This window comes from Methylophaga sp. UBA3613, assembly GCF_002375415.1.
In the GTDB taxonomy this organism is placed as follows: domain Bacteria; phylum Pseudomonadota; class Gammaproteobacteria; order Nitrosococcales; family Methylophagaceae; genus Methylophaga.
The window spans coordinates 16,312-73,982 of sequence record NZ_DFLS01000001.1 but is presented as its reverse complement, the minus strand read 5'-3'; the positions used below and the strand labels follow the sequence as shown (position 1 = coordinate 73,982).

Sequence of the window (57,671 nt, the reverse complement as noted above, 5' to 3'; positions counted from 1 at the left end):
AACACTTTTCCTACCCTCAGCATCTATTACAACGCTTTTTTGAGGAACCACGATCTGTTTTGTACGGCCAATCTCTTCTATGGAGGCCCAGACAAACATACCCGGCAACAGGATAGTGTCTGGATTATCAAACACAGACCGCAATCGTATTGAAGCAGTCTGTATATCAACAGAAACATCCGTTGAGTCTAAAGTGCCCTTGTGTGGGTATTTTTGTGTTGCATTATTCAGATAAAGATAAACTTGATATTCAGATTGAGATTCTTTATTCAGTCGTGCAGCAGATAAACGCTCCTGTAAATCCCGTACCTCTGATGCAGACTGTGACAAATCCACGTAAACAGGGTCAAGCTGGCGTACAGTCGCCAGCGGAACGCTTTGCTGAGAGGTAACGAGCGCACCTTTTGTAATGCTGGACGGACTTATATAACCGCTTATTGGTGCGTATACGCGCGTGTAGTCTAAATTGATTTTTGCACTTCTAACTTCAGCTTCTGCTTGGCTTACAGCAGCCTGAGCTTGAGCAAGGCTGGCCAGTGCATTGTCATACTCTTGCTGGCTGACTGCATTTGAAGTGATCAGCGTTTCATATCGATTTACCAGGTTTTGGGCATTTTCTCTTCGCGCTTTAGCATCTTGCAGATTAGCCTTGGCCATTTGGTAATCCGCTTCATAGCGAGCGGCATCAATCTGATAAAGCTGCTGCCCCTCTTCTACATATGATCCCTCTTTGAATAATCGCGACTGAATGATGCCACTGACTTGTGGCCTGATTTCAGCGACCTGATAAGACACTACACGACCAGGAAGCTGATTCGTGTGTTGTATCCGTACTGGCTTAATTTCGACAAAGCCCACGTCAATAGCCTGTTGACTCATTCCGCCCTGTTCTGATGCGTTCTGTTGATTATTGTCCTGATTATCATCACATGCCGACAATGAGATAATAAGTGCAAAAATGGCAAGAACAGACAAAAATCTAACGTTCATAGCAAAGATATTCAGCAAGCATTTCTAATCAAGTACTCCATTAATGTTGATTTAACTCAGAAACAGTAAATGCTTTTAAATCAGATGGATGGAAACGAATATGACTGTCAGTAGTCAGCGTAAAAAACTCATCCCTTGAACTTAAAAGAGGGCCAATCCTTATTGAAAGGATATGCCAAACAGCAGGCCCCCTTTAGTCCTATCAGATTGTTGTTAACCACCAAACTTTTCGTTTTCGCCAATATTCGGCGTGGTATGTTTGATATTGGCTTTAGCAAACTCATAAAGCTGGAAGGCTTTATTCTCTTTTGCCATCCAGTGTTCGCCCATTTCAATTTTAACTTCCAGTAAGGCGACATCTGGGTCGTCTTTACCTTCAGGGAACCAAGCAGCAATAAATGGATTCCAGTATTTGTCGATCAGTGTTTGATCATCTGACACCCGAGCACTGCCCGACAGTGAGACATATACACCTTTGTCCTGATCAGAAAAGGTCAGGCAGACATCATGGTCACGATCCGTTTCGCTAACCTTCTCAGCACTGCGACGAGTATAGAACCAAAGAGTGCCATCATAGGCATCCTGAACTAGGTGCATTGGCCTGGCACGTGGCATGTCGCCATCGAGTGTGACTAACATGCCGACTTTAATATCTTTTATCATTCCCCAAATTTTTTCCTTATGTTCAGGACTAGACATAATGCAAACCTCCTAATGGAACACTATAAATAAAAATACAGCGATTACACCGCTGCTTTTGATATATCAATGACGCTTTACCATTTTTTTGAATAAAGTGATAAATCAGCTTTACACAAAAAAATTTTCTTTCTTGTAATAGTGATAACAAATAGCCCGGAAGGTTCCGGGCTATTAAAGAACTCATTGTTTCTAATGCTTAATTAAATATCCATCCAGCCAGCGTTTTTAGCCTCGCTCCATTCTTTTTCCTCAATATCACCGCTGTTATTTCCGTCGTAATGGCGATAAAGGCCTTCATGAAATTCATTTTCAGATAGTTGTCCATCTCCATCTTGATCCCATGATTCATAAATTAAATTGTATTCATCATGCTGACTCCATTCATCTTCGCTCAATTGGTTGTCATCATTAACATCCCAGTCGTCGAAAACACCACGTTCGCTTACACGATCAATAAATTCATTTTGATCTAAACTTCCGGTAACTTCGTTATCCGGCGTACAAGCTAAAAGGCTGACACTGCCCAATGCGAATATAAATGCCATTGTCAGTTTGTTTTTTCGGAAAAAAACTGTATTTGAATTAAGAAATTTCATACGATTTATCCTTTAAATTTGTTTTGAAGTAGGAAAAGTAAACATATTTATAAAAGTGACAAGTCAAAGACTTGAGTTTCGTCTTGACTGTCGGACTTTTCCTGGCGTTTATTACACTCGATATTCATAGCCATAATGAGCGTATACCTCATCCCGAAAGGCTTCATCAGCCATATTCGGCCAGTTGTCCTTATCAAAACCGGGAGCGTTTTCTAATGTGTCTTTATCCACATTCAAGATGAGACATTCTTCTTGTGTATCAACCGCTATGGCTTGCGGTGGAATGGCAAAAAGCTTATCACCCATCCCTAAAATTCCACCGAATGATAAGACGTAATATTGGACCTGGCCACGTTCGGTATTAATCATGATGTCCTTAACATTCCCCAGATCTTCACCCTGAGCATTTTTAACCTTGTCACCTTCAAGTGACGATGCAGATAAAACTATATTGTTGAATTTCATATCCATTCTCCGTTTTATTAGTTTTATGGGTTAATTACACCGATTTTTAAAATCACGTTGTGTTTTTGTGTTGCTTATAAACCTTGTGACGCTGTTGCTTTATTTAACGCATCAATTAGCCATGCTTCGGCATATTCCAACGCTAACGCGTAATCAAACATTGCGCCCTCCTCCATAAGTCTCCTAAACTCAACTTGGAGCTCTTCCTTATCCGTGCTTTCTTTTTTCATGGTCTGTAAATAAGCATATGCAGCCGCCAGCTCTTCCGGTGAGCTTGACTCTGTGCCGCCACTATCGATGATCTGAACCACCTCTTCGATAGATTTTGCTTGTTTAAGCGCTTCGGGAATCATAATTTCTCCTTTCGGTATCTAACCTGACAATTTCACAGATTAAATTACGTATAAATGAAATAAAGAACATTAATTAACTTGATGTTTTTATTTATATTATTTTCTCTCTAAGCAAGGGAAAGAAAAACCCAAAGTACCTCCAATCCTCCTTACTCTCATCAATGTAATTATTGAGTGAGGAAGCAGAAACTGAAGACACTTTATATTGAGTTAAAACTGAGTTTGGAATTAATCTCCAAGTTGCTCTTCGAGTTCGTTTGCCATCTGTAAATGTTCTCGTAAAATGGGCAGTTTTTCGCGTGCAAATGCACGGATTGCATCATTATCTGAATGGCTTGCACGTTCAAACAGCTCAATAGTCTCTTCGTGAGCATTGATTGAATTTTCGATGTAAGCGTCGTCGAATGATTCATCATTTCTAATGCTTAGCATCATGGCTTTAGCCATATCCATCAGTGTCGGATCGTCAGCGACTTCCAGATCTTGTTGTCTTGCGATGTCTCTCAGTTCGTTATTTGCTTTTGTATGATCTTCTATCATCCGATTAGCAAACTCATGAATTTGGGCTGTTCCTTCATCCAGAGCCATACGTGCTGTTTCAATCTCAGCAATTCCTTTCGCAGAAGCTGTTTCAACGAAATCTTCAACATCAACTGGATCTCTCGTCATATCATCCTCCCAATCAGGATTTGGTTCATTCGCAGCGTTTTCCGCTGCTATAGCACTGATAGTATTTTCATCGGGTATATCAACTTCACTTTCGTCAGCTTGAAGCTGTGCCGTTGAAAGCCCCAAAGTCGCTAAAATTGCAACGTTAAAGAGTTTGTTTTTCATATAAATTCTCCATTTCATTTGAAACGCTCCCCCATCTTTAAGTGAAAAGAGAGGGCTTTCCTAAAGTTGTAGGTATTTAGCAGGGGAATATTTATGAAACTGCATACAAATTAGGCATTCCCCCGATTTAAATAAGATAAGGGGTATTACTATGCTTAACGCAATATGAATGCCAACACTAATATTGACAGCCCAATTGAGTTATTAAGCAGCTTATGGAAAATATAATATGAGTATAAATAGGCAGTTAAGGAGATGAATAAACTTGCTCACTTAACTTGAAATCGTTTTGACTGACGTTGTTTTTTCTATTTATTAATAAAAAGTGAAAAGAAAATTCAGAGAGATATGAATTTTTTACAGCCGATATAACGTAATTGCTTCATGAATCGTCACTAACACCTTAGCCTTCCTGACGGACTGGTTTTACAGAGCTACAGGCATTTTTGTTATTTGGGCTTAGATGAGCATTAATAAGACTGGTTTTGTAGAAGGTTTAGTATCATGATCATGCCGGATGACATGGCAATTTAAAGTTCGCGCCCAAATGCGCTGTGCAAATCCTTGTTACTAATAGGTTAAAGCCACTATTCGAAATGGGTCATGTCTTTTGTTGTTGCAACTGCCAAAGCTTAGCGTAGACCTCATCCAGCTTTAACAAGGATTCATGGGTTCCTTGCTCAACAATTTGCCCATGTTGCATGACAACAATGACATCGGCATCCACTACAGTAGACAGACGATGTGCAATCACCAGGCTGGTCTGCCCCTTTGAAATGTCGCGAATGGCCTCCTGAATAATACGTTCAGAATGACTGTCCAGCGATGAGGTTGCTTCATCAAACATCAATATAGGCGGACGTTTTAAAATCGTGCGGGCAATGGCTACACGTTGTTTTTCACCGCCACTTAGCTTTAAGCCCCGTTCTCCGACCAGAGTATTTAAACCGTCTGGCAATTCAGTAATAAAGTCTTCTAAATGGGCCAGTTTTATGGCTTGTTCTACTTCGGCATCAGTGGCATCAATACGACCATATCGGACATTCTCACCCAGTGTTGTATTAAACAAAACGGTATCCTGGGGCACGATACCAATTGCCTGGCGTAACGAGGCCTGTGTGACATCGCGAATATCCTGACCATCAATACGAATGCTGCCGCTTTGAATATCGTAGAAACGAAACAACAACTTGATTAAAGTGGACTTGCCCGCCCCACTGCTGCCGACCACCGCGACTTTTTGTTTTGGCAGCACCTTAAAACTGAACTCGTTCAAGATCGGCAATCGGTCACTGTAACCAAAATTCACCGCATCAAACTCAATGGCACCATCCGAAATGACTAACGGCTTGGCCTCCGGTTTATCGTTAATCTGTGGGGATTTATCTAATAACGCAAACATCCGCTCAATATTGGTCATTGAGCTTTTCAACTCACGATAAACGAAGCCTAAAAAGCCCAACGGGATAAACAGCTGCATGGTGAAAGCGTTGATTAAGACAAAATCACCCAGCGTGATTTGTCCCGCAATGACCTGAGAGGCTGCCAGCACCGTCATGGCTGTCATCGCGGAGGCAATAATCAGCGCCTGTCCACCATTTAATAAAAATAAGGACAACCGATTTTTACGCCGAGCCTGTTCCCATTTAGCTAATTCGTCATCATAGCGGTTGGCTTCAAAATCCTCATTACCAAAAAATTTGACGGTTTCGTAATTCAATAAACTATCAATAGCACGAGTATTACTAGTGGAGTCAGCTTGATTCGCTTCACGAACAAATGTCAGCCGCCAATTGGTCACTAACACTGAAAATGCCACATAACTGACCACTGCCAGCAATGTTATCCATGCAAAGCCGACATGATAGTTAAGTAACAAAATACCAATCACCAACACCATTTCCAACGCTGTCGGCACGATATTAAAGACCATGACCCGCAGTAAAAACCCCACCCCGGTAACACCGCGCTCAATGTCGCGTGACAAACCTCCCGTACGTCGATTTAAATGAAAGTCGAGTTCTAAAGCATGAAGATGTTGAAAGACCTTAAGTCCGATACGGCGCATTGCTCGCTCGGTAACCCGACCAAACACCGTATCGCGAAGCTCGTTAAATAAGGTTGTGGAAAGGCGTGCAACGCCATAAGCCAGTAATAAACCGAGTGGCAGCGCAAGCATCTTATCCGGTAACTGGTTACTATCAAGACCATCCACGATGTGTTTTAGAATGAATGGCACCACAATAGTCGCTAGCTTGGCCGCCACAAGACTCAACATCGCGATGACAATACGACCACGATATTCGATAAGATACGGCCATAACGATTTTAGGGTTTTCCAGCTTAGTCTTGCCGGTTCTGCGTCTGGCGGAGGAGACAACGATCGCAATAGACATCCTTTTAATGGCGTAAGTGTTTGGAAAACACCTGAGATAAATTGAGAACGATAATGTTATCGTCTTTTACCGTGCGTATGACCTGTCTCTCCCCGGATCTATCCCAAACACTCCCTGCAAAGCACAATTAAGCATGCTGCAAAGATATTGCTAGAAAAAATTAATCCGTAATGATTTAGATGATCTAAGACTTATTGATTTCATTCATAACAATCGAGCGAAAAAGATGCATGTCGATAGAACAGTTAAGTAGCCTTTACAATTATCCATCGCTTACTTAATGACATAAAGGCATGTTTTCTAATAGTAAACACGTTTTGAAAAGAAGCTTGTTTCAATGCGTGTAAAAAGAATGATTTGTTAAGCTTAGTGGCTTATCCAATACGACCAAAATGCCTCACATTTCAAGTTCATGCTCAAAGGCGTTACAATCGATGAGTGCGAACAAACATGCTGCTTTACACACTGAATTCGCAGTAATAAATCAACTCGATAACATCATTTCTAGGGATAGTATGGAACATAAAATCTTATCGACTGGCGCAAAGGCGCTTGAAGTAAATCTTGATGCTATCCGTTATGGTTCTTTTGCAGAAATTGGGGCTGGCCAAGAAGTTGTTCGCTGGTTCTTTAGAGTCGGTGGTGCTGCAGGCACGATTGCTAAAAGTATCTCGGCATACGATATGAAAGTAAGCGACGATATTTATGGCAAAGCGTCACGTTATGTATCTCGTGAACGTTTGGAAGACATGCTGGATCATGAATATCACTTAATCGTGGAATGTTTAAGCGAGCAACGTGGCGATAACACGGCTTTTTTCGCTTTTGCTGATACCGTATCAGCACGTAACTATCACGGAACCAATGAATGCCATGGTTGGTTGGGTATTCGTTTTCAGACGGAACCTCATGCTGCACATAGCGAAATCATTATTCATGTCCGTATGTTGGACCATGAAAATGCTTTGCAACAAGAAGCACTGGGCATTCTGGGTGTGAACCTGGTACATGGTGCATTTCATTTAAGCCATAACCCTGACTTATTGGTGAAATCACTGCTGGATAATCTAACCACGGATCGTATTGAAGTCGATATGATTGATTTTCATGGTGATGCTTTCTTGCATGTTGATAACCGTGTTATCAGTTTGAGACTGGTACAACTTGGCTTGAGTGATGCCGCGATGTTTTCGGCTGATGGCCGAGTGCTTCAGCCCTCAGAGCATTTACGTAAGAAGAATGTGTTAGTGGAAAGAGGTCGGTTCCGTCCGGTGACCCACGTCAATATTGATATGCTAAATGCTGCCAGAAAACAGTTTGAAGCCGAGGATGACTCGTCCACGGAAGAAACCGTTTCCATTATGGAAATTACCATGCATAACTTGCTTGATGGCAATGACAGCATCGATCTGGAAGATTTTATTAGTCGAGCAGATGTGTTGGAGGCCACCGGACACACGGTAATGATTTCGGACTATCCAGAGTACTATCGCTTGGCAACCTATTTATCGCGTTACACCAATCGCCGCATCGGGCTGACGATGGGAGCGCATAGTTTGATTGAATTGTTTCATGATCACTATTACACCACGTTACACGGTGGGATTCTTGAAGGTTTTGGCCGGTTATTTAAGAATAACGTCAAACTCTATATTTATCCTTTCAAAGACGCTGAAACAAACACGTTATTCAAAGTCGATAATCTCCAGGTTGATGAACAACAGACGCATTTGTATGAGTATCTGAAAAAGGGTAACCATATCGAACAAATTGAACAGTTCAATGAAGATTACCTGCACATTTTTTCACCGGATGTTTTGAAAATGATCACCAGCAACGAGCCCGACTGGGAAAAATTAGTTCCTGGTGTGGTCGCTGAAAAAATTAAAGCCCAGCAGCTGTTTGGTTATAAACCTGCAGATTAGAGGGTGATTACAAAAACAGGCTTGGTTAGGTTGAGGGGAAACTCCACACTGGCGTCTTTCACTCAACCTGTGTTGGACTTTCGTTAAGATTTTACCTTTCGATAATGTTTCGAGACCTTCGCTCGATTACCACAGGTATCCATACTGCACCATCTCCGTTTATGGCTGCGTGAGTTATCTACAAACATCAAAACACAATCTGGATTTAAACAGCGCTTAAGATAAGTCCGTTGATCACTGGCCAGCATGTTCGCTAACTCGTAAGCCAGTAGGCCAATAATATCTGCAGTGGAGTGACAGACATTTTGATTAATTAGCTGGTACCCCTCAGACAACTGCTCAAGCTGATAATGCATTTTATAGTTTTGCAGATAGTTATTTAATGTAGCTATAGCATCATTCTCAATACTTTGCTTCTCAATAATCTGAGTGAGAATCTGCCTTGCTTTGTCTCTGAAAGCAAGTAATTTCCCAACATCAATACCCCGTGCAAGATCCACATCAATATTGGCTTGTTCCAGCCATGCCATCACATCACTTTCAGTCGGTAATAAATCGACCAACTCACCTTTCACATTAACTTCTGTATTAATGAAATCAACGCCAAGGTTGTTACCCACAAATTCGTATTTTTGTTTTATCTCATTCATGTAACCACTATACATGCATTTGACAGGTTAGTTAAGTCCTGATAATTTATAACCTGTATAAACAACTTATACAGGTTAGTTTTATCTTAAACGTGGAGTACACAATGAAAAAACAAAATTTTAGTAAATACGATCTAAGTAGCCCTGGAGGAAATGCCTTAGGTAAGCTGGGCTTTGCTGTTCGAGATGGCATATCGACTAATAAACCTATCAATCAAGGTGGTTTACCATGGCTTAAAAAGCTAATGATGGGCCTGCCGATTTTATTTTTGCTCACCCCTCAATGGGCGTCATCTCAAGTCGAAGCGGGTAGCAAAACGCAAGACATCGCTAAATCTCAGATAACTGATCATTCATCGGTGAGATATGGCTATGAAACAGTAGACGGTCTGGAGATCTTCTATCGGGAAGCAGGCGATAGAAACAAACCGGTTATTGTTTTACTGCATGGCTTTCCAGCTTCATCACATATGTACCGAGATGTCCTGGCTGGATTGGCGGAAGATTATTATCTGATTGCACCCGACTATCCCGCTTTTGGTAATAGCAGCTTTCCAGATCCTGAAAACTTTGAATACACATTTGATAATCTCGCTCGTGTGATGGATCTGTTTTTGAAACAAAAAGGGATTGATCGGTTTTCAATGATGATTCAGGACTATGGCGCGCCGATTGGATTCAGGTTGGCTGTTAAACATCCTGAACGTATTCAAGCCATCATTACGCAAAATGGTAATGCCTACAAAGAGGGTTTGTCGGTAAAAGGTTGGGGACCGATATTCGATTACTGGAAACAAAAAACCCCAGAATTAGAAACCACTATTGCGGAAAACGTGTTCACCTTTGACGGGATGAAATGGCAGTTCACTCACGGGACACAACAACCCGAAGCGATACTGCCTGATACCTGGGTGCTGGCTTATGCCAACCTTACCAAACCAGGACAAACACGGGCTCAATTGGATCTGTTTTATGACTATCAAAACAATGTGCTGAAATATCCCGAATGGCAAAATTATCTGCGTAAACATCAACCACCAGTACTCGTCGTATGGGGCAAAAATGATGCATTTTTCCCTGTCGAGGGCGCTGAAGGATATAAAAAAGATGTAGAAGATCTGGATTATAACGTGCTGGATACCGGACACTTTGCGCTTGAGGAGGAAGGTCCATTTATCATTGATAAAATTAAGGCGTTTTTATCCTCACGAAATATTCAATAATCTCTGAAGGATGTTTAATTGTAATGACTTGGGCAGGTTTCGCCTGCCCAATTTTTTAATAGTTGAATAAATTATCACTATTTTGTCGAGATGATGTTACTAAGACATTTTCTCGAAAGCATATTGGTGCGCACTGGTTTCAATCTTGATAAAGACTAGTTGATGTTCAGTTCGACTTTAACAAACCAGAAGCCAACGTCAAAAATGCATCTACCGCTTTGCTTGATGCAGCATGGGGATCCTCTGCATTGGCGATCCATAAGGAGGCGCCAAACAAGGCACCATTAATCAGCCGGGCCATCGCCAGAGAGTCAACCTCTCGCAAGACACCTTCCTCCATCAGCTTTTCAATACTGAGCTGCGTACTACGAATACAACAGTTTTTACGAGGCCACTGCGAAGGATCACCTAATACAGCGGGGCCATCTAAAAGCATGATGCGCTGTATCTCATGTTCACATGCCATATTGAGATAGGCGATGGAACCATTAATAAAGGCATCCCACGTGGTTGGGGCTTGCGACTTTATCGCTGACAGCCGCGTTGTCATTTCATCTTCAATCTGTTGAATGACAGCTTTCAGTAAGCCTTTTTTACCGCCGAAATGATGATAAAGCGCACCGCGTGTCAAGCCGGCTTCTGCCGTAAGATCATCCATGCAACTCTCCGCGAATCCATGTTGAGCAAAAGATTCTCTCGCAGATTTAATGAGCTTAGCCTGGGTCTCAGCAATCATATCTTCACGTTTTTGCGGCATCATTTTCTCCAAATTTTACATACGTAATGCATGTTAGTTGACATACAATGCGTATGCGAAATACTATACATCACATACGTCGCGTATGAGCAAGAATTTCCATACTTACGTTAAGGGCAATTATACCTACCTTACACTTGCCTTCTGACATACGCATCGTATGTAAAGTTGCAGTATCAGAAATTTGCTGGAAACCCCATTTCTAAATAAAACCAAGGAGAACTACATGATAAGTACAAGAAACACGTTAAGACTGTTTTTGTTGGGTAGCATCGCTGTAATGGTGCTGTCCGCATGTGGCAATCCACAAGCGGCTAATCAGGCTGAAGCGCCGGCTGCACCCGAAGTCAGCGTGGCCCAGGTGGTGAATGAGCGAATTACCGAATGGGATGAATTTACTGGTCGATTGCAAGCACCGGAAACGGTCAATCTCGTGCCTCGCGTATCAGGTTATATCGAACAGATACATTTCACTGAAGGTGCTTTGGTCAATAAGGGCGATTTGTTAGTACAAATTGATCCACAACCGTTTGCAGCTGAAGTCGCCAGACTTAAAGCCGACTTACAAAGTGCTGAAAGCGCTTTAGCATTGGCTGAAACCGAATATAACCGGGCAGTGAAACTCAGTAGTGCACGCGCTATATCGGATGAACTTCTGGACACCCGTCTTGCACGTAAACAGCAAACTGCTGCAAGCGTTGCATCGGTTAAAGCTGCCCTGCATCGTGCCCAACTGGATTTAAGTTACACCCGCATTACCGCTCCTATTAGTGGCAGAGTGTCTTATGCCCAAATAACAGCGGGTAATTTCGTTAACGCAGGTCAAAGCCAGTTAACCAGTCTGGTGTCGACCGACAAAATGTACGCTTATTTTGATGTCGATGAGCAAAGCTACTTGAAATACCAGCGTCTGACAGAAGCCGGCAAACGGGCTGATACCCGCGATGCCACAGCAAATCCTGTTTATATGGCGTTGGCCGATGACAGCAGTTACCAACATATTGGCAATATTGATTTTGTCGACAATAGCGTAAACCAGCAAACCGGCTCTATACGGATTCGTGCCAGTTTCCCCAACACTGACGATCGACTTTTACCAGGCTTATTTGCCCGTATCAAACTGGTCGGCAGTGACTCATATAAAGGCATCCTGATTGATGAAAAAGCCATCGGTACGGATTTAAACAACAAGTTTGTGTTGGTCGTGAATGCTGATAATCAATTGGAGTACCGCGCAGTCAAGCTTGGTGAAAAGGTAAATGGTCTGCGAATTGTGCGTGAAGGTTTATCCGCAAACGACAAAATTGTGGTGAATGGCTTACAACGCGTAATGCCCAATATTCAGATCGAACCCAAATTAGTGGATATGGCAACCAAAGAGCAATTAGCGGGTTTGCGTAAGGCTCAACAGTTGTTGGATAAAACCAGCACCTCACTGGCTGCAGAATCTGACAGCTCAGCAGATCAAGGATAAGGAAACCTCATGTTCTCGCAATTTTTTATCAAACGGCCAATTTTTGCAGCCGTTATTTCACTGTTCTTTTTAATTACCGGTGCTATTGCAGTATGGCAACTACCCATCACCGAATACCCTGAAGTAGTGCCTCCCACTGTTGTGGTAACAGCCAATTACCCAGGGGCTAACCCTAAAGTAATTGCTGAAACCGTCGCCTCGCCATTGGAGCAGGAAATTAACGGTGTGGAAGAGATGCTCTATATGTCTTCTCAGTCCACCTCGGATGGTCGCATGACACTCACCGTGACATTTGCCATCGGCACCGATGTTGATTTAGCCCAGACTCAGGTTCAGGCCCGGGTAGATCGTGCCATGCCACGCTTGCCACAAGAAGTACAACGCTTAGGTGTTGTCACCGAAAAATCATCACCCGATTTAACCATGGTGGTGCATTTAAGTTCGCCAGACGATCGATATGACATGCTCTATCTGTCTAACTATGCGTTGCTGAATGTTAAAGACGAGTTGGCGCGAATTAATGGTGTGGGCACTGTAGAACTGTTCGGCGCCGGTGATTACAGTATGCGGATCTGGCTGGATCCTAATAAGGTCGCGGCTCTTGGTTTATCTCCATCACAAATTACTGCCGCAATCCGTGAGCAAAATCAGCAGACAGCTGCCGGAAGCTTAGGTGCTCAGCCAAGTGCTGATGCAGAATTTCAGCTGCTGATAAACGTTAAAGGTCGTTTATCTACCGAAGAAGAGTTTGGCAATATCATTATCAAAGTCGGCGACAACGGTGAGATAAGTTACTTAAAAGATGTCGCTCGTATTGAGCTGGGTGCCTCAACCTATGCCCTGCGATCGTTATTAAATAATAAAGACGCTGTGGCTATTCCTATTTTTCAAGCCTCAGGTTCTAACGCGATTCAAATCTCTGACGATGTACGCGCCAAAATGGCAGAGTTATCGAAAAGCTTTCCAGATGGGTTGGCCTACGACATCGTTTATGACCCAACAGTGTTTGTACGCGGTTCTATTGAGGCGGTAATAAAAACGCTGCTTGAAGCATTAGTACTGGTGGTACTGGTGGTTGTGCTGTTTTTGCAAACCTGGCGTGCGTCCATTATTCCTTTGGTGGCAGTACCTGTGTCATTAATAGGTACATTTGCCTTTATGCATCTGCTTGGTTTTTCGCTTAATGCCCTATCTTTGTTTGGTCTGGTATTAGCCATCGGTATCGTTGTTGATGATGCCATCGTAGTGGTTGAAAACGTTGAACGGAATATACGCGAAGGCCTAACACCGATTGCCGCTACGCAAAAAGCAATGAAAGAAGTGACAGGCCCTATCGTGGCTACGACATTAGTATTAGCAGCAGTGTTTATCCCGACAGCCTTTATGTCAGGCTTAACCGGGCAATTTTATAAGCAGTTTGCTTTAACCATTACTATTTCTACTTTTATCTCAGCGATTAATTCGTTAACGCTAAGCCCTGCCCTGTCGGCGCTATTATTAAAAGCACCTGGTGAGAAAAAAGATCTGTTAACACGCGCCATGGACAAACTCTTAGGAGGCTGGTTATTTGGTCCGTTTAATCGCTTCTTTGCCCGTTTATCCAAAGGTTATGGCTGGTTAGTCAAAAAGGTCATTCGCTTTGGGGCGCTGGTTGGCATTATGTATGTTGCACTGCTGGGTTTAACGGGTGTGCAGTTTGCCACTACCCCTTCCGGTTATGTGCCAAGTCAGGACAAACAATATCTGGTGGCATTTGCTCAATTGCCAGATGCTGCGTCGTTAGAACGTACCGAGGAAGTGATTAAGGAAATGTCGAATATTGCGCTTGAACAACCCGGCGTAATCAGCTCTGTTGCTTTCCCCGGACTGAACATTAACGGTTTTACCAACAGTCCGAACTCCGGCATCGTGTTTACCACCTTAAGCGATTTCAAGGAGCGTAACGATCCGTCAATGTCAGCTGATGCTATCGCAGCAGCGTTAAACCAGAAGTTCGCCGGTATTGAAGATGCCTTTATTGCCATTTTCCCTCCTCCACCAGTACAGGGGCTTGGCACCATTGGTGGGTTCAGGCTGCAAATACAGGACCGCGCCAGTCATGGTTACGAAGAGCTGTACAACGTAACGATGCAGGTCATGCAAAAAGCCTGGGCTACACCTGAGCTGACTGGTATTTTTTCCAGTTATCAGGTCAATGTGCCGCAACTGGATCTGGACATCGATCGCACTAAAGCCAAACAGCAAAATGTGTCACTGGATGAGATATTTCAAACACTGCAGGCTTATATGGGCTCGGTTTATGTCAATGACTTCAACCAGTTTGGTCGTACCTATCAGGTGAATATGCAGGCTGATGAACAGTTTCGTCAGAGTGCGTCACAAATCAGCCAGTTAAAGGTACGTAATAGCGATGGTGAAATGGTTCCACTAGGTTCCTTTATCAATGTTACTGATACAGCGGGTCCTGACAGGGTCATGCATTACAACGGCTTTACTACCGCTGAAATTAATGGTGGTCCAGCCCCTGGCTACAGTACCGGGGAGGCACAAGCAGCGATTGAGAAAATACTGGCTGAAACATTACCCAATGGCATGACCTATGAATGGACAGAGCTGACTTACCAGCAAATTCTGGCTGGTAATGCCGGGGTATTTATCTATCCGTTGGTGATTATGCTGGTCTTTATGGTGCTGGCAGCCCAGTACGAAAGCTTAAGTTTGCCGATGGCCATTATTCTGATCATTCCGATGACATTATTGTCAGCACTGAGCGGCGTTTTAATCTACGGCGGGGATAACAATATCCTCACTCAGATAGGGTTGATAGTGCTGGTGGGGCTCGCCACCAAAAATGCCATTTTGATCGTCGAGTTCGCTAAAGAACTGCAAGACCATGGAATGAGCACAATGGAAGCCATCCTGGAAGCGGGACGCTTGCGGTTAAGGCCGATTTTGATGACCTCTATCGCCTTTATTATGGGCGTGGTGCCCATGGTATTTTCAACCGGTGCCGGTGCTGAAATGCGTCAGGCCATGGGTGTGGCTGTGTTCTCCGGCATGATTGGTGTCACCTTCTTTGGCTTAATCCTAACACCATTGTTTTATTACATGCTGGCCAAGCGTGGCGAAACAAAAGCGCTGCCTTCTTCAACGGCTATAACCGATAAGGTGGATAATACCCATGTATAACAAACACAAACTAACAACAATTGCCGTATTGGTGATGTCATTAAGCGCCTGCGCTGTAGGACCAGATTATCGGTCACCTGACAAAGTAGCTGATATCACTATTAGCAGCCCTTATCAGCAAGCCGAGTTGGCACAAAGCTGGTGGCAAGCCTTTGATGATGAGTCGCTGAATCGGCTAATAGATCGTGCCCTGGACGAAAACCGGACGTTAGCGCAAGCGAAAGCCAATGTCGACAGAGCTTATGCTGTGTTTCGCGATGCTGATAATGACACTCTGCCAAAAGGCACATTGGACGCGGGTTATCAGGCCAGTGAAAATGCCGTGTTGCAGAGCGAAAATGAGAGCGTGATTCTCCGTGGATATAGTACCGGAGCCAATTTAAGCTGGGATTTGGACTTGTTTGGTAAATTACGTCGTGCCAGTGAAGCCGCTGAAGCCCAGGCTCAGCAGGCGGACATTCTCTGGCACGATGCTCAGGTCCAGTTAATTAGCCAGGTGGCAACCAGCTATGGTGAATACCGTGGTGCCCAGTTGCGCTTAAAAGTAGCAGAGCAAAATTTGCAAAATCTGCAACAGAGTCGCGGCATTGTTATGGCTAGGCTTGAGGCCGGTATGGCCTCAGAGCTGGAGCTTACGCAAATAGATGTGCAACTACATCAAGTAAATGCCTCTATACCGGCATATCGCGTCGCTCTGTTGACTGCAGATGCAACTTTGTCTGCTTTGTTAGGACAGCGGCCCGGTCAACTAGAACTTGATGATGTACCTCGTTTACCTCAGTTAAAACACCCTGTATCCGTGGTGGAAGGTGAAAACTATCTGCGTTATCGAGCGGATGTTGCGAGTAGCGAGCGATTATTGGCTGCCCGTACAGCTGAGATTGGCGTGGCTACCGCCGATTTATATCCGAATGTATCGATAAGCGGTTTTTTGGGCTTTTTATCTGGCCCCGGTTTAACACTGGGTAGCGATACCAAAAGCTGGTCGGTTGCACCCAGTTTAAGTTGGCAGGCTGCGGATTTAGGATCCGTCAGGTCACGTATTCGTCAGGCTGAAGCCAGTTCGCAAATGGCACTCGCACAATTTGAGCAGGAGGTATTTGATGCCATCAATGAAATGCAACTGGCACTTAACAGCTACAACCTTAGCCGTGAGCAACAGTTAAGCACTGAGCTGCAGTGGCAGGCCAGTACCAAAGCGGTAGACATTTCCCGCGAGCGTTATAACGCCGGTAGTGGCGAATTTCTCGACCTGCTCGACTCTGAGCGAGAATTGCTACGCAGCCGCGATCAGTTGGCTCAACTGCAACAACAAAGCTTTCTCCGCTTAGTCGATATTTACCGGAGTTTTGGTGGTGGGATACAGCTGATTTAGTGCGGGTTGTTCCATTAAGTAGCCGCTTCAACGTCCAGCTGTTTAATAATGGAGATCTCTAAAGGTTGGGTTTCGCAGGCTTTATCCAACCAACCAATTTTGGTAGGTTGGGCTGAAGCACGAAGCCCAACAATTAATCTGTTTCACGTGTTGGGCATCATAAATTCAGCCCAATCTACGTTTAATTTTTCACAAGTAGTGTGACCAAAGCCAATAACGACGTATTTATTTTGTGTCTTACTGCTTTAACGGTATCCTCTGCGTCATTGAATCTATTTATAAGCAAGGATAACTTCATCAATGAACAAATTAATATGGCTGTTCGCCTTAATTCTATCTATTTCGTTATCTGGCTGTGGCTATGATGAATTTCAGGGCAGATTTGTGGGCCCGGAAGGTAATATCAGTTATCAGTTTAATACCGATGGAACGCTTGAGATTCATCAGGGAGAAGATGTCACTACTGCCGAGTATGAATATGACAGTGGCGAACAAATGATTAAACTGAAAGCCGAAGAAGATTTACCCACTGATACCCTGACCGTTAAAGATGAAGATCATTTGCAAAGCGGTGATATGACGCTGACTCGTGGTGTCGATTATGCGATGCTTGCCGACACTACCTGGATTGGACAGCAGGGCCAATATACTTTTGCTTTAACGTTCACCATGACTGACAAGGGCATGGAAACGATTTCTGAGCTAGTGACTTATCACGATGAGGATATGACTTATCTTTCCCAGACAGATGACAGCATTACCCGCCTTCGAGGCAATATGCTGTTACTTGATCTTACGCCTTATACAGTTTCAGAAGTTACACGTGATAGTTTCAAAATCACCATTGGTGAAAACAGTATGGTTCTGGAAAAACACCCAAAAGACACTGAAATCACGATTCGGGATGGTTACCAACCAGAAGATGAATAACCTTGATTACTGATGTGCATCCAAACTTTCTGGATAACGTTTTAATTTAATCTAATTGTTTCTCAACTTGAGTTACGTTTGTGTGACCTTGTTGCTTGCTTTGAATGTCCATGGTCAATAAGGTTGCCATCTGCTAAGGCATGTTTGGAGATAACAAAATAATGATTTCACCGATGATTCCCGAAGATGAAAAACAAAGACTTGAAAAGCTTAGAGCGCTTAAAATTCTTGATTCGGCACCTGAAGAAAGATTTGATCGACTGACCCGCATGGCCAAACGTATGTTTGGAGTAGATATCTCAGTGTTGAGCTTGATTGATGATGGGCGCCAATGGTTTAAATCCAAAGCTTCAGAAAATGAGCTTCCTGACGAGACACCGAGAGAAATTTCGTTTTGTGGTCATGCCATATTAGGTGATGACGTATTTGTTATAGAAGATGCTCTGGAGGATCATCGATTTAAAGATAATCCATTGGTTACAGCTAATCCCAACATTCGCTTTTATGCTGGCTATCCACTAAAGATAAATAATGGTAGCGCCCTTGGCACCCTTTGCATCATTGATGATGAACCAAGAGAATTTGATCCGGAAGATTTGCAGTTATTACGCGATCTCGGCGTAATGGCCGAACAGGAAATTGCTGCTTTGCAATTGGCGACACTGGATGATCTGACGTTAATCTCAAATCGCAGAGGCTTTACGGCGCTGGCTAAACACAGTTTGAATGTTTGCCGTCGCAAAGGACTTTCAGCTTCTATCCTGTTGTTTGATTTAAATAAATTTAAACCCATTAATGACCAGTTCGGCCACGCTGAGGGCGACAGAGCGTTAATCGTATTTGCGAATTTCTTGCGGAAAGTTTTCCGTGATTCTGATGTATTCGGCCGTCTTGGTGGTGATGAGTTTGCCGTGTTAATGATGGATGTTGATGCTGAAAATACGCAACGGGTTATTCAACGCTTTGATAACGAAGTAACGAATTATAATCAGGAAGCAGCTCGGGGTTATGATATTGAATACAGTGTGGGTTTTGTAAATAGTCTGGTTGAAAAAGATATTGATGTTAATGTTTTTTTAGCTGCTGCTGATAAAAAAATGTATGCCGAAAAAGGTAATAAGGTTCGTTAATAATTAGCTAAAATTTGAGCGACTAAATACAGTAAAAAATATCCATCACTATTGCATTTAAAAATATAGATAATGTCAGGTTTAAAACGGAATAATTCTGCTTACACCTATAGATAATATTTGGCATAAGTTGTGCGTTAAACGACTCATTCAATCCCCCCTTTAAAGATTTTTTCTGGTAGGCGTCACATAAAATTGATTGCCGATCTGATTATATGTAAATATGCTGGAATAATTAGAACATCAGGTTGATGTTAATGGTTCTCACTTTTTCAAATATACATTCAACAAAACCTGATGAATCTAAATAAAAGGAGCCGGGATTGAAAGCACGTTTGCTCTTATGGATGATAGCGACGAGAAACAGCTTTGTCGCACTTTTGCCGCTCACTTTTCTTCGCGTTATTGCCGAACTTATACTGAACTTTCCCTGGCTTTATTATCAGCAGTCAATGGATCATTGGCTTGGTGCAGATTGGCGTGAACCATTAAGACAAATCATCGATAATTCATTTACTTTGTTTGGTTTGTTACTGGCAGCTATCGTCTCTTCCCAACTTGTTTTTCGTATGCCAGGTTTAACCAAACACCGTGAAATTGCCCCTCCATTAATGGTGGCAATCAGTGCGGTAATTAACTTTCTGATCATCACCGTTTCACTACCCAATATTTCTCCAGTTGAGTTCAGTGCAGAAGTTATTCTTATAGGGATTGTTGTTGGGCTGCTTTCAGCCGAACTAATGCTCTGGGCCGCCAGAAAACCCTATCTTGATCTGTTGAACCTGCCTGTTGATACCGATACTACCTTTTATCAAGCGATGCGCTTAAGCCCGTCGATTATTCTTAGCGGAATGATCTTTTTTATAACGGCTCTGATACTGGCTTCAACACCTGATTTTCCCGACTTTACACAACTTATTATTGATTGGGCACATAACAATGAATATGGAACCTGGATTTTAGGTTCCTTTGTCACTTTAATGAACCAATTGTTCTGGTTTGTGGGTCTTCATGGCAGTATCTTCATATACGGTGCAGCGGATGGAGCGCTATTTTTAGCGAACTTGGATGCAGGATTCAATGCTTCATCTCTGGCGTTTAGAGTCCTGTTCAATAACTTTGTGCATTTGGGCGGATCTGGAGCAACGCTCGGCCTATTAATAGCAATTTTTATTGTTACGCGGCGTGGTGCACAGAATAAAATTGCGAAGATTTCTATAGTCCCTTCTCTGTTCAATATTAATGACATATTGATCTACGGATTACCGATTGTATTTAATCCGTTTTACCTGATTCCATTTGTGCTGATACCGGTTCTATTGATGTTGATATCACTGGCCGCTTTGCAGTTTGGATTGATCACTATTTACGATTCCGCAATTGTGGGTTGGACAACGCCCCCTTTATTATCAGGCTGGCTACTGACGGAATCCTGGCGTGGTGTTGCTCTGCAAGTTCTGTTAATCGCTATCAGCACCTTGAGCTACCTGCCCTTTGTGAAAAAAGCTGAAAAACACCGTCAGCAACAGTCTTTAGATGCTTTTACACAGGCATCAGACACGATAATCAAGGTGGGCAATACAAGACAAAAAAATTATTACCCGCCAGGATAAGGTTGGCATGATTGCCCGGGATCTTGCTGTTGATATGCAAAATGCGATTAAACAGAATTCGCTGACACTGGTCTATCAACCCAAGCATGATCGTCAGGGGCAAATCGTTGGTGTTGAAGCCCTGCTTCGCTGGACGCATCCAAGATATGGTTTTATCTCTCCTATTGTGATCATCGCTGTCGCCGAAGATAGTGAATTGATTCATCATCTGGGCCGATGGGTAATCAAGCAGGCTTGTGCCTGCAAAGCTCGCTGGAATGCCGCAGGATATAAAGCATTAACTGTCGCGGTAAATATTTCTCCACTTCAGTTAACAGATAAGGATTTACCTTTTTATATTACGAAATATATTAAGGATTACGGTATATCGGCAGAAGAACTTGAATTGGAAATTACCGAATCTTCTGAAATTCCCGATACCAGCCTGACAGATTTGATTTTACAACAGCTGGTCGAAACCGGTGTGCATCTGGCAATGGATGATTTCGGCATGGGCTATTCATCATTGTTATATATGCGCCGCTTTCAAGTGAATGCAATAAAAATTGATGGTTCCATTACACGGGACGTTCTGGTCAATGACACTAATGCAGATATTGTCAGGACAATATGTTCACTGGGAAAAGCACAAAGAGTGCATGTGGTGGCAGAATACGTGGAAACCAAAGAACAACGCGAAGTGTTGTCTGAAATGGGCTGCGATATTTTTCAAGGCTATTATCACAGCCCACCAATAGCAGAATCGAATTGTTTAAACTATTTCCAATTGCACAATGGTTTAGTCCAGGGAAAACTTTTGATTTAACAATAAAATAAGGCTTGAGCGAACACCCCTTACTCAAGCCTTATTTATACCAACTAATTATGGATTTAGTCTTCTACCAAAACTAATTGCATAACTCACAGGGCGAGCTAAAAGAATAGGATCGTCTGTTGGGCTTATGCCTTCCGGGATAGCCAACGGGTTAAACATATTAGCTTTTGCATAACTTTCACCGTCCGTCATGATTTCAGTAAGCGTCAATGTTCCGAGCTTCACTATTTTTCTCTCTGTTGGCCACACAACTGTAGGATCAGTGATTACATCTCCCTCTTCAGCTATTTGCAGGGCAATTGTAAACTTAGCCGCGCCAGTATCATTTAATCTCTCTGGCAATTCATCCTGTAGATAATTGTTAGCAGCGTTTTTTCGTTCTTCATCTGAAAGGTACTCTGTGCCATTCACCGGAGTAATGAGGTAACGGCCATAAACGGTTTTACCTTGTTCATTTTCAAATTCAAATGCATTAATGCCATGGAATTTTTCAGTGGCATAACTCACTGGAGCGGGCTTAGGTAATTGCACAAAGGTTAGCGTTTCGGGATGTTGTTCCAGAAAAGCTTCTATTGGTGTCGGTTTAGCTTGTGAGTTTGCCGAATCTTTGATGGCTGTTAATAATCCAAGAAAATCTTCAGGTGTCTTGACTGGGAATCGTTCTACCGAAATCACCACCATATCGGTATATTCCTCTTCCGGTAACATAAACCTTATCGCCATGCCTTTAGGAAAACCATCCGGGCTTGAATCCGCGATATCGGGCACACCGCTGGCGTTTGAAAACCGAACCACCACATCTGTTTTAGGGGTATTAAAGTGAGGTGCATAGGTGATATCAGAGGCTTCTTTCGATGCTTCAAAATAACCAGAAGCCATGATCCCTTTCGCATGATTAGTACGTATTCCTGGATGAGGGCCACCGGCAAGCTCCGAGAGTGTATCAACCAGTCTTTCGGTGACTGGCAGTTCATCGGCACTCAGCGTATAAGACGACATAATGCACAGTAGCAAACCGATATTAAGAATTATTTTTTTCATATGACTTTCCTTGTAGATAAATTAAGCAACAACTTTTATGACGTGTGGTACGGCGATATTCCAACAGTTAATTATTAAGGTTTTACGATGCTGACCACTTTTTTTAATCTCTATTTCAATTGCTTGACGTCATTCAATCAAACACAGACGAATATTAATCTACTTTAAAGTCGCTGAGCATCAGTATTTGGCAATATTATTGAGCGTAAGATTAGATTAATCAGGCCGCTGAAAATGATTAGTCGTTGTACAATAGTCCATTATTTTTCTATCCAACTTCAAGGGAGCTTTCATGAAGATTCAAAGCCATTTTGCCGATCTTGATACACCTACTGGTGTGATGCGTACCTATATTCATCGTCCTGTTGGTGAAGGCAGCTACCCTGTAATTTTTTTTTATTCCGAAATTTTTCAGCAAACCGGCCCGATTGAGCGTGCGGCCAGATTAATGGCCAGTCATGGTTATGCCGTATTAGTCCCCGAAGTATTCCATGAGCTAAATCCGATTGGTACGGTGCTGGGTTATGACGATGCCGGTCGCGATAAAGGCAATGCCGATAAAGAAAACAAAGATGTGCAGGGCTATGACACCGATAACGAAGCGTTAATCAAATTTGCCAAGCAACAATCCTGGTGCAATGGTCAATTTGGAGCGATGGGTTATTGCATTGGCGGTCATCTGGCTTTTCGTGCAGCACTGCAACCTGAAGTGAAAGGCACTGCTTGTTTTTATGCTACCGATTTACATATTCAGAAGATCCCGAATAAACCGGGTCAACACAGTATGGAACGTCTGGCAGATATCAAAGGCGAATTGCTGATGATCTGGGGCAAACAGGATAACCATGTTCCCTCAGAAGGCCGCACACTGATCTACAGCAAACTCAACGAAACAGACATTCCGTTTACCTGGCATGAATTCAATGCCGAACATGCGTTTATGCGTGATGAGGGTGATGGTGGCCGTTATGATGCCCAAACAGCACAGATTGGTTATCAACTGGCGTTGAATCTGTTTAGCAGAACGTTGCGTTAATTAAACTGTTTCGTTCCCACGCAGAAGCATGGGATCGAGATTCAACGGCTAAATATGGCTCCCATGCTCAGCGTGGGAGCCTATTTGAATCTGAGTCTCCGAAGATATCACTTAACTGAGCTGTCCATCGAATGAATAACACAGCTAAATCGGTCTATACCCTGTTCAATTGGAATATTCTGATCCTGCCGACCGATGAGGAAATATTTGTTGGTTTGTGCAATCGACCTGAAACGGTTCCACCCTTTGCGCCACCCGATGCAGCAGATGATTTATTGCCTTTTATCCTGCAAAACAGTAGTGCCATATCAGAATTCAACGATAAAACCGGCGTCGGATTTGATAGTGATGGCAGTCGTTATGTATTGATTGGCAAAGCTTCCGATCCCACCGGTATGATTCGTTTTAGTGTCGGGCAGATGATGAAGCCGGATGAAATTCGCTGGAAGTACGAGTTTATTGATTAGACCATTTGCGTTACCACGCAGGTGTGTGTGAACGAGATCTTACCGTTTCTGGCTCCCATGGTTACCCGTGGTAAGCCCTATCCTCTAGGGCGGTAATGCAATATAAGTACCGTCATTACGTTTGGTCAACTCTCGCATCAATATGCTGAATCTGTCAGTACTGTTAACGGATAAAAAGCCTACACCGTGAATTTTGGCTAGTCGTCGCCCATCGCTGAGTTGCTTGTTCTGTTTGGTTAACCGATCAATAACCGGATCATACGATGAGCCGGTGTAATCATCGCCAAATACATAGATTGAAGTAGTGATATTGGGTTTGGCATATTTTCTCAACGCCATTTCTATGCCTTCCACTGGACTACTGTTGGATACCACTGACCAATTCTCAAACATTTTGATGGCACTGTTTCGTGTAGAGGGCGTATCAGGCATCCAGCGACCATCGTAGCCGGAGATCATCGATGTGCCCATATCATTTAATATCTGGAAGCCTTTCACTTCAGGGTGAATATTCAACACATTCACCACTTCTCTGGATACCCGTGACCAGATCTGTTTCATACTGCCAGACGTGTCGATAATGAACACCACATAATCGCTGTCAACCGGAATACCGCCTACTTCTGCGGAACGCTTATCAGCAGATTTCCTTGGCGTTGGCAAAGCCGCCTGCCTTAGGCGTGATTCCACCAGACTCAGTCCCGAAATACTTTCTTCCAGTGCGGCATTTTTTTGTTGCAGTGCTTTGAGCTGATTTTCCAAAGAAGATTCGGCCTGAGCAATAGCCTGTTTTTCACCCGATAAGGCTTCTAACGTCGAAAGCTCCTGTTCAATTTGCTGACTTACTTCAGCCACCGAGTTTTCCAGACCAATCAACGAGGCCAGTAAACTGCTGATATCATCGGCACCAGCAGTGGAAACATCGACATCGGTTTTAGAGATCAATATCAACATGACGACGGCCCCAAACCCACAGGAAATCACGTCCAGAAAAGACAGACTGAATATATCGATGCCTTTTCTACGATGTTTCATGGCCAGTTACTCGCCGGACTGATCAGTAATCCGCCGGTGGTGGCAGCCCAAATCCAATATTGATTCACGGCATCGGGATCACCTTCTAGCGGCAGCATAATAACATCGACCTGTACGCCCCGCTTCCCGCTTTCGTTGATGGTTTGCTGAAACAATTTCACTCGGCATTCACCCGAAATCGTCTGCGCATTACCGGTAAGCGAACTACAACTGGAGAAAGGATTCAGACTACGATATTGCGATTCACCTTTGGTCGGTAAACCGTCAGTAATCACGTAGAGGTTGGTTGGTGAAAACTGATTTACGGTATTCAAACCTTTTTGCAGGTTCGTTGCGCCTTCGGGGACAATGGTATTTAACTCACTGATGATTGATGCAGTCGTTTGTGATGCACTGGCTTTTTGCCAACCTTTTTTATCACCTAATACCTTGGCATCTTCACTAAAAGCCACTACCACTACGTCACTGTTCTCCGGTGTTCGTGCCAGCAACCATTCAACAACCTTTTTAGTGCGTTGCCATTTGGCGGCATTCTTTTTGTTTTGCTGGGAACTGCTTTTGGTGCGAATAATATCAATCAGTTTTTCATTGGTCATTGAAGCGCTGGTATCAACCAGAATCGCTATTTTGGGGCCTTCAACTTTCAGTCCTAACAGATAGTTTTCTTCATTGATACGAGGAGCTTCAACCAAATCCTGTTGTTTTTGTGGCACTTTAATGGAGGTAATACTGGATTTAAGTTCATCCAGTTCACTTTCAGATCGTTGGACTTGCTGACTCTGACTCGCCAGTGTCGACTGCTTTTCATCCAGTTGTTTTTTTAACGCCTGATAACGGGCATTTTCACTGCTTAACTGTTCTCTTATTTGATCCAATGTGGTCTCAGCATCATCCCTCACCTGTTCAAGCTGACTGATATCCTGTTTAAGATTATCGATTTCAACCGGGGTTTCATCAATTTTCTGTTTGACCAGCATAAACACAAGGATAACCGCGCCGAGGCCACAGGACATGATATCCAGAAATGCCAGACTGGAACCTTCGGTTTTTTTTCGTCGGTAGGCCATTTGCTGTTAGCGAATGCGTCTCAACAGGTATTTGTCGCAATAGCTTTGGGTATCGACAATCTGGCTGTCCTGCATGCGTTGTAGTTGATGGAACAAAAACATCAGAAAGATACTGATCAACAAGGCGACCAACGTCGAATTAAATGCCAGACCAAGACTATCAGTCATGCCGGAAATATCGCCAGCAAGTGCTTGATCAGCTTGTGAAAGCGCCTGACCGATACCACGCACTGTGCCAATAAAGCCGATAGAGGGAATGGCCCAGATCAGATAGCGGATCATGGAGTTTTCAGAGTCTTGTTTTACAGCCAATGCTTCAAGATTACTTTCAATGGCATCTGACAGGTTTTGCACATTGTTGGTCGAGCTGTAACGCCATAATGAGGCGCGTAAAGTCTGAACCAGTGGCGAGGAGATTAAATCCTGGGGAATCTCACTATCCAACCGATGAATAATACGGTTTACATCCAGTTCTTTATGCTCGGATTTATCAATTAGTTGCTCATTATTGTTGGTTGGATCCTCAATTAAATCAACGCTATACAGGTATTTTGTTTTGAGAATCTCACGGTATGAACTGGCAATTAAAAAACAGCCCCAAAACATCAGAATAAAACAGATTTCCTGTTCGTAGTCTTTGATGATAACCACAATATTACGTGGTGATGATTGCTGCTGTTGTAAGGCAAGTTCAACCAGTTGTGCAGCCTCTGGCCGGATAAAGCCGATATAAATCATGTGCACCACAATGATCGATACGATCAAGGCGGCAAAGCTTTTCATCAGATCATTCATCTTCAGATATCCACTGGGAACGAAACGGGGGAGTTCAGACTGATAACCGATTTACCTGCCCAGGCATTGTGAATCATCAACGATAAGACCACTAACAACATGATTGAAGCCCCAATCAGTAAAATTCTTTTGAATAGCATCATTCATTCCCTCCAGATAAAAATCGGCCGATTCTAAAGCCCAGAATATCGCGACCCAGCTCTGCACCATCGCGGTAGGACGCTCTTAATTCACTGAGTGATCCAGAACGCCAGTTTGCGCCTTTTATCACACGCATTGCTATGGTTGAAGTATCAAGAACCTGTGGATAAACGGTATCCAGTTTCGGCACCGTTAGTGAGTAACTGTCGTGAGTCCATTCGCTGACATTGCCTCCCAAATCGTAAAGCCCAGACTTTTCTCGGTCAAAGCTCTTCACTGGAGCAATACCGGTATAACCATCATAAAATCTTGGCACATATAGCTTCACACTGCCTTTGGCAGATTCATCGGCAATATTCACGGCTTTGGTTGGGATGGTTTTATCGTTGCCCCAGACGAACAAAGTTTGTTCGGGTTTACCAGCTTTTCGAGCCAGCCATTCCCACTCCGCTTCCATTAATAATCGATAGCCATCAGCATTGCTATTAATTTGATTCAGCTGATTGCCTTGCAGCTGGTAAACGGGGGTTAAACCTTCCTGCTGGCTTAACCAGTTGCAGAATTTGACCGCTTCCAGCCAGCTCAAATTAGTGATCGGTAATTTGCCATCGCCAGATTTACTGCTATCAAATTGCTGGAACTCAGCGTTAGTCACTTCATGTGTGCCGGCATAAAAAGGTCGGTTGAGTCGGACCTGTTTTAAAAACTCGTTGGCACGTTGCCCCGGCTCATCTCTTCCTGCCCCCATTTTAATAATGTCGTTGGGGAAAAACAGTGCCATTTCACCACCGGCTTTGGTTTTATACACTCTCGGAGCTTCAGCTTTTCTGGCTTGTGCCTCGGGGAGTAAAGTAACGGATATTCTTTGTGGTTCACTCGCCGTTGGAGTAATGCTTTTCGAGATCGTTCGATATTCCTGCAGGCTGAACTGTACATCATGAGGAACGGCATTTAATTCCAACTCGATTGGCGTATTTCCTACCGCTTTTCCATCAATTTTCACTTCAGCAGTTGGCGTGGATAAAATTTCCACCTTACCCATTTCTTTTTGCAGAGTGAGATCAAGGGTTCTTTTTTCATTGGTGTCCAAAGTGAACGTTTCAGTTTTGGAGAAAAATCCCGGCTTTGAATAGTGCAACCGGTGCTGTTTACCCGCTTCAACCGAAAGGCGATCCTGATTATCGATTCGCAGCCCATTCAATGTCAGTTGACCACCTGAGGGTTGAAGATTTAACCGTACACCCGCCGTTTCTGCAGATAAACGATAGTTTCTTTCTATCGTCGGGCTGGGATTTTTTATCTCAATGGTTTCTTCGGTGGTTTCATATTTTTGCAGTGTTAACTGCACATCATGAAAACCGCCTTGCAGTGGTACGGTGAGCGGTGTTTTGCCAACTTCAACAGCATCTACCTTTACCATTGCGCCAATTGGCACCGAATTTACAACAAACTCTCCCTGCAGCGGTTGCAGTTCAACATCCCGGGTTTCTGTTTCACCACGGCTGAGTGTCAGATCGAGCGTCGTCATTTGATAATGTGGATGCTTTGCAATGAGCTGATGGTCGCCCGCAGGGAGTTCGTACTCAAGATGATTTGCTACTGCAATGATTTCATCGTCTATCAGCCATTGCGTGAGATTATCGTCAAGCGATGTGGACAATATAATCTTAGCTGGCAACGGGGTTAATGTAACCGTAATGACTTTGCCAGTATCAGCTCGTTCAATGGTTTTTCTGAGAGGGTAAAAGCCTTTCGCCGTTACTTGAATTTGGGTGGATTCAGCAAGCGAATATACTGAATCCAAAATAACCATTGCCAGCCAGGAATCGGCGTTAATTGATACATCAGAAGCATCATCCGGCTGAACCTCAACACGGGTCCCCCTTGATGCAAAGATTACTGTCACTATAATCAGGAAAACCAGCACAAATATCGTCAATAACCACAGATACATTCTGTGCTGACGTTTACGGGCAAGTTCCAGCTGCTGATTAAATTGGCTCATCACATACCAGTGTCAGACTAAAACGGTTTACGTCGTAGGGAATAGTAACTTCAACTAACTTTGACTTGTAACCCTGGCGTTTACCTTCAAAAGTATATTGGCCGGGTTTAAGCTGAATCACTTTTGAATCAACCACACCCACATTGCCAACACCCCGCACCAGAATATGTGTTTGATTATCGGAGCGGACTTCAACAGGAACAGTCTGGTTCACTGCGGTTAATACCGTTTCCAGTTCACGACTTTTACGGGTCAGCGAGAGGCTTTGATTACGATATGCTGCGGCAGCATTAATGGCAGCACGTGCCTGCTCTGCCAGTTGGCTGTTTGACAGTCGATAAGGCGATTTCAGGTAGTCATCGATCTGTTTATCCAATGACAATATGTTATTGGCCATGGTCAGTTTTTCTGTGGCCGATTGGTTATTGGGGTTTTCCTTAACCACCTGCTCAAGATTGGTTTTTACAGCTTGCCAGTTATCATTAGACTCTGCCTTTGCCGCGTTGGTCAGACCCGACTGAATCCGCTGGTTTTTTTCATATTGTTGTATCGCAGTATTTACATCACTCAGTTCGACTCGATTGGAGTAGATATTTCGCGCCTGACTCAATGCTGATTTGGCCGCTTCAATGCGACCATCATCAATCGCAGCATAGGATTGGGAGATAAGCGATTGAAATTTTTGATTATTAAGTGTGGTTTGTAACGCCTGAGCACGTTGCTTCAACGCTTCTCTTTCTGGCGTCAGCGTTAATAACTGGTTGATTAATCTCAGCTCGGTCTGGGGATTATTTTCGACATTAGCGACTTCAATTTGCTCAACTAAAGATGCAATCTCCGGTAATTGCTCAATTCTTTCTGCTAACGCCGAAGCCTGATTAGAACTACTATCCAACATCAATGCTTTTGAAATTGCTGTTTTAGCTTGTTCATACTGATTGTCATCAAAAGCCTGTTGAGCGTTTTGCATGGCCGATTCAAATTGATTCTGGCTGTCTGAAATAGCAGTTTCAGCCAGTTTAATCAAAGCATCTAATGTCGCATTAGCCTGAGCATATTTCGCTTCACCAAACTGTTCTATTGCAGCACTTTCATTTGCATTTAAACGATCAGCCAGCGGTTCATTCCACTTTGGCAGATCGATCTTGTTTAACTCGGGTTTAATTGTATTTTCAAAATGGGCATAGGCTTCGAGATATTGCTGACGCAAGGTTTCACTGTCCTGGTTGCCATTTTCCTGAGGTGAGCTTTCAACAATATCCAGTGGCTGCTCAGTTTCGACGCTAGTGGAACGGGTTTTGGGGACTGACGCCCACAAAATTAACGCCACGCAAAACACGCTCAGCAAAATGATAATAAGCAGTGTTTTGAAGAATAATTTTCGTTTAGCGAGTTTAGCCTCAGCGATTTTCTGATGGATCATGATCTATGGCTGAACCTCAAGCGAAATTTAGAGCTGTACATCAGGCGTGGCTTCTAATTGATACATCCGGTTCAAAAAATCTCGCCATTGGCGGAACTGCTCATCAATATCACCCGTTAACTCGACTGATTCTTCTTCATAAGTCATCACCTGTGGTGCCATTTCCAAGTTCACCGATTCTCCTAACTCGTTTAATGCCTCCTGATGAAACTTGGCTTCCTCACGAGATTTAAAGCCACTGCTGATCAGCACTGCACCGCCAACACCACCGGCAACAGTCGCAAGATCACGGGCAAAACGCGGGTCGTTGGAACTGCCTGACGTAGCGGCAGCAACGGCGGCACCGATTAAAACTGCCCCGCCAATCATTTTCCAGATGCTTTTGGTTTTAGCTTCTTTGCGTAATTGCATTTCTGTGGCACTGGCTTCCTGCCATGCCAGATAGCTGTCATCCATTTGCTGGGAAAATGCACTGTAATTCTGCTGCAGATTATCTACAAATAACTGTTCACGAACCTGAATCGATTTGACTCTTTGAAACATTGGGTCAGCATCACTCGGCATACTGACCAGCTTAATTTGTTGACCACTGGTATCGAGATACTCCATAAAGGCCTGTTCATTGAAACTGGCGGCGAAACGCAGATCGTTAATATTCTGCAGTTGCGCCAGTTCGCTTTGCTGTTGTTTAAGCAGGGCTTCAATTATCGCCTGGGCCGCTTTATCAAAAGCGGGATCATAGGGGTCTTTGCCGTCATTTCTCGGATTTTTGTAAAAACCTTCACCAACCTCATATTCAATGGTGTCGTTTAACCACTGCTTACCACTGGCATCAACCACATTGAGGCTAAATTCAAGCTCTTGACCATTTGATTCAATGATCTCGCCGACAGCAAATAAATCACCTGAAGCAGTGCTGTTGGGGGCTACCCGAACCGCACCAAACTTACCACTTTCATCTAAAGCCGTTTTTAATTTATAAGCAAATCGATTGGCTTCTGCTCGTCTCAATTCAGGCCAGATACCTTCTTCTTCATATTCAGCTGCTGAATCGGAAAGCCCTGGCGAAAAGACCGGAATAATGACGTCAAGTTTAACGCCCTGGTAGGGTATTTCTTTGTTTTGTTCCTGGGCCGAGGCCAGTTGTGGACCGGTTTTTAAATTACCTGAGGATGACGTAGTTGCACATCCCGTTAGTACATGGGTCAGGATAATAAGATAGATAAGAAACCTGGAGGGGGCTCTAAATGACTCAGTCTTCAACAATGTTCATCCCCTTATATTTACGATATTCATTCCAGAGTTTCTTTTTAATCTCTGGATCTTGTTCAGCTTCCGCAGCCAGTCTGATTTGTGCAGCAATGGCATCGTCGTTATTGGCGGATGGAATGTCTTCCGGGATAGCACCGTTATCTGCACCTCCCGAAGATACCACTGCCGCACCATTGCTATCAGTTTGTTCAACTGAATCTGCTGTGCCGGCCTGAGCTGGCATCGAGCTTTCCATTTCTGTCTCAGCTTCAGTACCCTGCATTTCCTGGCTGGCGACTGAGTGATTACCAGCATTACCACCCTGATTTTCTCCACCGCCTTGCTCGCCACTATCTCCACCATCACTGCCAGCCGCAGACGTATTATTTGGATCAGACAAATTGCATGACTCAAAGCGGTTAACCGAATCAAAAAAAGCTTTTTCCATTAATGCTATTCTTTCTGCGCGAGTAAGCTCCGGGTTATCACTGTAACGAATTTCCGCTTCACCGCAGTCCTCATTCGCCTCAACGGCCTCTTCTGCATTTATGTTGAAACTTGCTGTTAAAACAATCGGGAAAATAATAGATAAGGTTTTATTCATTGAGAATAAAGACAATAAATCCTGGTAACGAATGGTGAATTTTTTCATAGAAATAGCACTAATCCATTCATAATTTTTTCAGAAAACCTGAGTCAATATAGTTTATAGAGCATTTGTCAGTAGAAGGCAGTAATAAGTTTTCACTGCTTTATATAGCGCACATTATTAAACAGTAAACCATTGTTCATGAATGCAGAATGAATAGTCTAATTGTTTCGCAATTTATAAAGCATTTAAATGGATATCAGGAATGGCTCTCAGTTAAAAGGTCGTTACTTGTGTTCCCACGCAGGAGCCGTGGGAACACAAGTAAAAAATTTTTAACACACAAAATTCACATCATCAGGCGCATACTCAACAAATGAAAACATATGCTCTCGTTATTGGCGGCAGTGGGCAGATTGCTCAGGCCATCATTGAAAAACTATTAACTTACTTAACTGCTGAAAATATTGTGGTGGTTAGTCGTGGACCACAACCCGATAAGTTTGCTGGTGTCATCTGGTATCAGTCTGAATATGACGAAACAAGTATGGGCAACCTGGCGATGCAGTTTTACGACCAGCAACGTAACTTTGAAAAGGTCTTTATCTGTCACGGCATCCTCCATGATGAATCAGTAAAACCGGAAAAACGTCTCGAACAACTTACAGCAGCCTCCATCAACCATGTGTTTAATATCAATACAATTACCCCGGTGCTTTGGCTGAAACAGCTTTTACCAGTGCTTAAACATGCTGAAACCTGTCAGGTGACCATCTTCAGCGCACGGGTTGGCAGCATTAATGATAATCACATGGGGGGCTGGTATAGCTATCGCGCCAGCAAGGCAGCGTTGAATATGCTGTTAAAATCCACCGCCATTGAATATGCCCGTCGCGCCAAAATGGTAAAGTTACTGGCATTTCATCCCGGTACCACTGACTCTCCACTATCTCGTCCGTATAATACAAACGTGCCTGACGATAAATTATTCACCCCGGATTTTGTTGCCGATAGATTGTTTGAAATTCTAAAGGGTTTGCCAGCCGACGGTGAATTGTCATTTCTGGATTGGCAAGGAAAAAACATAGACTGGTAAACAGGTTTTTTACATATCCTGTTTCCGTTCACGTGCATTCAATCTGTCGTAGGCTTCTTTCTCATGATGAATATCACTGATTAAGCCCCGGTGCATAGCCACTGAAATAGCTTCCTGATTCTGAAACCGGCCTCCTTCCTTAAACAGCAAATCAAGCAAATCCCGGGCAGGCATATCCAGATATTTCGATAACTCCTGTGATTCATTGGAAAATTTTTCCAATACTTCCGGGTGTTGTTGCTGAACATTTAATATCGCCAGATTATCAATAATAGCCAGTTCTTTCGCTGTTGGCAGACTCAGACCATTATCCTGAACAAACCTTAAACTGGTCAGCCCTGTCAGCTGATGAAAGGTGTTCTGCACCAGATTCAGATCGGCATTTCGCCCAGCCAGGGCAACCCTCAACCATTTCAAACGATGACGGGCCAGCACTATCATGCTTTGTTCTATTTCTTTGCTCATAGACTTCAGCTCCTTTGGACTTCCTGCACCCTTGTTAGCATAGCAATGCCCTGTCATACAAGCCATTCCTATTAGACTGGTATTATTCTGCAGATAATATGTCATGATGATTCAAAATATTTAGCAGGTTTTAGTAGTGGGGTATGTCAGATGAAACACTTAGTCATGATGACTTTTGCCTTAACTTTCGTTGGTTCGGTCCAGGCAGAAAATCTGGAGCATGGAACCATTACCAGCTGTGCCTATCAGGCAGGTACTGCCTATGAAATCCAGAAAATCCGTCAGACCGAAGGCGACGACTGGGAAACGTTTGAAACAAAAATCAAATCGATTTACAAAGACTCTCAAGGCCGTGATGATTTATTGCAAATTGCCAAACAGGTATTTATCCAGCCCCCCTGTAAATCAGCGGATTTTATCCATGATCAAATATTTGATGCCTGTGTTAAAAGTCAACAAGGCACTGAGTCAATTTACTGATTTTCAGCGTTTTGACTCAATGAGTTAGCCCTATCAAAAGATTACACGCCAACACAACAAAAATCAGTGCTGTCGTGCGACTGAGATAAACCTGAGCATTGGGTTTTCTTTTAAGCCAGTCGCCAAGCTTTGAAGCTAATATAGAAATACCACTAAAGATAAAGAGTGAAACAACACCAAACATAGCCCCGAGCAATATAATTTGTGGCGTAATCGCACCATAGTTTGAACTGGCAAACTGTGGCAGAAAAGCCAAAAAGAAAATACTGACTTTGGGATTAGTTACATTCATCACAATGCCGCGAAGATATAAGTTGGCATCACTCAATACTACGCCCTTACCTGATAATTCTTGTGTCTGGCTGTTAAGAATCTGCCAGGCCAGGTAGACCAAATAGATTGCGCCGATTATTTTCAACGCACTCAACGCCCAGTCAGAAGTTTGCATAATAGTGGCAACACCGAATGCCACTAAACAGGTGTGAAAAACCAAACCTGTACATAGACCTAAGGTAATCAGAATGCCACTGCGTTTACCATAAAGTGCTGACTGGGTAAGCACAAAAATATTATCTGGCCCCGGAGCCAGGGCCAGCAACGCTGAAGTAAAAATAAAAACCGCATAGACTTCAATTGGCATGCGTTAGAAAATCACAAACATTGTTTCATTATCTAGTTGAACTTTTAGGCAAAAAGTAAATATTAAAGACGGATGATACAAACTGAAGCTCCTACATCTCTAATAAACTGATTTACAGAAACTCAAATCCTACTTGAAACAGTTTTTCAACCTCATCGACATCCTGCTGTTCGGTCAAAAAGATGACCAGATGATCGCCGCTTTCAATCTGAACATTTTTTTCGGCAAACAAAATCTTTTCTTTGCGTAATATCGCTCCAACGGTCGCCGTTTTAGGCAGTTTGAGTTCTGAGAGTTTACGCCCCACTACTTTCGAGGTTTGCTTATCGCCATGTGCCACGATCTCTATGGCTTCTGCAGCACCCTGTCTTAACGAATGTACGGTAATCACATCACCACGACGAATATGGGTCAATAGGGTCCCAATGGTGATTTGTGCAGGCGATACGGCAATATCAATACTGGTTCCTTCAACCAGTTCAACATGGCTGGCCTTACTGATAATGGAAAAGGTTTTGCGAGCTCCCAGGCGCTTCGCCAGCATCGCAGACAAGATATTGGCTTCGTCGTCGTTAGTCACAGCGCAAAATACATCCGTTTTATGAATATATTCTTCTTTAAGCAGGCTGGCATCACCCACATCACCATGCAAAACCAGGCTGTGATGCAGTTCTTCGGCGATAACCCGTGCACGATTTTCATTATGTTCGATAATTTTAACGTTATGTGACTTTTCCAGCCGCTGTGCCAGTTGTTTACCAATCTGTCCGCCACCGGCAATAAATATTCGTTTATAGGGTTGGTAATCTTTTTTGAATACTTTTACCAGCTCACTGATTTGATGTTTTTCGGCCAGAAAAAACACTTCATCCTCGGCCTGTAACGTGATTTTTCCTCCCAATGAAATAGCACTTTCATTTCGGAAAATGGCCGCGATACGCATTTGTATTTTAGGAAGCAGATCCAGCAAATCATGGATGGCTTTACCATCCATAATACTCCCGGCATCCACTCTAACGGCAACCAGTCGAGCACGATCTTCAAAAAAGGTCAGAACCTGCAAGACTTCAGGTTGCTCAATTAGATGGGTAATGTAATCAGTGACTAATTGCTCAGGACTGATAATGACATCAATTGGCACAGCATCCAGCGCAAATAAAGCCGGATATTCCAGATAATCTGCGGCACGTATCCGCGCCAGTTTTTTGGGCGTATTAAATAGTGAGCTGGCAATCTGACAGGCAATCATGTTGATTTCATCATTATGGGTGACCGCGATCAGCATATCGGTGTCTTTGATGCCCGCTTTTAACAAGGTTCCGGGGTGTGCTGCATATCCCACCACCGTGCGAATATCCAAATGTTCCTGCAATCGCTCCAGCAATACCGGATTCTGATCAATCACCGTGACATCGTTACCTTCATTGACCAGACTTTCTGCCGTCGAACTGCCGACCTGTCCCGCACCCAGAATAATAATTTTCATCTGCAAAACCTCTCTGTTAATTGCGCCAATAGGCTGGCAGAAATAGAATCAACAAGGTGAACACTTCCAGGCGTCCTACCAGCATTGCGAAGATCCCGAGCCATTTAACCGTGGCATCCATTGTGGCAAAATTCGAGGCAACCTCTCCTAAACCCGGGCCCAGAAGATTGATCGTTGCAACCACTGCCCCAAAAGCTGAAATCAAATCAAGGCCGGCTGCCATCATTGCAACTGTCAGCATCAATGCTGTGACAATATAAAGCACATAAAAACCCCAAATCGAAAACAATACTGTTTCAGATATTGGCCGTTTTCCCAACTTCACCACAGATACGGAGCGAGGATGCACCAATAACTCGAGTTGCCGTAAACCCAGTTTCGCCAGCAACATGATACGCATAACTTTAATGCCACCTGCGGTTGAACCGGCACATCCACCAATAAATGACAAAATCACCAGAATTAACGGGATGTGTAATGGCCATTCCGCGAATACCGCCGTACCAAAACCGGTACTGGTCATAATGGAAGCCACCTGAAACGCAGCATAACGAAGCGCTTCCCATCCGCCAGAATACACCCCGGCGAAATACAGGCTTATCGCAATAAAAATACTGGCAAACACAAACAATAATCCAAAAGTTCTTACTTCCGGATCTTCGGCATATGAAGATATTAGCTTGCGTCTTAACACTAAAAAATGCACGGCAAAGTTCACCCCGCCAGCTAACATAAATACGATTGCGATAGCTTCAATAAGTGGACTGTTAAAATAGCCGATACTGTCGTCATGAGTAGAAAAGCCTCCGGTTGCCACGGTAGTAAAGGCGTGGCCTACCGCATCGAAGAAACTCATCCCTGCAAACCAGTAAGCTAACGCACAACACACCGTAAGTAACAGATAGATCAGCCACAGGGAACGGGCAGTTTCAGCGATTCTGGGTGTCATTTTTTCATTTTTGGCAACGCCGGAAGTTTCCGCTCGATACAGCTGCATGCCCCCGACGCCTAATAAAGGCAGAATGGCGACCGCCAGAACGATAATCCCCATGCCGCCTAACCATTGGATTTGTTGTCGATGATATAAAATTGATTGGGGTAATTGATCTAACCCAACAATAACGGTCGCGCCCGTGGTGGTAAATCCTGAAATGGATTCGAATACCGCATCGGTAAAACCCAGATGCAGACTGAGGTAAAAGGGTAAAGCGCCGACCAGCCCCAATATAAACCAGAAGAGTGTCACGACCAGAAAGCCATCACGAACGGATAATTCCTGACGTTGATGATAGTTGCTTAGCCACAACGATAATCCCAATAAAAACACAATCAGGCTGGACCCGATAAAGGTTATCCATTGTCCATCGCTGTAGATCCATGAAACGATTAATGAAGGCAGAAAGCTGAGACTGTAAAACATCAACAGCAAACCAAATAACCGGATGATGGCTCGCCAATGCATTAGCTTACGACCTCAATCAAAAATGTAAGCCAAGCAACACACGGTGTAATATGCCTTTGAAACAACTTGGTAAAACTTAACATCAGTCTATTCATCCCTATAATCAACGTGAATGGATTATTGGTTTCAGGAGACTGAAAGTCAGCTAAAAAAAAGATAAAAATTTTATATAAATTTTACTTTTTTAAATGCGATTTATTGTTAAAACAACTTTAAGAATTTTCCAGAAAAAGCGATCAGCTATGCGTTTTCTTCCAACTAATACTCCGCTCAAACATTATCTGCTCGCGATCGGATTGATTTTTGTGATCGTGTTGTTTGCCCAGGTGCTTAACCGTTATCTGCCCTACACCAGTCTGTTATTACTGTTTCTGGCGGGTGTGTTGCTGATATCAGCCAAAACCAGTTTTGGTCCGGCTTTATTAAGCAGCTTGTTCAGCTTTATGGCTTTCAATTACTTTTTTACTGAGCCTTATTACACTTTTAATATTCTGCACAAAGCGGATGTCGCCACATTAATTATATTTTTGATGGTGGCATTGATGACGGCACATTTAGCGACGCAAATGCGCGAAGCTATAGCCAAGCAGGAAATGGCATTAAACCGGCTGTCTCATTTCTATGAGTTCAGTCAAAAGCTCTCTTTCGCGACCAACACTGAAACCACTATCGAAATTTTATTGGAGGCCTTACGGCGAGTTCTGAGCAATGATGGTCGTGTGGTGATTGCCATTCAGCAGGAGTCTAAATTGATTTTGCACCCGGAGGGCATATCGAGTGGTCATCCTGGTGAAGAAGTTTTTAAATTAATGCTATCCAAACATCTGGACGGTGAAACCTGGCACAAGGGATGGTTGTTTTTTCCACTTAGCTGGGATGGCAGACAGCTTGGCCTGGTGGCCATTAATGAACGCATTAATGACAAGCAAATTACGGCTACAGAAACGTTCTGCCAGCTAACCGCAGTGGTATTACACCGTACCATGCTGGTGGCGGAACTCTCACAAACCAAATTACTGGCAGAAACAGAACAACTACGTGCCACATTACTTTCTTCAGTTTCACATGATTTACGTACCCCCCTCTCTTCCATTATCGGGGCGAGTTCGTCATTACGTGAATATGCTCAGCATTTATCGACTGATGATCAGCAGCTGCTGATCCAGACCATTGAAGATGAAGCGCACAGGTTGGACCGTCATATTCAGAATCTGCTTGATATGACTCGTCTGAGCCAGGGTAAACTGAACCTGAATCGTGAATGGATGGATATCGACGATCTGATTAACGGTGCTATAAGACGGTTGGGCCATCAATTAGATAATGTGCAATTCGAGCTTGAATTAACAGAAGATACCCCGATGCTTTATGTTCAGGGTTTAATTATCGAACAAGCCATTTTCAATCTGCTTGATAATGCCATTCGCCATAACACAGCAGAATTGGCAATAAAGTTAATCGTTCAGCATGATGACAATTGGATAACGCTGGATATTATCGATAACGGACCGGGTATTGCCGATACTGAAAAGGAAAAAGTATTCAATATGTTTTACAGCCTTGCTCAAGGTGATCGACACGAATCCAGTTTACCGGGCACTGGAATGGGCCTGGCAATTTGCCGCGGCATGGTTGAAGCGCATGGTGGCGAGGTGATGGCATTGGATAATCCATATGGCAAAGGCACGATGATGCGGATCAAGCTACCAAATAACCAAGGGGCTGTTGATCTGTCATAGCCGCCAGCAGTGGTGAATATGAAAGATCAATAAGTCCTAACCTCCACAGAGTATTTACATGGCCACAATATTACTCATAGAAGACGAAGCTCAGATTAAGAAATTTTTGAGGATCAGTCTTGAAGCACATCATCATGTGGTGCTGGAAGCCAGGCTCGGTGAACAAGGATTAGCCATTATGGTCGAACAAAAGGTTGACCTGTTGATTGTGGACTTAGGTTTGCCGGATATGGATGGACAGGATGTTATAAAAGCATTACGTAAATGGTCACAGATCCCGATTATTGTTCTGTCTGTTCGATCCAGCGAAGATGAAAAAGTGCAGGCATTGGATGCCGGTGCTAATGATTATGTCACCAAACCGTTTGGCATCAGTGAGTTGATGGCTCGGGTTAGAGCGTTACTGAGAATAAGTGACAATACTGTAGCTTCTAGCAGTAAACGTGAAATCAATGGCCTGTTTATCGATTTAGCGGAATATCAGGTCAAACTGGATGACAGAATAATTCATTTATCTCGTAAAGAATTCGAGTTGCTTCGATTACTCACAGAACAGCCAGGGCATATCCTGACCCATCGTTTTTTAACCCAGACCATCTGGGGTGAAAGCTTTGTTGATGAAACACATTATTTACGTGTTCTGGTACGCCAGTTACGCCATAAACTTGGTGAAGAACCTATACAACCAAGATTTATTGAAACCGTTCAAGGTGTGGGATACCGGTTTAAAGTTTAAATTAAAAAACTCATTTCACCTTAAATCTACCTCAATGATATGACAGGAGCCATATCACTGAGGCGTGAAACACATTCAGACATCGTAGTTGCTGGAAGATATATTTCCACCGCGTCCTGTCCAGTTGGTGTGAAAAAATTCACCTCGGGGTTTATCGAGTCGTTCGTATGTATGGGCACCAAAATAATCGCGTTGTGCCTGTAACAAATTGGCTGGCAAACGTTTACTGCGATAACCATCATAAAATGACAAAGCACTGCTGAAGGTAGGTACCGGCACACCAACGTCAATCGCTGTAACGACCGCTTTTCTCCAGCCCGGCAATGCTTCGCTGATGGCGTCAATAAAGAACTCATCCAGCAATAGGTTCTGCAAATTCGGATTCCGCTCAAAAGCGTCACGGATTTTGGATAAAAACTGGCTCCGAATAATACAGCCACCACGCCACATCATCGCAATACCGCCATAATTCAACTCCCAACCATAAGTTGCCGCTGCTTCACGCATTAACATATAGCCTTGGGCATAGGAAATGATTTTGGAGGCATAAAGTGCATCCCGAACGGCATCAATCATTTCACGTTTATCACCAGTAAAAGCAACCGCCTTAGCCGGTAATACGCGAGATGCCGTAACCCGTTCATCTTTCAACGCTGACAAACAACGGGCAAATACCGCCTCACCTATCAATGTTAAAGGCGTGCCTAAATCCAATGCATTCATGCCCGTCCATTTTCCGGTACCTTTTTGACCTGCGGTATCCAGAATATGATCGATTAACAAACTGCCATCAGGTTCTTTTACTTTAAGAATGTCGCGAGTAATTTCAATCAGATAGGAATCCAGCACACCATCATTCCATTCGGCAAAGACTTGCTGTATTTCGTCCCCCGACAGGCCCATGCCTTCTCGCATCATCTGATAAGCTTCACAAATCAGTTGCATATCGCCATATTCAATACCGTTATGCACCATCTTCACATAATGGCCTGCCCCATCATTTCCTACCCAGTCACAGCAAGGCTCACCATCAACCTGCGCAGAGATTGATTGGAATATATCTTTTATTGCTGGCCAGGCAGCCTTGTTGCCCCCCGGCATTAAAGATGGTCCATGTCGGGCCCCCTCTTCACCACCAGACACACCACTGCCAATAAACAGAATCCCTTGCTGATGTAATTCCTGAGTACGGCGATCGCTGTCATTAAACAAAGAGTTACCACCATCTATGATAATGTCACCTTTCTCCAGATACGGTAAAAGTTGCTGGATAAAGCTGTCGACCACATCCCCTGCCTTTACCATCAACATAACCCTCCTGGGCCGTTGCAATGATTCAGTAAACGCTTTCAAATCGTGACAGGCAATAATTCTGGAACCATTTGCAGGGCCCTGCATGAACTCGTCTACTTTCGTGGCTGTTCGGTTGTAAACAGCAACGGTAAAACCTTTATCGTTCATATTTAAAGCCAGATTCTGGCCCATGACAGCAAGTCCGACGATACCAATGTCAGCGGTTTGACGGGTTGTTTTCATATGATTAAATCCCTATATAGTTTTGTTGTAGTGGCTTAGTTGTTCAGGGTTGCCACAATACTCACAACGGATTAACCTGCAAAACAGTTTATTCATACAAAAACAATCGATAAAAACGATTAATATCCATAAAAAAATGTGACGGAGTTAACATTTTTGGATTATTGTCAGCATTTATTGCGCAGAAAGTGTGACGTGGTTATCATTTTTTTGCGGGAAATCGTTATTTTGTTTAAATAACTTTAAATTAAGAGTCTGAATTAACGGCTCCAAGCTGTTGTAAATTCATGGGTTTTCTGTTTTCCTTAGGTGTTGACGGGTAAAGTTTCCTGTGAAAACAGGAATTATTCATTTACGGTAACTGGGGTTGTAAGAGTAATAATAAATATGTGACTTACCTGTTAGTTCAATATTGGCCTAACGGAAAACAAAGATGTTGATAAGATCAGGGAGATATCGATATGACAAGTTATTACCTAGATTCAAATCCTAAGCTTCCTAACAAGGGATGTGACACTCATCATGTGTGTCCAGAAACATGTCCCAATTTACCCCCAATGATTGATCGCATTCAATTGGGTGATTTGCCAGATTGTAAAACGGCAATTCATGTTGCCAGAAGAAAGTTTTACAACCAGGCTCATCTAATCAGTGAATGCTCTCATTGCTCTAACTCCACTCCACATGAAACGCTTAACTAATTTCACTTCTTAATTAAAATAGCGATATAGCAAAATTTCACTCCAACATAGTTTTTTCCTGAGATAAAGTTTTGGTATCTGCCTGCAAAAGATTTATCCTTGCAGGCAGATAACCAAAGGATATTTCATGTCTGAACCCAGAATTATTCCCAATCCTTCCCCAGCCCCCGTTATGAACGATAATTCAAATCAAGCCAAAACACTGACGATTGTTATTTATGCCCTGCAGGCAGCATCCTTTATTGTTGGTTTAACGTTCCTGGTGGCCGTTATCATGAACTACATCAAACGCGATGATGTGCGTGGTACGTGGCTTGAATCACATTTTCGCTGGCAGATCCGTACCTTCTGGTTTTGTCTTTTGTGGGGCTTGATAGGTGCTTTATTGAGTGCTGTAGTTATCGGGGTTTTCATTCTGCTGGCCAATGCGATTTGGGTTATCTACCGTATAGCCAAAGGCTGGATGAATGTGGCCGAAAACAAACCGATGTACACTTAAGATTCAACAGCCAATCGCTGTTGTTGTCGGCGTTTCTCCAAGCTTAGCTTTTTGTTTCAAATCAAATGCTGAATTTCATGATAGGCTTTGCAATCTTTTAACTTAAAACTCATGTATCACTGGACTGTATGACCAAATATCTCACCCTGGTAATGTTGCTTTTCTTTAGTGTTTCTACTCACGCTACACAAACTTTTTCTGACCCGGCATTGAACGGCAAGCCTACACCGGAAGGTGCAGATATTGCTTTGTATGTTGTCGATACCGCAAGTGGCAAGGAAATTTACTCTGAACGTGCTGAACAGTTCCAGCAACCTGCCAGTTTGCAGAAAATCATTACAGGTCTGGGAGCGCGCCTGATCCTGGATAAAGATTTCCGTTTTGAAACCACAATGGAAACAACTGAACGCGATGTGATAATCAATTTCAGTGGAGACCCGACTTTCACCCGCACCCATCTGCGTGTTCTGGTCGAAAAACTTAAGCTCAAGCAAACGACTATCGATGGAAATCTCTATTTGAACGGCAGCGCCTTCGACACCTCTGAGCGTGCTGTTGGCTTACCATGGGATATTATGGGTGTCTGTTACAGTGCCCCGTCCAGTAGCATTACGATGAATGGTAACTGTATCTACGGAAAAATTGAGGGCACTACCCCGGCACCCGTTAAGGGGCTGAAAGCCAGTGGCTCGCCATATATCAGTATCAGTGCTGACGATATCATCATCCGCGAAGGCCTGGAAAATCAGAATATTGATTGTGATCTCAAGCTGACTGCCGACAATAAAAATCACTTCTCACTTAATGGATGCGTGGGCTCGCATCGTTTGCCAGTAAATTTTCATCTTGCGGTACAAAACACCACCTTATATCTCAAGGAGGTTCTTCAGGAGGAACTGGATCGTGCCGGAATCAGATTACATGGCAAAATTATTCGTGACGATACCGCACATGGGACCGTTATTGCCTTGCATCAATCAGAACCATTGATGAAACTGATCGATTTGATGATGAAACGGTCGGATAATCTGATTGCTGATAATCTGCTTAAAACGGTTGGCCGTGTTTATTACAAACAACCTGGTAGTTATGAGAATGGTGCGGCCGCCATCAAAGCGGTATTTAAGGAAAAAGCCGGTATTGATTTGTCTCGTGCCATTATCATGGATGGTTCAGGGTTATCACGTAACAATAGAGTCACCGCCAAGCAGTTAATGCAGGTCGTCCAGTACATCTTCAGCAATAAGGAGCTGGGACTGGTTGATACGTTACCCGTATCAGGACAGTCTGGAACCCTGCGATACCGCAGTAGCCTGATCAATACGCCATTGAGTGGCAAAGTAACGGCAAAAACCGGTTCTATCTATGGTGTTTACAATCTGGCTGGAAAAATAAATACAAAATCAGGCAAGTCATTGTACTTTGTACAGTTACTTTCCAATTATCATTCGGATAGTGACAACCGCAATGTTGCGCGTAAGCCACTTCGGGATTTTGAACGTGGTTTTTATGAAAAGTTATTTAACGAGCATTAAATAAACGATTACTTGTCCTGTAACCAAAAAAAACCCTCTTTGCTCACACAAAGAGGGTTTTTTAGTGAATACAGCTTTAACTTACCAGGCTGATTCACCCGTTTCTGGATCATACATTTCATGATGGATTTTGTTGCGGTTCGCAATCAGTTCATCAATTGTTGGTGAACCTGACATCGCACGTTTGATGGCCAGTTTCATGGCTTCGTAATTCGTGCGGTATAAGTCCTTGCGATCAACATCCGGATTAGCAGCCGCATCTGGCGCGATCCAAATCATCGCCACGATACATAAATCATCAGCATGTTCTTTTGGTATGACGCCTTCAATAACGCTATCCAATACCGCATCGGCCACCGCCGACTGAACCGGTCCACCAAACAATTCCACATAACTGCTCGATTTGATGGTCACTTTAGGCACGATCATGGTTGCCGGTTTAACCTGTTGATTGGTGGCACGAATGGCAAACATACGGGTGTGACCTTCTGTCTGCCCCATCAAATTGGCAAATGCCTGGCCTGCCGGACCTTTGGTGCTGCCAATTAAAATTTCCGGCATCGCATCGGTGCCTTGATCTTCACTGGCAAAAACGGTGGCTTCTGCGGTTCTAAACCAAACGGGTTCTGACATTGTTAAACTCCAAATAATTATAAGAAAAAACGCGCCATTCTATGTTGCTGGTATCTGCGCCCGCAAGCAATAATCCAAAAGGTGTAATTGACCGTAATTTATGCAGTCTATTTTTGGTATTAATCACATTCAATAAATGCTAACGAACACATCAAAATGACCTGTATTCAGTATGTTTATCAATATAAACTGGGGAATATTACATTTTAAGCTTCCAAAATATTGCATCCGGTGAGCAGAGCATCTGTAATTTTTAAAATAGAGAAACTCTTTCCTAAAGGGATTAACCGTTTGCAAATGTATTACAACGCGCGATACTTCCAGTTTCAAATCCCGTTTTAAACCACTGCATTCGTTGTTGGGAGCTGCCATGGGTAAATGAGTCAGGGCTAACATAACCTTGCGATTGTTTTTGCAAGGTATCATCCCTATCGCACTGGCAGCTCTTAGTCCTTCTTCAATATCACCGGTTTCCAAAAGTTGACGTTGATCATTTGCATGATTGGCCCAGATACCTGCAAAACAGTCTGCCTGTAATTCCTGTTTGACCGAGAGTTTGTTGGCTTCTATTTCGTTTAACCGGCTGCGAGCAGCATGAACTTTCTCTGAAATCCCCATCAGAGTCTGAATATGATGTCCCACTTCATGTGCAATCACATAGGCCTGAGCAAAATCACCAGGTGCTTTGAATCGGTTTTTGAGTTGATCGAAAAAATTCAGATCCAGATAAATCTGTTGATCTGAAGGACAATAAAAAGGGCCGATTGCTGACTGGGCAGTGCCGCAAGCCGAACGTACCACCCCTCTGAACAACACCAGACGAGGCTCCTGATACTGTTCATCATTTTCCTGAAAGATACTGCTCCACGTCTGCTCGGTATCTGCGAGGATTACTGAGACAAATTCAACTAGTTCTTTTTCCTGCGGCGTTTGATTTAACGTTTCGGTGGAAACGCTGGTGGGTGGACTTTCTCCCAGTCCTAGCGCATAGAGCATATTGCCTAAATTACCGGTAAACAAACCATAAGCAACCACAGCGACAATAACTAACAAAGTACCTTTAACACCAAGAAATCGAAAAACCAACGGTAATAATCGTAGACCACCACGACCAAAGCCTCCAGCTCCAGAAGTACGCATGGCCCGTCTGTCTTCAATATTGCTGCTTTTGGGTCTTCCCTTCCAACGCATTGTTATAAATCCTTATTTATACGAGCTGAAATGTCGATGAAATTAACGTTATGTGATTCTGCAGACATCATAGTCTTTTCCAGAGATGAAGCTAAAGCAGTTTTATAAGCGTCAATGGTTTTTATTTAAAAGCTTATTTTCTACCGAAATAGAAATTTTTCACGGCATATTCACCTGGAAAAAGCTACTTTAATCATGAATCATTAAACGAGCCGTTAATATGCGTAATAGTAAATCTGAGCCAAATTTGAAACACACCCTACAATCGAAACGGTTACCGTGCCGAGGTTGCACTGCTGACTGTAAAAATTATGCTTTTTGCGATGGTAAGCCATGGCGGCAGAATCAAGCCGGTGTCCAAATAGGATCCAAAATTCATTAATTTAAAAGAAAACCCAATAAACCTTTATGATTTATTGGGTTCTAGTTGGATAAGTCAGATTCCGGTGAAGCAATTTTAATATTGCTGCCCAACACCTTGTTCAGTTGCCTCATCTAAACCACTATCTTCTTCATCATAAGGAGGTGTTTCAGTTAAATCGCTATCATCTTTGTTGCGGTTGATTTCTTCAGCTGATTGAGGGTTTTCAATTTCCTCCACATCTTCATCACCATAAGGGTTCTCGCTCCACTGTGGGTCAGCATCCAGCTCAGAGTCCTGCCCCATTTGATTATCCTGTTCATCGGAACAACCGGATAATATGACCGACGAGAAAGCTAATGTCATGGTAAAAAATAGTGCTTTCCACATAGTATTTACTCCTTATCAAATAATCTGTGCCATAGAGCTAGGATTAGTTAACGAATTGAGGTTGTTGCGTAATCAAGAAATTTGTTCAAGGGTTGCATTAATCCATGCTCGGTGACGTCTTTCATCTGCCAAACCATTTTGTAAAATGAGTTTTATTGTTCCTGGGAAAGGCTCATCTACCATTTCTTCATAACTTTTATTAGTAACTTCTTCATTCATTTTCATTGCTTTAAGAATGGCCTTATCTCCACCCAGTTCAGCTATCACAACTTTGTCTTTAGTCAGTATCTGTTTTAGATCACCGCCATCAGCCGGATTTCCACCTTCCAGCCTTACTGATTCACTTAAAGCCGTAATGTGGTTTTGATGGTCTTCCATAAATGCGGCTAATTGTTGTTTAAACTGCATGTCATCAAGACGCTCAATCGCCGCTTTATAAGCAGCAATGGCATCGTAATCGAGTTCAATTAAATTATTGAGCTTTTTGATTAGATCTTCCGAGTTCATTTCAGTCATTACGATTATCCTTTCAACATTAGATTTATTACGTTTTACTGAGTGTTAAATAGTAACTTTGGAAATTCTTATCTGGTTGAGCTCACACTTGATATAAGTGCACATTAACCACTATCAGCAATCCTTATGCCAGACCCTGAAAGTAAGCATTAATCAGTTCTGAAAATTCTAGTTTCCCCCTCGCAAGGGAAATTTCGATTTATTCCTATAAATTTTTCTGTAATGACAGTAATTTTTACCCATATTTTATTTTCTTTTATTCATTGAAAACTTATAAAACTTTCAGCTATATCCGAGCCCACCAGGCTTTAGCAGAGATTTGTTCATCTCGGGTACGTAATTTGCAAAAGGACTGATAGTAATCTACCGAAATCAAAAGGTTTAGAAACATGACTGATACAAAAAAGACACAGCACAACGCCATAACCTTACTGAAAAACGATCATCAGAAAGTTAAACAGGCGTTCGCCCAATATGAAGAGCTCGGGCCATATGCGTTTGTTCATAAGAAAAAACTGGCAGATCAAATTTGTGCAGAACTGACACTGCATACCCAGTTGGAAGAGGAAATTATCTACCCAGCGTTTCGTGAAAAACTTTCAGATGAAAAAGATTTGCTCAATGAAGCTAAGGTTGAACATGACAGTGCCAAGGTATTGATCAAAGAAATTCAACAAATGCAGGCAGATGAGGAATTATTTGATGCCAAAGTCAAGGTGCTTTCAGAATACATTGAGCACCATGTTAAAGAAGAAGAAGACGAAATGTTTCCTTTATTGCAGAAAAGTGATGTTGATTTGGCGTTACTCGGCGAAAAACTGTTTCAACGCAAACAACAACTCAATAAATAACACTTGAGTAAAACTTCATAAACCCATCTGGGAATAATGATTATGGATAACAGTCATGCAAACAAAGCAGAAATGGAATGGATGTCACTGAAAAAAGAAGCCACCTTGTTCCCTATTTATTCCATGCGTAAAGCCTGGGATGTTTTAGAAAAGGAAATCAATTTTTTATCTGCATCAGCTGACAAGCCAAACAATGATTCAATCAAACAGGGCAGGCTTGATATTGGTGAAATCACGGTTTTGGATCCCCGCTTGGGAAATCTTATCCATAGTCTGGAATATACACGTATGAGTATCGAAGGGATTCAGTCCCCTTCTGTATCGATGATCGTGGATTACATTCAAGCCTGTGAAAGAGTGCATTGGATTTTGGATAACTATCGTAAGCTCGCCAGCTGACCTTTCTGACCAACGATATAAAAAAGGGAATTTGCAATGGCAAAACTGGTTAAATGTCGAAACTGTGAATATCAGGTAGCACGAACAGCAAATAATTGTGTCCAATGTCATACCAAAAATCCCGGTTTAACCACCACAGATTATTTTATTAATACCCTATGTTTTGCGGCACTTTTACTAGGCCTGATGCTGCTCTATAAAATCTCGTTTAATGATCAGTTAATCCAGATTGCAGATGTTGAAGCGGCCGGGTTTGAAAAGCAGTATCAACGCCAAACCTTGATTGAAAATGCTGAAGGTGGTTGGGTTGGCCAATGGAAGAGTGAACGAATTGAACTGTATCAATTTACCGATACAGTGGCCGTGGACTTGGAATTTTTTTCCAAACGGGCCGCTCCAGATAATGTAAATGGATGGAATGATGCCTGTATACACAAAAACATCATTTTACTTAGTAAAGGACATAATGCCTGTCAGACACTTAAACAGTTATAAAATAAATTATTGGAGCAGGCTCTAAGGGCTTGTTTATCTTTCATCTCCGCCTCTGTTGTGAGCTGAAAAAGCGTCAATCAAGGTACGAGGAACGCCTTTTGTGAGATACATCCATGTATCTCACCCCATTGGGGCTTGCGCTCAAAAACGTTTATCTCCATGGATGGAGTGTATGCAAAAGCAATGTCTGGAACATTGCTTGTCCTGACGTTTTTGTAGTAATTCTAAATAAGTGACGAGTAACGCAGACCGGCGCGCGCCTCCCTGGCGCGCCGGCATACAGTTCATCCGTGGACATAAGTGACGCTTTTTCAGTCACAACCCGAAGGGCTGGGACTATTTTTGCGGCCGCCTGGGTTGTATGAAATACATCCCTGTATTTCACCGCTACGCGGCCAGCTAAGCTGTTCAAATGAGTTCCAGACTCATTTGTCAATCACTTATGTAGGAAGACTACACGGCGTGCTTTTCGCCTTGTCGCACACAAAACAAAATAGCCGCCAGCAGTGGTGGATATGAAAGATAAACAAGCCCTAAATCATTAATCCGCATCAAATGTTTCAATATCATCAGTAATCTCATCATATAGACGAAGTTAGGACCTCAGTATCTTTTTTCGTCTTAGCGGGGAATCATTCTGGAACAAGCTTCTAGTTTTCATCTGCTTCAGCTCCTATTACTCCCTGTGTCACAGTATCCCGGCTAGATTTGTACTTGAAATATTATTACTATGAGTAACAGGATTGTCTATCTCGTTTTAATTCATTCATTTCATCTGCCAGTAAAGGCAGACTCGTAATCATGCTGGCAAAAAAAGTCATTTTAATGAGTTGTGTAGCCATTTTAAACTCCTATCCAAAATGCTCAAGAAAGCATTAAGGCTTATATCAAATAAGAATATGAAGTTAGAAGGCCTTAAGGACATCACATTTCATTTGTTAAAATGAAATGCTTAGGTGAGAAATTAGTTTGATAAAAAAATGAAAACGTAGCGTTACTTCCTTAGTAAATTTGTTGGTCAACACTGAGAAATCAACCAGCTAATTACTCCATTAAAACGCTACGCTCCCATTGAACTTAGAATTTTATTTTACGTTCAATTTATTTTATTCAGGATATCCTTCCTCACCCATTTTGTGGGCAGGGTGCTTATCGTTTCCGCCCTTATCCTTATCATAGGCTTCTTCATCAGGCACCACGTCCATGTCTTCATCCATTTCATCATAGGTGGTTGTATCACCCTGACGGTTTTTGTCCATTTTCTTCTCATTATCCTGATGTTTTTTGTCCATTTCATGCTGAGTTTTATTAACTTTTTGTTCCCACTCAGGATCATCTTTATTCATTTTTTCATGATCATCTGCTAAGACAGGTGTAACAGCAAAAGCTGTAGCAATTGCAGTTGAAAGAAATAGTTGCTTAAACATTTCATTCTCCTTTATATTTAACGGCAATTTTTGTATTCAGGTAGAAAATCAAAGAAAGAGCCGAATGCTTTCCTTGTAACAAACAACCTCGCAAGCCTCATGCCAAAATAATTATCACTATAAAATACACGGAAAATTCAAAAAAATTATTATTTAAAATCAGCAGCTTGGCAAGACTTTAATGCAAAATACATTAAACTTATGCTCAAGATCTGTTATGAATTTTTCATGTACAACTAATGACAAAGTCATGTAATTTTTACAATCACATCTAAATTTTTTTAGGTGTTTGTTCAGCATTGCCATAAAAATTTCTAAGTAATAAATCAATAGCGGACTAGCATCAGACATTACATTTGAAATAAGGCTATGCCGACTGAGCCAGCATAGCCTGTGTATTTAAAACGATTATGAAGCGCTATAAAGGGTTGTTACATAGTTTGCTTCAAAAACTCGACCTTCAAAAAAGTCGTGATCAATGCTTCCTTGCACGCTTACTCTGTCCCCTACATCAAGCTGTTGAAATCCCTCATTATCGAGCGGATTGTATGTCAATTCATCCACTTCGACAGTCAGCTCCTGAAGTCCGGAATCAAGCGTAAATTGCTCTCCATTCGCATCTACGCTGGTAATCGTCCCCTGCACTACTGTATCCGTTACACTGGGTGAGATTATTGAATAACCTATATCCTCCTCATCCATTGCACTCGCATAAAAATAGGTATCAATATTTTTTACATAAACACTGCTGGCTTCTATAGTAGTTAGATCGTAAAAATCATCATCGATCATGCCTGAGACTCTCACTTCATCCCCCTGGATTAACTTGTAACCATCAGCATCACGGTCGCCATCGTCCATTTCTACAGTGATCTGCCCATCACCATAATCCAGTTCAAACGCATCAGCGGTGACAGAGGTAACTTCACCATTAATACTGATCCAGCTATCATCTTCTAACGCGTAAGGATTTATAGCGACTGCTGGCAATGCAAATAAAGTCAAAGAAGCAAATGTCAGGATTCTCGCGTTATTCATATCTTCCTCCTAATAAACGTCTTCTATAGTCTGAGTAAAAATCAGTCATATTATTTACAAGGAATACTTTTGATGACTCTAAATCAGCAATGCTTAACTTGGTCATCATTATCAACTCTAAAGCTGAATTTGAAATTATTTGGATAATTAAAACACTTTAGATTTATTGCATTAATATCTCGTTATTCCCTGCTCAAAAAATTATGCAACCGTTATACCAGTCCAAATAAAAAAATTAACTGAAAACCGTCAGACTTGGCATTAATTTTATCTAGAGGGTTTTATAGATTTAAATATGTAACTGGCAAGGTTAATTTAGATAATTGTTAATTAAAAATATTTCGAGAGAGTCATGAAATTTTTTCAGATACCTGTAAAAAATTTAAACACGGACGAGTAATATAAAAGAGATATTTGTAATACAAACAACAACTAGGCTGAAGATTCTGTCAGGATTGTATTATCAGAGATCAACTTGATTTAGTTTAATCCGGTGAGACTTGTCCTTCGCCATCAAGGGCCATTCTGACCTTGCTGGCCAGCTCTTCACGCTTATAGGGTTTAGACAGGAGTAATACCCCTTTATCCAGTCGACCATGGTGAACAATAGAGTTTTCGGTATAACCTGATGTATATAAAATGCGCAATGATGGTCTTAGCCTCAGGGCATGCTCAGCTATTTTTCGGCCATTTAATCCTTCCGGTAACACGACATCGGTTAATAGCAAATCAATCGTCTGTTCAGATTGCAGAATATCCATTGCCTGTTTGCCATCGGCGGCTGACAGTACCTCATAACCTAAAGCTGTCAATTGAGTTAATACATATTCCCTTACCATAGGATCATCTTCAACCACTAAAATAGTTTCATGACCAATCTGTAAGTTGATGGACTCTTGAGTATTAGCTTTTAGCTGGGGTGTATTATCCATTGCAACTGGTAGGTAAAGTCTTACTGTTGTTCCCTGTCCAGGCTCAGAATAGATATTAACGTGACCGTTACTTTGTTTAATAAAGCCATAAACCATTGCCAACCCTAAGCCTGTCCCTTTGTCTTTCGATTTGGTGGTGTAAAAAGGCTCAAATACTTTATCAAGTTTGTCTGCATCAATACCGCAGCCAGAATCCGAAACGGCTAGCACAACGTAATCACCTGAAGTGATGTCATGATTTTGAGCATATTCTTCCGGTAAATGGGTATTTTTGGCTTCAATAACTAATTGACCGCCTTTTGGCATGGCATCTTTTGCATTTAATGACAAATTAAGCAGCGCATTTTCAAACTGTCCAGCATCGACAAGGACGTGCTTTAATGGACCTTCAGCAATAAACTTGATGACAATCCCTTCGCCAACAGCACGTTCCAATAACGGCCAAAGCTGATCGATAAGTTGTTTGATACTCTCTGGCTTGGGATCAAGCGGCTGTTTACGGGCGAAGGCTAATAGACTGCGGGTTAACTCCGCGCCTCGGTAACCGGCTTGTAAAATCATATCCGCTAACGGTTTGAGTCTGTTGGAATCCTCAAATGATTCTGTAAGGATTTGCGAGTTGCCAATTACCACCGTGAGCAGATTATTAAAATCATGTGCCACACCACCCGTTAATTGACCTACCGCTTCCAGCCGTTGAGATTGGCGCAGTCGGTTTTCAAGCTCCATACGTTCGGAGATATCCTGAAAGGCACCATGAACGCCGATTATGTTTCCTTCATGGTCACGAACAGCTTCACCAGATGTCCGCACCCAGATCGGTGTTCCAGCAGAATTAATGATTTGTAACTCTGCATCATAGGGAATTCCCTGCTGATAGCAGGCAGTAAATAATTCCTGCATACGTGGCTGATGCTCAGCAATATAAAAAGAAAGACCTTCTTCAATGGTTGGACTATAGCCTTTTGGTTTGCCATGGATGTTGGCCACCATCTCAGACCAAATAACCTGTTTGGTTCTCATATCCACCGACCACCCACCAAACCGGGTGATTCTGCCAGCAATTTCCAGTAATTCAGCTTGTTTTTTTAATTCACTCTGCTGCAGGATGATCTGTTGGTTTGAGCGATCTTTTTGATCCAGCAGCGCATTAAAAGCCATCGATAACTCTGCCATTTCATCTTTGCCAAACACCTCAGCCCGAGCTGTGTTGTCATTAAGCGATATTTTTTTGATTGTATCGATAAGATTTCGGGTAGGCAGAGCGATACGCTGATAAATCATATTGAATGCCAATACACATAACACACCAAAGATCAGCGTAGATAACATGAAAACAAACAAAATACGGTTTATATGACTTTCAATAACTTGCTGATTTTCCTGCATCAATTGATCAATAGAGCTTTCAATTGCAATACCATGATCAGCAACCTGGTTGATAAGCAATCTTGATCTCAACGGCAATGACAGAGGATTCATTTGATAGTCATTGATGATGGGGTTAGTATTTTCCGGAAGACTTTGATAAGCATCTTCTACTGATTTAATCAACTGATCGATATGCCGTATTGCCCGTTGGGCATTAAACTTACCTCGCTCCAGTTTTGAAAGATCTTGCTGGATTTGTCGCGCATCACTCAAAAAAACCTGCCACAGACGTTCGTCAGGCCGAAATATCAATAAATTATCACTGCCGACAGATAATGCATCAATTTTGTTATTTAACGTTGCAAACGAATTAAGTTCAATGCGTTTTAATTCAACCTGGTGGTAACTCCAGGCACCTAACACAATTAAAAATAGTAGTCCCAGCAGACATGAACTGATAAAGAAAATAGACGTTTGAACCAGTTTCATCACTGGTTCTCCTCAGTTTGCAACGTTGGAATCTTAACTAAAAAAGGCTGTATTGCTTTTAAGGGTTCGGGAGCAAACCAGGAGGTCACATTGATTGGTTTTTCGGATCCGGGAAAATTATTGAGCTTAGCCCATTGAATATTCTGATGTAATTCTGAAATTAAAGACCAGTTTAAATTTAACTGATGTAATCCTGGCTGATAATTTTGACCCAAAATTGCGTTTTCACTCATTTCCTGGCTATACATCTGCATCACGTTATCCGTGTCTGAGTGTATAAGACTGATGGCATCGGCGTAAGCCCTTAGCAATTGCTGACAGTTTTGTGGGTTCTGCTCCGTTATTTTGCGAGTTGTTACCAGTAGCCATTTTGCGCTATACACATGACTACCCTCCACCTGTTTGAGCTGGTCACCATATTCCGCAATAAAATGATTGGTCCATGGCTGCCAGGTAACAATTGCATCGACCTTGTCATCAATTAATGCCTTACCCAATTCTGAAATGGGTAAATCGATAATATCTACCTGATCTGTATTTACCTGATAAAAAACCGAATAAACCCACCAGATATATTCTGAATTGGTTCCTTTAGGCAAACCAATACGTCCTCCTGACAAATCAGTAACTGTCTGAATTTGCTTACCATTAGTGGTTGTCAGGATTTGATTCATTAAGGTGGAATGCAAAAGATTCCCCAGAATAACGGGCTCATCATTCTGAAGTTCATTATTTGCATTAGCTAATTTATCCAGCGTAAACGCTGTTGGTGAGACCAAGGCAAAATCAACTTTTCCGGCACGCAAATCGTCAAGACTTTGCCTACCCGAATTATTAAAACTCACATCAACATCAAGCTGATATTTTTTGAATAACTCATTTTTACTGGCGACAAGAGTGGGGAGATCCCCCAAATAATTCACACCAGCCAATTTCAATGATGGGATGTCTGTATTCTCAGAACTACAAGCGACTGAAAACAAGACGAATAATATTAAAACTCTTTTCAGGCCCATCTTATTTTCCGTAATGAGTTCATATGCTTATAGTTATTATTGCGTACACAACGCACAGAGCTTTAATTTATTTATGTCATCAAAATTAAAGTAGTCCTGATAATTTGTTATACCCTAACAATCAAGATCTTGAAATCCCTTGCCTATAAAAGCGAAGAAACCGTTCGTGAAACATCCTCAGCACCATGCAATATTTCTGTCATCACTGATGAAACAGCAGAAAGTTGTTCATTACTGTCGAGAGCCCGTTGTTTCACGCTATCCATCTTTTGCGTGACATCATGTGTAAGCTTACGGTTTTGCTTTACAACTTCTTTTATTTCCTCCGTGGACTCGCTTGTTCTCGACGCCAGCTTTCTGACCTCATCAGCCACGACGGCAAACCCACGCCCCTGATCGCCGGCACGTGCGGCTTCGATGGCTGCGTTTAATGCCAATAGATTTGTCTGTTCTGCAATGTCATTAATCGTTGAAACGATATTTTCAATATTTTTAGATTCATTATTCAACTGTTCGATATTGGCTGACGTTTCCGATACATCCTGCAGAATTGTGTTGGACATTTGTACCGAGGTATTGAGTAATTCAACACCATTTTTAGCTATTTGCGAGGTTTCCTCTGCTGTTGAAAATGACATCTCCGCAGCACGCATTACTCGGTCGTTATGCTCGATTCTCTGGGTAATATCACTGGCAAACTTAATGACCTTAACCACCTTGCCTTCATCATCAAACACTGGATTATAAGAAGCTTCTAACCAGACGGCTTGACCAGAAGATGTTTTCCTTTGGTATTGATCAGAGAAAAATTTTCCCGAACTGATTTCTGACCAGAAATTGGGGTTTTCTTCGTAGAATTGATCGAAACAGAACATGCGATGATGCTTACCAACCACATCATTTAAAGAATAACCAACTACCGAAAGGAAATTATCATTAGCCGTTAAAATTTGTCCATCTGGAGTAAACTCAATAATCGCCATTGAACGGTTTAATGCATTGGAGGCCGCTTCAAGATCACGCATTTTGTTATGTGAACGCGTCACATCTGAAGCAATTTTAAAGATAGCGGTAACGTTATTGTCCTTGTCAGTTATTGGAAAATATGATGCTTCTAACCATATTGTTTGGTCTGGCTTGGTAAGTCTTTTAAACCTGCCTGATTGTTGTTTGCCCCGTGAGAGTTCATCCCAGAATATTTTATACTCCGCAGAACGAATATAATCGTCATGGCATAAAACCTTATGGTGTTTGCCGACCAGTTCTGACTTTTCATAACCCACAACGGATAAAAAGTTGTCATTTACATCCTCGATAATACCTTTACTATTAAATTGAATAGTCGCTACAGATTCCTGTATTGAATTGATAAGGCTGTAAATTTCATTATATTTAGTAGTTACCTCAGCTAAATCACTTTTAAGTTTTTTATTAAACATCTTAATATTGCCCACTGCTGCCGAATAATTTTTATTATGATTATCAACACGAGATAATCATTATTTTTTATATGGAATTAAAGCGGATAGATTGTGAATTTTATGTCAACAATCGACTGGATCTTGTGAATTTTTTAATGGGCAAGCACACAAAAAAATCAATCATGCTAGGGCTTGTTTATCTTTCATATCCTCCACTGCTGGCGGCTATTTTTGTGTCCGACAAGGCGGAAAGCACGCGGTGTAGCCTTCCTACATAAGTGATTGACAAATGAGTCTGGAACTCATTTGAACAGCTACGCAGGCGGGTGCAAAAATAGTCCCAGCCCTTCGGGTTATGACTGAAAAAGCGCCACTTATGTCCACGGATGAACTGTATGCCGGCGCGCCAGGGAGGCGCGCGCCGGTCTGCGTTGCTCGTCGCTTATTTAGAACAACTAAAAGGCGCTCCTCGTGCCTTGATTGACGCTTTTTCAGCTCAC

At 42.6% G+C, this 57,671-nt stretch carries 52 protein-coding genes (1 of these 52 running past the window's edge); 20 read left to right on the top strand and 32 right to left on the bottom strand.

What is annotated here, in order from left to right; all coding sequences use genetic code 11:
• The 7 genes from B3S93_RS00335 to B3S93_RS00305 form a co-directional block, all read right to left on the bottom strand.
• Positions 1 to 1,008: the 5' portion of an efflux RND transporter periplasmic adaptor subunit gene (locus B3S93_RS00335; protein ID WP_292401559.1), read on the bottom strand. 255 nt of this gene lie to the left of the window's left edge; the window shows 1,008 of its 1,263 coding nt (coding positions 1–1,008); it begins with the start codon at positions 1,006 to 1,008; its stop codon lies off the left edge, out of view.
• A 195-nt stretch (positions 1,009 to 1,203) separates the two neighbouring features.
• Positions 1,204 to 1,689: a pyridoxamine 5'-phosphate oxidase family protein gene (locus tag B3S93_RS00330; RefSeq protein ID WP_292356948.1), complete on the bottom strand. Its 486-nt coding sequence runs from the start codon at positions 1,687 to 1,689 to the stop codon at positions 1,204 to 1,206.
• A 203-nt stretch (positions 1,690 to 1,892) separates the two neighbouring features.
• The gene (locus tag B3S93_RS00325) at positions 1,893 to 2,288 is read right to left on the bottom strand and encodes a hypothetical protein (RefSeq protein ID WP_292401557.1); all 396 of its coding nucleotides are present in this window, start codon (positions 2,286 to 2,288) and stop codon (positions 1,893 to 1,895) included.
• Positions 2,289 to 2,399: 111 nt separating this feature from the next.
• Positions 2,400 to 2,753 carry a PRC-barrel domain-containing protein gene (locus B3S93_RS00320; RefSeq protein WP_292356950.1) on the bottom strand — a complete coding sequence of 118 codons (354 nt, stop codon included), beginning with the start codon at positions 2,751 to 2,753 and terminating at the stop codon, positions 2,400 to 2,402.
• Positions 2,754 to 2,827: 74 nt separating this feature from the next.
• A complete protein-coding gene (locus B3S93_RS00315; RefSeq protein WP_292401554.1) occupies positions 2,828 to 3,106 on the bottom strand; it encodes a hypothetical protein in 279 nt (92 codons plus the stop codon).
• 228 nt (positions 3,107 to 3,334) lie between these two features.
• The gene (locus tag B3S93_RS00310) at positions 3,335 to 3,940 is read right to left on the bottom strand and encodes a DUF4142 domain-containing protein (RefSeq protein WP_292401551.1); all 606 of its coding nucleotides are present in this window, start codon (positions 3,938 to 3,940) and stop codon (positions 3,335 to 3,337) included.
• 601 nt (positions 3,941 to 4,541) lie between these two features.
• On the bottom strand, positions 4,542 to 6,329 hold the full coding sequence (locus B3S93_RS00305; protein WP_292356956.1) for an ABCB family ABC transporter ATP-binding protein/permease: 1,788 nt from the start codon (positions 6,327 to 6,329) through the stop codon (positions 4,542 to 4,544).
• Between the two features lie 441 nt (positions 6,330 to 6,770).
• Here B3S93_RS00305 and B3S93_RS00300 point away from each other — a divergent pair, with 441 nt between their 5' ends.
• Positions 6,771 to 8,261 (top strand): TonB-dependent receptor, encoded by a 1,491-nt coding sequence (locus B3S93_RS00300; protein ID WP_292401548.1) that lies wholly within the window; start codon positions 6,771 to 6,773, stop codon positions 8,259 to 8,261.
• 83 nt (positions 8,262 to 8,344) lie between these two features.
• Here B3S93_RS00300 and B3S93_RS00295 read toward each other — a convergent pair whose 3' ends face one another.
• Positions 8,345 to 8,911 carry a CGNR zinc finger domain-containing protein gene (locus B3S93_RS00295; RefSeq protein ID WP_292401545.1) on the bottom strand — a complete coding sequence of 189 codons (567 nt, stop codon included), beginning with the start codon at positions 8,909 to 8,911 and terminating at the stop codon, positions 8,345 to 8,347.
• A gap of 104 nt (positions 8,912 to 9,015) precedes the next feature.
• Here B3S93_RS00295 and B3S93_RS00290 point away from each other — a divergent pair, with 104 nt between their 5' ends.
• On the top strand, positions 9,016 to 10,134 hold the full coding sequence (locus B3S93_RS00290) for an alpha/beta fold hydrolase (protein WP_292401542.1): 1,119 nt from the start codon (positions 9,016 to 9,018) through the stop codon (positions 10,132 to 10,134).
• A 166-nt stretch (positions 10,135 to 10,300) separates the two neighbouring features.
• Here B3S93_RS00290 and B3S93_RS00285 read toward each other — a convergent pair whose 3' ends face one another.
• A complete protein-coding gene (locus B3S93_RS00285; protein ID WP_292401615.1) occupies positions 10,301 to 10,870 on the bottom strand; it encodes a TetR/AcrR family transcriptional regulator in 570 nt (189 codons plus the stop codon).
• A 247-nt stretch (positions 10,871 to 11,117) separates the two neighbouring features.
• Between B3S93_RS00285 and B3S93_RS00280 the strand changes: the two genes are divergently transcribed.
• The 7 genes from B3S93_RS00280 (at position 11,118) to B3S93_RS00250 (ending at position 21,407) form a co-directional block, all read left to right on the top strand.
• On the top strand, positions 11,118 to 12,365 hold the full coding sequence (locus tag B3S93_RS00280) for an efflux RND transporter periplasmic adaptor subunit (RefSeq protein WP_292401540.1): 1,248 nt from the start codon (positions 11,118 to 11,120) through the stop codon (positions 12,363 to 12,365).
• A gap of 9 nt (positions 12,366 to 12,374) precedes the next feature.
• Positions 12,375 to 15,554: an efflux RND transporter permease subunit gene (locus B3S93_RS00275; protein ID WP_292401537.1), complete on the top strand. Its 3,180-nt coding sequence runs from the start codon at positions 12,375 to 12,377 to the stop codon at positions 15,552 to 15,554.
• Positions 15,547 to 16,929, top strand: a complete 1,383-nt coding sequence (locus B3S93_RS00270; RefSeq protein WP_292401535.1) for an efflux transporter outer membrane subunit — start codon at positions 15,547 to 15,549, stop codon at positions 16,927 to 16,929. The genes B3S93_RS00275 and B3S93_RS00270 overlap by 8 nt, the downstream gene beginning before the upstream one ends.
• Positions 16,930 to 17,229: 300 nt before the next feature.
• A complete protein-coding gene (locus tag B3S93_RS00265) occupies positions 17,230 to 17,859 on the top strand; it encodes a hypothetical protein (protein WP_292356965.1) in 630 nt (209 codons plus the stop codon).
• Between the two features lie 161 nt (positions 17,860 to 18,020).
• On the top strand, positions 18,021 to 18,989 hold the full coding sequence (locus B3S93_RS00260; RefSeq protein ID WP_292356967.1) for a sensor domain-containing diguanylate cyclase: 969 nt from the start codon (positions 18,021 to 18,023) through the stop codon (positions 18,987 to 18,989).
• A 323-nt stretch (positions 18,990 to 19,312) separates the two neighbouring features.
• Positions 19,313 to 20,602: a PTS transporter subunit EIIC gene (locus B3S93_RS00255; protein ID WP_292401533.1), complete on the top strand. Its 1,290-nt coding sequence runs from the start codon at positions 19,313 to 19,315 to the stop codon at positions 20,600 to 20,602.
• Between the two features lie 7 nt (positions 20,603 to 20,609).
• On the top strand, positions 20,610 to 21,407 hold the full coding sequence (locus B3S93_RS00250) for a putative bifunctional diguanylate cyclase/phosphodiesterase (RefSeq protein ID WP_292401532.1): 798 nt from the start codon (positions 20,610 to 20,612) through the stop codon (positions 21,405 to 21,407).
• Positions 21,408 to 21,464: 57 nt separating this feature from the next.
• Here the strand turns inward: B3S93_RS00250 and B3S93_RS00245 are convergent, their stop codons facing one another.
• On the bottom strand, positions 21,465 to 22,457 hold the full coding sequence (locus B3S93_RS00245; protein ID WP_292401529.1) for a catalase family peroxidase: 993 nt from the start codon (positions 22,455 to 22,457) through the stop codon (positions 21,465 to 21,467).
• A 292-nt stretch (positions 22,458 to 22,749) separates the two neighbouring features.
• Here B3S93_RS00245 and B3S93_RS00240 point away from each other — a divergent pair, with 292 nt between their 5' ends.
• Both B3S93_RS00240 and B3S93_RS00235 read left to right on the top strand, forming a co-directional pair.
• Entirely contained in the window at positions 22,750 to 23,493 is a 744-nt protein-coding gene (locus tag B3S93_RS00240) for a dienelactone hydrolase family protein (protein WP_292401527.1), read from the top strand.
• 131 nt (positions 23,494 to 23,624) lie between these two features.
• Positions 23,625 to 23,960 (top strand): hypothetical protein, encoded by a 336-nt coding sequence (locus B3S93_RS00235; RefSeq protein ID WP_292401525.1) that lies wholly within the window; start codon positions 23,625 to 23,627, stop codon positions 23,958 to 23,960.
• Between the two features lie 84 nt (positions 23,961 to 24,044).
• On the opposite strand, the gene B3S93_RS00230 is transcribed toward B3S93_RS00235, so the two are convergent.
• From B3S93_RS00230 to B3S93_RS00195, 8 genes are all read right to left on the bottom strand, one after another.
• Positions 24,045 to 24,995 (bottom strand): hypothetical protein, encoded by a 951-nt coding sequence (locus tag B3S93_RS00230; protein ID WP_292401523.1) that lies wholly within the window; start codon positions 24,993 to 24,995, stop codon positions 24,045 to 24,047.
• Positions 24,992 to 26,062, bottom strand: coding sequence for a VWA domain-containing protein (locus B3S93_RS00225; RefSeq protein WP_292401521.1), 1,071 nt, complete (start codon positions 26,060 to 26,062; stop codon positions 24,992 to 24,994). The genes B3S93_RS00230 and B3S93_RS00225 overlap by 4 nt, the downstream gene beginning before the upstream one ends.
• 6 nt (positions 26,063 to 26,068) lie before the next feature.
• Positions 26,069 to 26,857, bottom strand: coding sequence for a MotA/TolQ/ExbB proton channel family protein (locus B3S93_RS00220; RefSeq protein WP_292401518.1), 789 nt, complete (start codon positions 26,855 to 26,857; stop codon positions 26,069 to 26,071).
• A gap of 2 nt (positions 26,858 to 26,859) precedes the next feature.
• Positions 26,860 to 27,000 carry a hypothetical protein gene (locus B3S93_RS00215; RefSeq protein WP_292401514.1) on the bottom strand — a complete coding sequence of 47 codons (141 nt, stop codon included), beginning with the start codon at positions 26,998 to 27,000 and terminating at the stop codon, positions 26,860 to 26,862.
• Entirely contained in the window at positions 26,997 to 29,003 is a 2,007-nt protein-coding gene (locus B3S93_RS00210) for a PEGA domain-containing protein (RefSeq protein WP_292401511.1), read from the bottom strand. Before B3S93_RS00210 ends, B3S93_RS00215 begins: the two co-directional genes overlap by 4 nt.
• On the bottom strand, positions 28,990 to 30,333 hold the full coding sequence (locus B3S93_RS00205) for a hypothetical protein (RefSeq protein WP_292748297.1): 1,344 nt from the start codon (positions 30,331 to 30,333) through the stop codon (positions 28,990 to 28,992). The genes B3S93_RS00210 and B3S93_RS00205 overlap by 14 nt, the downstream gene beginning before the upstream one ends.
• A 120-nt stretch (positions 30,334 to 30,453) precedes the next feature.
• The gene (locus tag B3S93_RS00200; RefSeq protein WP_292356990.1) at positions 30,454 to 31,692 is read right to left on the bottom strand and encodes a hypothetical protein; all 1,239 of its coding nucleotides are present in this window, start codon (positions 31,690 to 31,692) and stop codon (positions 30,454 to 30,456) included.
• Positions 31,679 to 32,329: a hypothetical protein gene (locus B3S93_RS00195; RefSeq protein WP_292356992.1), complete on the bottom strand. Its 651-nt coding sequence runs from the start codon at positions 32,327 to 32,329 to the stop codon at positions 31,679 to 31,681. The genes B3S93_RS00200 and B3S93_RS00195 overlap by 14 nt, the downstream gene beginning before the upstream one ends.
• Positions 32,330 to 32,642: 313 nt before the next feature.
• Between B3S93_RS00195 and B3S93_RS00190 the strand changes: the two genes are divergently transcribed.
• Complete coding sequence (locus B3S93_RS00190; protein ID WP_292401505.1) at positions 32,643 to 33,362, top strand: SDR family NAD(P)-dependent oxidoreductase; 720 nt, start codon at positions 32,643 to 32,645, stop codon at positions 33,360 to 33,362.
• A gap of 9 nt (positions 33,363 to 33,371) precedes the next feature.
• Here B3S93_RS00190 and B3S93_RS00185 read toward each other — a convergent pair whose 3' ends face one another.
• Complete coding sequence (locus tag B3S93_RS00185; RefSeq protein WP_292356996.1) at positions 33,372 to 33,827, bottom strand: hypothetical protein; 456 nt, start codon at positions 33,825 to 33,827, stop codon at positions 33,372 to 33,374.
• Positions 33,828 to 33,977: 150 nt separating this feature from the next.
• On the opposite strand from B3S93_RS00185, the gene B3S93_RS00180 reads away from it, so the two are divergent.
• The gene (locus B3S93_RS00180; protein WP_292401502.1) at positions 33,978 to 34,307 is read left to right on the top strand and encodes a hypothetical protein; all 330 of its coding nucleotides are present in this window, start codon (positions 33,978 to 33,980) and stop codon (positions 34,305 to 34,307) included.
• A gap of 16 nt (positions 34,308 to 34,323) precedes the next feature.
• On the opposite strand, the gene B3S93_RS00175 is transcribed toward B3S93_RS00180, so the two are convergent.
• From B3S93_RS00175 to B3S93_RS00165, 3 genes are all read right to left on the bottom strand, one after another.
• A complete protein-coding gene (locus tag B3S93_RS00175; protein ID WP_292401499.1) occupies positions 34,324 to 34,947 on the bottom strand; it encodes a LysE family translocator in 624 nt (207 codons plus the stop codon).
• 112 nt (positions 34,948 to 35,059) lie between these two features.
• Positions 35,060 to 36,433 (bottom strand): Trk system potassium transporter TrkA, encoded by a 1,374-nt coding sequence (gene trkA / locus B3S93_RS00170; protein WP_292357002.1) that lies wholly within the window; start codon positions 36,431 to 36,433, stop codon positions 35,060 to 35,062.
• 16 nt (positions 36,434 to 36,449) lie between these two features.
• Entirely contained in the window at positions 36,450 to 37,895 is a 1,446-nt protein-coding gene (locus B3S93_RS00165) for a TrkH family potassium uptake protein (RefSeq protein ID WP_292357004.1), read from the bottom strand.
• Between the two features lie 242 nt (positions 37,896 to 38,137).
• Between B3S93_RS00165 and B3S93_RS00160 the strand changes: the two genes are divergently transcribed.
• Complete coding sequence (locus B3S93_RS00160) at positions 38,138 to 39,634, top strand: sensor histidine kinase (protein ID WP_292357006.1); 1,497 nt, start codon at positions 38,138 to 38,140, stop codon at positions 39,632 to 39,634.
• Positions 39,635 to 39,692: 58 nt separating this feature from the next.
• On the top strand, positions 39,693 to 40,370 hold the full coding sequence (locus tag B3S93_RS00155) for a response regulator (RefSeq protein WP_292401496.1): 678 nt from the start codon (positions 39,693 to 39,695) through the stop codon (positions 40,368 to 40,370).
• A gap of 75 nt (positions 40,371 to 40,445) precedes the next feature.
• On the opposite strand, the gene gnd is transcribed toward B3S93_RS00155, so the two are convergent.
• Positions 40,446 to 41,906 carry a decarboxylating NADP(+)-dependent phosphogluconate dehydrogenase gene (gnd, locus tag B3S93_RS00150; protein ID WP_292401493.1) on the bottom strand — a complete coding sequence of 487 codons (1,461 nt, stop codon included), beginning with the start codon at positions 41,904 to 41,906 and terminating at the stop codon, positions 40,446 to 40,448.
• Positions 41,907 to 42,734: 828 nt separating this feature from the next.
• On the opposite strand from gnd, the gene B3S93_RS00145 reads away from it, so the two are divergent.
• Positions 42,735 to 43,106, top strand: coding sequence for a DUF4870 family protein (locus B3S93_RS00145; protein WP_292401491.1), 372 nt, complete (start codon positions 42,735 to 42,737; stop codon positions 43,104 to 43,106).
• Positions 43,107 to 43,234: 128 nt separating this feature from the next.
• Positions 43,235 to 44,641 (top strand): D-alanyl-D-alanine carboxypeptidase/D-alanyl-D-alanine endopeptidase, encoded by a 1,407-nt coding sequence (dacB, locus tag B3S93_RS00140; protein WP_292401487.1) that lies wholly within the window; start codon positions 43,235 to 43,237, stop codon positions 44,639 to 44,641.
• Positions 44,642 to 44,722: 81 nt separating this feature from the next.
• Here dacB and fae read toward each other — a convergent pair whose 3' ends face one another.
• From fae to B3S93_RS00120, 4 genes are all read right to left on the bottom strand, one after another.
• The gene (gene fae, locus B3S93_RS00135; protein ID WP_292357016.1) at positions 44,723 to 45,274 is read right to left on the bottom strand and encodes a formaldehyde-activating enzyme; all 552 of its coding nucleotides are present in this window, start codon (positions 45,272 to 45,274) and stop codon (positions 44,723 to 44,725) included.
• A gap of 129 nt (positions 45,275 to 45,403) precedes the next feature.
• Positions 45,404 to 46,465 carry a KPN_02809 family neutral zinc metallopeptidase gene (locus B3S93_RS00130; protein ID WP_349677917.1) on the bottom strand — a complete coding sequence of 354 codons (1,062 nt, stop codon included), beginning with the start codon at positions 46,463 to 46,465 and terminating at the stop codon, positions 45,404 to 45,406.
• 457 nt (positions 46,466 to 46,922) lie between these two features.
• Complete coding sequence (locus tag B3S93_RS00125; protein ID WP_292357020.1) at positions 46,923 to 47,216, bottom strand: hypothetical protein; 294 nt, start codon at positions 47,214 to 47,216, stop codon at positions 46,923 to 46,925.
• A gap of 72 nt (positions 47,217 to 47,288) precedes the next feature.
• A complete protein-coding gene (locus tag B3S93_RS00120) occupies positions 47,289 to 47,732 on the bottom strand; it encodes a DUF2383 domain-containing protein (protein ID WP_292401484.1) in 444 nt (147 codons plus the stop codon).
• Positions 47,733 to 48,121: 389 nt separating this feature from the next.
• On the opposite strand from B3S93_RS00120, the gene B3S93_RS00115 reads away from it, so the two are divergent.
• The 3 genes from B3S93_RS00115 to B3S93_RS00105 are packed head-to-tail and all read left to right on the top strand — an operon-like array spanning position 48,122 to position 49,477.
• Positions 48,122 to 48,583 (top strand): hemerythrin domain-containing protein, encoded by a 462-nt coding sequence (locus tag B3S93_RS00115; protein WP_292401482.1) that lies wholly within the window; start codon positions 48,122 to 48,124, stop codon positions 48,581 to 48,583.
• Between the two features lie 42 nt (positions 48,584 to 48,625).
• Positions 48,626 to 48,982, top strand: coding sequence for a hypothetical protein (locus B3S93_RS00110; protein ID WP_292748293.1), 357 nt, complete (start codon positions 48,626 to 48,628; stop codon positions 48,980 to 48,982).
• 36 nt (positions 48,983 to 49,018) lie between these two features.
• Positions 49,019 to 49,477 carry a hypothetical protein gene (locus tag B3S93_RS00105; protein ID WP_292748291.1) on the top strand — a complete coding sequence of 153 codons (459 nt, stop codon included), beginning with the start codon at positions 49,019 to 49,021 and terminating at the stop codon, positions 49,475 to 49,477.
• A 1,106-nt stretch (positions 49,478 to 50,583) separates the two neighbouring features.
• Here the strand turns inward: B3S93_RS00105 and B3S93_RS00100 are convergent.
• The 5 genes from B3S93_RS00100 to B3S93_RS00080 all read right to left on the bottom strand — a co-directional run bounded on the left by B3S93_RS00100 (position 50,584) and on the right by B3S93_RS00080 (position 57,189).
• The gene (locus tag B3S93_RS00100) at positions 50,584 to 50,904 is read right to left on the bottom strand and encodes a hypothetical protein (protein ID WP_292748289.1); all 321 of its coding nucleotides are present in this window, start codon (positions 50,902 to 50,904) and stop codon (positions 50,584 to 50,586) included.
• Between the two features lie 408 nt (positions 50,905 to 51,312).
• Positions 51,313 to 51,942, bottom strand: a complete 630-nt coding sequence (locus tag B3S93_RS00095; RefSeq protein WP_292357032.1) for a DUF5666 domain-containing protein — start codon at positions 51,940 to 51,942, stop codon at positions 51,313 to 51,315.
• A 485-nt stretch (positions 51,943 to 52,427) separates the two neighbouring features.
• The gene (locus tag B3S93_RS00090) at positions 52,428 to 54,734 is read right to left on the bottom strand and encodes an ATP-binding protein (RefSeq protein WP_292748287.1); all 2,307 of its coding nucleotides are present in this window, start codon (positions 54,732 to 54,734) and stop codon (positions 52,428 to 52,430) included.
• On the bottom strand, positions 54,734 to 55,750 hold the full coding sequence (locus B3S93_RS00085; protein WP_292748285.1) for an ABC transporter substrate-binding protein: 1,017 nt from the start codon (positions 55,748 to 55,750) through the stop codon (positions 54,734 to 54,736). The genes B3S93_RS00090 and B3S93_RS00085 overlap by 1 nt, the downstream gene beginning before the upstream one ends.
• 143 nt (positions 55,751 to 55,893) lie before the next feature.
• Complete coding sequence (locus B3S93_RS00080; RefSeq protein ID WP_292748283.1) at positions 55,894 to 57,189, bottom strand: methyl-accepting chemotaxis protein; 1,296 nt, start codon at positions 57,187 to 57,189, stop codon at positions 55,894 to 55,896.
• Positions 57,190 to 57,671 lie beyond the last annotated feature (482 nt).

Excerpts from the sequence above, each read along its gene's own strand:
- B3S93_RS00330 (WP_292356948.1), bottom strand. The coding sequence starts at position 1,689 with ATGTCTAGTCCTGAACATAAGGAAAAAATTTGGGGAATGATAAAAGAT.
- B3S93_RS00230 (WP_292401523.1), bottom strand. The coding sequence starts at position 24,995 with ATGAAACATCGTAGAAAAGGCATCGATATATTCAGTCTGTCTTTTCTG.
- B3S93_RS00165 (WP_292357004.1), bottom strand. The coding sequence starts at position 37,895 with ATGCATTGGCGAGCCATCATCCGGTTATTTGGTTTGCTGTTGATGTTT.
- B3S93_RS00085 (WP_292748285.1), bottom strand. The coding sequence starts at position 55,750 with ATGGGCCTGAAAAGAGTTTTAATATTATTCGTCTTGTTTTCAGTCGCT.
- B3S93_RS00160 (WP_292357006.1), top strand. The coding sequence starts at position 38,138 with ATGCGTTTTCTTCCAACTAATACTCCGCTCAAACATTATCTGCTCGCG.
- B3S93_RS00145 (WP_292401491.1), top strand. The coding sequence starts at position 42,735 with ATGTCTGAACCCAGAATTATTCCCAATCCTTCCCCAGCCCCCGTTATG.
- B3S93_RS00115 (WP_292401482.1), top strand. The coding sequence starts at position 48,122 with ATGACTGATACAAAAAAGACACAGCACAACGCCATAACCTTACTGAAA.
- B3S93_RS00245 (WP_292401529.1), bottom strand. The coding sequence starts at position 22,457 with ATGAAAAAAATAATTCTTAATATCGGTTTGCTACTGTGCATTATGTCG.
- B3S93_RS00180 (WP_292401502.1), top strand. The coding sequence starts at position 33,978 with ATGAAACACTTAGTCATGATGACTTTTGCCTTAACTTTCGTTGGTTCG.
- gnd (WP_292401493.1), bottom strand. The coding sequence starts at position 41,906 with ATGAAAACAACCCGTCAAACCGCTGACATTGGTATCGTCGGACTTGCT.
- B3S93_RS00195 (WP_292356992.1), bottom strand. The coding sequence starts at position 32,329 with ATGAAAAAATTCACCATTCGTTACCAGGATTTATTGTCTTTATTCTCA.
- B3S93_RS00125 (WP_292357020.1), bottom strand. The coding sequence starts at position 47,216 with ATGTGGAAAGCACTATTTTTTACCATGACATTAGCTTTCTCGTCGGTC.
- B3S93_RS00080 (WP_292748283.1), bottom strand. The coding sequence starts at position 57,189 with ATGTTTAATAAAAAACTTAAAAGTGATTTAGCTGAGGTAACTACTAAA.
- B3S93_RS00120 (WP_292401484.1), bottom strand. The coding sequence starts at position 47,732 with ATGACTGAAATGAACTCGGAAGATCTAATCAAAAAGCTCAATAATTTA.
- B3S93_RS00325 (WP_292401557.1), bottom strand. The coding sequence starts at position 2,288 with ATGAAATTTCTTAATTCAAATACAGTTTTTTTCCGAAAAAACAAACTG.
- B3S93_RS00105 (WP_292748291.1), top strand. The coding sequence starts at position 49,019 with ATGGCAAAACTGGTTAAATGTCGAAACTGTGAATATCAGGTAGCACGA.
- B3S93_RS00220 (WP_292401518.1), bottom strand. The coding sequence starts at position 26,857 with ATGAATGATCTGATGAAAAGCTTTGCCGCCTTGATCGTATCGATCATT.
- B3S93_RS00225 (WP_292401521.1), bottom strand. The coding sequence starts at position 26,062 with ATGGCCTACCGACGAAAAAAAACCGAAGGTTCCAGTCTGGCATTTCTG.
- trkA (WP_292357002.1), bottom strand. The coding sequence starts at position 36,433 with ATGAAAATTATTATTCTGGGTGCGGGACAGGTCGGCAGTTCGACGGCA.
- B3S93_RS00185 (WP_292356996.1), bottom strand. The coding sequence starts at position 33,827 with ATGAGCAAAGAAATAGAACAAAGCATGATAGTGCTGGCCCGTCATCGT.
- B3S93_RS00175 (WP_292401499.1), bottom strand. The coding sequence starts at position 34,947 with ATGCCAATTGAAGTCTATGCGGTTTTTATTTTTACTTCAGCGTTGCTG.
- B3S93_RS00290 (WP_292401542.1), top strand. The coding sequence starts at position 9,016 with ATGAAAAAACAAAATTTTAGTAAATACGATCTAAGTAGCCCTGGAGGA.
- B3S93_RS00250 (WP_292401532.1), top strand. The coding sequence starts at position 20,610 with ATGATTGCCCGGGATCTTGCTGTTGATATGCAAAATGCGATTAAACAG.
- B3S93_RS00260 (WP_292356967.1), top strand. The coding sequence starts at position 18,021 with ATGATTTCACCGATGATTCCCGAAGATGAAAAACAAAGACTTGAAAAG.
- B3S93_RS00315 (WP_292401554.1), bottom strand. The coding sequence starts at position 3,106 with ATGATTCCCGAAGCGCTTAAACAAGCAAAATCTATCGAAGAGGTGGTT.
- B3S93_RS00215 (WP_292401514.1), bottom strand. The coding sequence starts at position 27,000 with ATGATGCTATTCAAAAGAATTTTACTGATTGGGGCTTCAATCATGTTG.
- B3S93_RS00275 (WP_292401537.1), top strand. The coding sequence starts at position 12,375 with ATGTTCTCGCAATTTTTTATCAAACGGCCAATTTTTGCAGCCGTTATT.
- B3S93_RS00155 (WP_292401496.1), top strand. The coding sequence starts at position 39,693 with ATGGCCACAATATTACTCATAGAAGACGAAGCTCAGATTAAGAAATTT.
- B3S93_RS00110 (WP_292748293.1), top strand. The coding sequence starts at position 48,626 with ATGGATAACAGTCATGCAAACAAAGCAGAAATGGAATGGATGTCACTG.
- B3S93_RS00210 (WP_292401511.1), bottom strand. The coding sequence starts at position 29,003 with ATGAGCCAATTTAATCAGCAGCTGGAACTTGCCCGTAAACGTCAGCAC.
- dacB (WP_292401487.1), top strand. The coding sequence starts at position 43,235 with ATGACCAAATATCTCACCCTGGTAATGTTGCTTTTCTTTAGTGTTTCT.
- B3S93_RS00310 (WP_292401551.1), bottom strand. The coding sequence starts at position 3,940 with ATGAAAAACAAACTCTTTAACGTTGCAATTTTAGCGACTTTGGGGCTT.
- fae (WP_292357016.1), bottom strand. The coding sequence starts at position 45,274 with ATGTCAGAACCCGTTTGGTTTAGAACCGCAGAAGCCACCGTTTTTGCC.
- B3S93_RS00130 (WP_349677917.1), bottom strand. The coding sequence starts at position 46,465 with ATGCGTTGGAAGGGAAGACCCAAAAGCAGCAATATTGAAGACAGACGG.
- B3S93_RS00235 (WP_292401525.1), top strand. The coding sequence starts at position 23,625 with ATGAATAACACAGCTAAATCGGTCTATACCCTGTTCAATTGGAATATT.
- B3S93_RS00270 (WP_292401535.1), top strand. The coding sequence starts at position 15,547 with ATGTATAACAAACACAAACTAACAACAATTGCCGTATTGGTGATGTCA.
- B3S93_RS00240 (WP_292401527.1), top strand. The coding sequence starts at position 22,750 with ATGAAGATTCAAAGCCATTTTGCCGATCTTGATACACCTACTGGTGTG.
- B3S93_RS00190 (WP_292401505.1), top strand. The coding sequence starts at position 32,643 with ATGAAAACATATGCTCTCGTTATTGGCGGCAGTGGGCAGATTGCTCAG.
- B3S93_RS00320 (WP_292356950.1), bottom strand. The coding sequence starts at position 2,753 with ATGAAATTCAACAATATAGTTTTATCTGCATCGTCACTTGAAGGTGAC.
- B3S93_RS00300 (WP_292401548.1), top strand. The coding sequence starts at position 6,771 with ATGAGTGCGAACAAACATGCTGCTTTACACACTGAATTCGCAGTAATA.
- B3S93_RS00280 (WP_292401540.1), top strand. The coding sequence starts at position 11,118 with ATGATAAGTACAAGAAACACGTTAAGACTGTTTTTGTTGGGTAGCATC.
- B3S93_RS00265 (WP_292356965.1), top strand. The coding sequence starts at position 17,230 with ATGAACAAATTAATATGGCTGTTCGCCTTAATTCTATCTATTTCGTTA.
- B3S93_RS00100 (WP_292748289.1), bottom strand. The coding sequence starts at position 50,904 with ATGTTTAAGCAACTATTTCTTTCAACTGCAATTGCTACAGCTTTTGCT.
- B3S93_RS00090 (WP_292748287.1), bottom strand. The coding sequence starts at position 54,734 with ATGAAACTGGTTCAAACGTCTATTTTCTTTATCAGTTCATGTCTGCTG.
- B3S93_RS00285 (WP_292401615.1), bottom strand. The coding sequence starts at position 10,870 with ATGATTGCTGAGACCCAGGCTAAGCTCATTAAATCTGCGAGAGAATCT.
- B3S93_RS00095 (WP_292357032.1), bottom strand. The coding sequence starts at position 51,942 with ATGAATAACGCGAGAATCCTGACATTTGCTTCTTTGACTTTATTTGCA.
- B3S93_RS00295 (WP_292401545.1), bottom strand. The coding sequence starts at position 8,911 with ATGAATGAGATAAAACAAAAATACGAATTTGTGGGTAACAACCTTGGC.